Annotated in this window: 70 protein-coding genes and 8 pseudogenes (1 of these 78 running past the window's edge); 28 read left to right on the top strand and 50 right to left on the bottom strand. The window is 42.5% G+C overall.

Annotation, left to right across the window (positions count from 1 at the left end; genetic code table 11):
• The 9 genes from K6984_RS17935 to K6984_RS17895 all read left to right on the top strand — a co-directional run.
• Positions 1-346, top strand: the 3' portion of a protein-coding gene (locus K6984_RS17935; RefSeq protein WP_338024549.1) for a transposase. It extends 623 nt beyond the left edge of the window; 346 of the gene's 969 nt are visible here — the last part of the coding sequence; its start codon lies beyond the left edge, outside the window; the stop codon is at positions 344-346.
• A 15-nt stretch (positions 347-361) separates the two neighbouring features.
• The gene (locus K6984_RS17930; protein WP_420831682.1) at positions 362-931 is read left to right on the top strand and encodes a DUF5765 domain-containing protein; all 570 of its coding nucleotides are present in this window, start codon (positions 362-364) and stop codon (positions 929-931) included.
• A gap of 517 nt (positions 932-1,448) precedes the next feature.
• On the top strand, positions 1,449-2,228 hold the full coding sequence (locus tag K6984_RS17925) for a DUF3450 domain-containing protein (RefSeq protein WP_221896767.1): 780 nt from the start codon (positions 1,449-1,451) through the stop codon (positions 2,226-2,228).
• Positions 2,225-3,553 carry a MotA/TolQ/ExbB proton channel family protein gene (locus K6984_RS17920; protein WP_221896766.1) on the top strand — a complete coding sequence of 443 codons (1,329 nt, stop codon included), beginning with the start codon at positions 2,225-2,227 and terminating at the stop codon, positions 3,551-3,553. Before K6984_RS17925 ends, K6984_RS17920 begins: the two co-directional genes overlap by 4 nt.
• Positions 3,553-4,077: a MotA/TolQ/ExbB proton channel family protein gene (locus K6984_RS17915; protein ID WP_221896765.1), complete on the top strand. Its 525-nt coding sequence runs from the start codon at positions 3,553-3,555 to the stop codon at positions 4,075-4,077. The genes K6984_RS17920 and K6984_RS17915 overlap by 1 nt, the downstream gene beginning before the upstream one ends.
• A 105-nt stretch (positions 4,078-4,182) precedes the next feature.
• Positions 4,183-4,596, top strand: a complete 414-nt coding sequence (locus K6984_RS17910; protein ID WP_221896764.1) for an ExbD/TolR family protein — start codon at positions 4,183-4,185, stop codon at positions 4,594-4,596.
• 68 nt (positions 4,597-4,664) lie between these two features.
• Positions 4,665-5,237, top strand: a complete 573-nt coding sequence (locus K6984_RS17905; RefSeq protein ID WP_221896763.1) for an energy transducer TonB — start codon at positions 4,665-4,667, stop codon at positions 5,235-5,237.
• The gene (locus tag K6984_RS17900) at positions 5,234-6,463 is read left to right on the top strand and encodes a tetratricopeptide repeat protein (RefSeq protein WP_221896762.1); all 1,230 of its coding nucleotides are present in this window, start codon (positions 5,234-5,236) and stop codon (positions 6,461-6,463) included. The genes K6984_RS17905 and K6984_RS17900 overlap by 4 nt, the downstream gene beginning before the upstream one ends.
• A 732-nt stretch (positions 6,464-7,195) precedes the next feature.
• Positions 7,196-7,477 carry a hypothetical protein gene (locus tag K6984_RS17895; protein ID WP_221896761.1) on the top strand — a complete coding sequence of 94 codons (282 nt, stop codon included), beginning with the start codon at positions 7,196-7,198 and terminating at the stop codon, positions 7,475-7,477.
• Here K6984_RS17895 and tnpC read toward each other — a convergent pair.
• A pseudogene (gene tnpC / locus K6984_RS17890) lies at positions 7,472-8,882 on the bottom strand (IS66 family transposase). The gene K6984_RS17895 and the pseudogene tnpC sit on opposite strands and share 6 nt — an antisense overlap.
• 314 nt (positions 8,883-9,196) lie before the next feature.
• On the opposite strand from tnpC, the gene K6984_RS17885 reads away from it, so the two are divergent.
• The gene (locus tag K6984_RS17885; RefSeq protein ID WP_221894617.1) at positions 9,197-9,394 is read left to right on the top strand and encodes a hypothetical protein; all 198 of its coding nucleotides are present in this window, start codon (positions 9,197-9,199) and stop codon (positions 9,392-9,394) included.
• Between the two features lie 49 nt (positions 9,395-9,443).
• Here the strand turns inward: K6984_RS17885 and K6984_RS17880 are convergent, their stop codons facing one another.
• The 7 genes from K6984_RS17880 to K6984_RS17855 all read right to left on the bottom strand — a co-directional run bounded on the left by K6984_RS17880 (position 9,444) and on the right by K6984_RS17855 (position 11,711).
• Positions 9,444-9,716 (bottom strand): type II toxin-antitoxin system Phd/YefM family antitoxin, encoded by a 273-nt coding sequence (locus tag K6984_RS17880; RefSeq protein WP_221896760.1) that lies wholly within the window; start codon positions 9,714-9,716, stop codon positions 9,444-9,446.
• 214 nt (positions 9,717-9,930) lie between these two features.
• Positions 9,931-10,173: a hypothetical protein gene (locus K6984_RS17875; protein WP_221896759.1), complete on the bottom strand. Its 243-nt coding sequence runs from the start codon at positions 10,171-10,173 to the stop codon at positions 9,931-9,933.
• Positions 10,174-10,193: 20 nt separating this feature from the next.
• Positions 10,194-10,631, bottom strand: coding sequence for a hypothetical protein (locus K6984_RS17870; RefSeq protein WP_221896758.1), 438 nt, complete (start codon positions 10,629-10,631; stop codon positions 10,194-10,196).
• A complete protein-coding gene (locus K6984_RS17865; protein WP_221896757.1) occupies positions 10,628-10,774 on the bottom strand; it encodes a hypothetical protein in 147 nt (48 codons plus the stop codon). The genes K6984_RS17870 and K6984_RS17865 overlap by 4 nt, the downstream gene beginning before the upstream one ends.
• 27 nt (positions 10,775-10,801) lie before the next feature.
• A complete protein-coding gene (locus K6984_RS34095) occupies positions 10,802-10,930 on the bottom strand; it encodes a hypothetical protein (RefSeq protein WP_263458596.1) in 129 nt (42 codons plus the stop codon).
• Between the two features lie 42 nt (positions 10,931-10,972).
• Complete coding sequence (locus K6984_RS17860; protein ID WP_221896802.1) at positions 10,973-11,440, bottom strand: hypothetical protein; 468 nt, start codon at positions 11,438-11,440, stop codon at positions 10,973-10,975.
• 25 nt (positions 11,441-11,465) lie between these two features.
• Positions 11,466-11,711, bottom strand: a complete 246-nt coding sequence (locus tag K6984_RS17855) for a hypothetical protein (RefSeq protein ID WP_221896756.1) — start codon at positions 11,709-11,711, stop codon at positions 11,466-11,468.
• Between the two features lie 122 nt (positions 11,712-11,833).
• On the opposite strand from K6984_RS17855, the pseudogene K6984_RS36355 reads away from it, so the two are divergent.
• Positions 11,834-12,067 (top strand): annotated as a pseudogene (locus tag K6984_RS36355) (IS1-like element transposase); the annotation flags it as partial.
• Positions 12,068-12,075: 8 nt separating this feature from the next.
• On the opposite strand, the pseudogene K6984_RS17845 reads toward K6984_RS36355, so the two are convergent.
• Both K6984_RS17845 and K6984_RS34090 read right to left on the bottom strand, forming a co-directional pair.
• Positions 12,076-12,327, bottom strand: a pseudogene (locus K6984_RS17845) (transposase); the annotation flags it as partial.
• Positions 12,328-12,331: 4 nt separating this feature from the next.
• Entirely contained in the window at positions 12,332-12,466 is a 135-nt protein-coding gene (locus K6984_RS34090) for a hypothetical protein (RefSeq protein WP_263458796.1), read from the bottom strand.
• Between the two features lie 120 nt (positions 12,467-12,586).
• Here K6984_RS34090 and K6984_RS17840 point away from each other — a divergent pair.
• Positions 12,587-13,361, top strand: a pseudogene (locus K6984_RS17840) (IS1 family transposase).
• Here the strand turns inward: K6984_RS17840 and K6984_RS17835 are convergent.
• From K6984_RS17835 to K6984_RS17805, 8 genes are all read right to left on the bottom strand, one after another.
• Positions 13,358-13,747 (bottom strand): hypothetical protein, encoded by a 390-nt coding sequence (locus K6984_RS17835; protein WP_221896753.1) that lies wholly within the window; start codon positions 13,745-13,747, stop codon positions 13,358-13,360. The pseudogene K6984_RS17840 and the gene K6984_RS17835 sit on opposite strands and share 4 nt — an antisense overlap.
• A 319-nt stretch (positions 13,748-14,066) precedes the next feature.
• Positions 14,067-14,468 (bottom strand): hypothetical protein, encoded by a 402-nt coding sequence (locus tag K6984_RS17830; RefSeq protein WP_221896752.1) that lies wholly within the window; start codon positions 14,466-14,468, stop codon positions 14,067-14,069.
• Positions 14,465-14,902 carry a hypothetical protein gene (locus K6984_RS17825; protein ID WP_221896751.1) on the bottom strand — a complete coding sequence of 146 codons (438 nt, stop codon included), beginning with the start codon at positions 14,900-14,902 and terminating at the stop codon, positions 14,465-14,467. The genes K6984_RS17830 and K6984_RS17825 overlap by 4 nt, the downstream gene beginning before the upstream one ends.
• Positions 14,903-15,100: 198 nt before the next feature.
• On the bottom strand, positions 15,101-15,268 hold the full coding sequence (locus K6984_RS17820) for a hypothetical protein (RefSeq protein ID WP_221896750.1): 168 nt from the start codon (positions 15,266-15,268) through the stop codon (positions 15,101-15,103).
• A 39-nt stretch (positions 15,269-15,307) separates the two neighbouring features.
• On the bottom strand, positions 15,308-15,562 hold the full coding sequence (locus K6984_RS17815) for a hypothetical protein (protein WP_338024546.1): 255 nt from the start codon (positions 15,560-15,562) through the stop codon (positions 15,308-15,310).
• 21 nt (positions 15,563-15,583) lie between these two features.
• Entirely contained in the window at positions 15,584-15,724 is a 141-nt protein-coding gene (locus K6984_RS17810) for a hypothetical protein (protein WP_221896749.1), read from the bottom strand.
• Positions 15,725-15,751: 27 nt separating this feature from the next.
• Positions 15,752-15,880 carry a hypothetical protein gene (locus K6984_RS34085; protein ID WP_263458596.1) on the bottom strand — a complete coding sequence of 43 codons (129 nt, stop codon included), beginning with the start codon at positions 15,878-15,880 and terminating at the stop codon, positions 15,752-15,754.
• Between the two features lie 396 nt (positions 15,881-16,276).
• Complete coding sequence (locus K6984_RS17805; protein WP_221896748.1) at positions 16,277-16,459, bottom strand: hypothetical protein; 183 nt, start codon at positions 16,457-16,459, stop codon at positions 16,277-16,279.
• A gap of 321 nt (positions 16,460-16,780) precedes the next feature.
• Here K6984_RS17805 and K6984_RS17800 point away from each other — a divergent pair, with 321 nt between their 5' ends.
• A complete protein-coding gene (locus K6984_RS17800; protein ID WP_221896747.1) occupies positions 16,781-18,019 on the top strand; it encodes an IS630 family transposase in 1,239 nt (412 codons plus the stop codon).
• Between the two features lie 97 nt (positions 18,020-18,116).
• Here K6984_RS17800 and K6984_RS17795 read toward each other — a convergent pair.
• From K6984_RS17795 to K6984_RS17770, 6 genes and pseudogenes are all read right to left on the bottom strand, one after another.
• A pseudogene (locus K6984_RS17795) lies at positions 18,117-18,384 on the bottom strand (carbamoyltransferase N-terminal domain-containing protein); the annotation flags it as partial.
• A 332-nt stretch (positions 18,385-18,716) separates the two neighbouring features.
• Positions 18,717-19,835 carry a glycosyltransferase family 4 protein gene (locus tag K6984_RS17790; protein WP_221896746.1) on the bottom strand — a complete coding sequence of 373 codons (1,119 nt, stop codon included), beginning with the start codon at positions 19,833-19,835 and terminating at the stop codon, positions 18,717-18,719.
• A gap of 25 nt (positions 19,836-19,860) precedes the next feature.
• Entirely contained in the window at positions 19,861-21,792 is a 1,932-nt protein-coding gene (gene asnB / locus K6984_RS17785) for an asparagine synthase (glutamine-hydrolyzing) (RefSeq protein WP_221896745.1), read from the bottom strand.
• 105 nt (positions 21,793-21,897) lie between these two features.
• Complete coding sequence (locus tag K6984_RS17780; protein WP_221896744.1) at positions 21,898-23,025, bottom strand: glycosyltransferase; 1,128 nt, start codon at positions 23,023-23,025, stop codon at positions 21,898-21,900.
• Positions 23,022-24,284 (bottom strand): O-antigen ligase family protein, encoded by a 1,263-nt coding sequence (locus K6984_RS17775; protein ID WP_221896743.1) that lies wholly within the window; start codon positions 24,282-24,284, stop codon positions 23,022-23,024. Before K6984_RS17775 ends, K6984_RS17780 begins: the two co-directional genes overlap by 4 nt.
• Before the next feature lie 46 nt (positions 24,285-24,330).
• On the bottom strand, positions 24,331-25,473 hold the full coding sequence (locus K6984_RS17770; protein ID WP_221896742.1) for a glycosyltransferase: 1,143 nt from the start codon (positions 25,471-25,473) through the stop codon (positions 24,331-24,333).
• Between the two features lie 637 nt (positions 25,474-26,110).
• Between K6984_RS17770 and K6984_RS17765 the strand changes: the two genes are divergently transcribed.
• Positions 26,111-26,644 (top strand): transposase, encoded by a 534-nt coding sequence (locus tag K6984_RS17765; protein WP_221896741.1) that lies wholly within the window; start codon positions 26,111-26,113, stop codon positions 26,642-26,644.
• A 154-nt stretch (positions 26,645-26,798) separates the two neighbouring features.
• Positions 26,799-27,353, top strand: a complete 555-nt coding sequence (locus tag K6984_RS17760; protein WP_221896740.1) for a hypothetical protein — start codon at positions 26,799-26,801, stop codon at positions 27,351-27,353.
• 67 nt (positions 27,354-27,420) lie between these two features.
• Here K6984_RS17760 and K6984_RS17755 read toward each other — a convergent pair whose 3' ends face one another.
• The 8 genes from K6984_RS17755 to K6984_RS17725 all read right to left on the bottom strand — a co-directional run bounded on the left by K6984_RS17755 (position 27,421) and on the right by K6984_RS17725 (position 33,429).
• Positions 27,421-28,527 carry a glycosyltransferase family 4 protein gene (locus K6984_RS17755; RefSeq protein ID WP_221896739.1) on the bottom strand — a complete coding sequence of 369 codons (1,107 nt, stop codon included), beginning with the start codon at positions 28,525-28,527 and terminating at the stop codon, positions 27,421-27,423.
• Entirely contained in the window at positions 28,524-29,336 is an 813-nt protein-coding gene (locus K6984_RS17750) for a class I SAM-dependent methyltransferase (RefSeq protein ID WP_221896738.1), read from the bottom strand. Before K6984_RS17750 ends, K6984_RS17755 begins: the two co-directional genes overlap by 4 nt.
• 49 nt (positions 29,337-29,385) lie before the next feature.
• Entirely contained in the window at positions 29,386-30,756 is a 1,371-nt protein-coding gene (gene murJ / locus K6984_RS17745; RefSeq protein ID WP_221896737.1) for a murein biosynthesis integral membrane protein MurJ, read from the bottom strand.
• A 79-nt stretch (positions 30,757-30,835) separates the two neighbouring features.
• Entirely contained in the window at positions 30,836-31,093 is a 258-nt protein-coding gene (locus tag K6984_RS17740; RefSeq protein WP_221896736.1) for a hypothetical protein, read from the bottom strand.
• Positions 31,084-31,581: a transposase gene (locus K6984_RS17735; protein WP_338024548.1), complete on the bottom strand. Its 498-nt coding sequence runs from the start codon at positions 31,579-31,581 to the stop codon at positions 31,084-31,086. Before K6984_RS17735 ends, K6984_RS17740 begins: the two co-directional genes overlap by 10 nt.
• 35 nt (positions 31,582-31,616) lie before the next feature.
• A complete protein-coding gene (locus K6984_RS35790) occupies positions 31,617-31,751 on the bottom strand; it encodes a hypothetical protein (protein ID WP_338024545.1) in 135 nt (44 codons plus the stop codon).
• Between the two features lie 134 nt (positions 31,752-31,885).
• Positions 31,886-32,365, bottom strand: coding sequence for a hypothetical protein (locus K6984_RS17730; RefSeq protein WP_221896734.1), 480 nt, complete (start codon positions 32,363-32,365; stop codon positions 31,886-31,888).
• 305 nt (positions 32,366-32,670) lie between these two features.
• Positions 32,671-33,429, bottom strand: a complete 759-nt coding sequence (locus K6984_RS17725) for a glycosyltransferase family 2 protein (RefSeq protein ID WP_221896733.1) — start codon at positions 33,427-33,429, stop codon at positions 32,671-32,673.
• A gap of 333 nt (positions 33,430-33,762) precedes the next feature.
• On the opposite strand from K6984_RS17725, the pseudogene K6984_RS17720 reads away from it, so the two are divergent.
• A pseudogene (locus K6984_RS17720) lies at positions 33,763-34,806 on the top strand (IS3 family transposase).
• Between the two features lie 733 nt (positions 34,807-35,539).
• On the opposite strand, the gene K6984_RS17715 reads toward K6984_RS17720, so the two are convergent.
• The 9 genes from K6984_RS17715 to K6984_RS17680 form a co-directional block, all read right to left on the bottom strand.
• Complete coding sequence (locus tag K6984_RS17715) at positions 35,540-35,989, bottom strand: M20/M25/M40 family metallo-hydrolase (RefSeq protein WP_221896732.1); 450 nt, start codon at positions 35,987-35,989, stop codon at positions 35,540-35,542.
• Positions 35,990-36,012: 23 nt separating this feature from the next.
• Positions 36,013-36,432 (bottom strand): M20 metallopeptidase family protein, encoded by a 420-nt coding sequence (locus K6984_RS17710; protein WP_230988163.1) that lies wholly within the window; start codon positions 36,430-36,432, stop codon positions 36,013-36,015.
• A complete protein-coding gene (locus K6984_RS17705) occupies positions 36,413-36,574 on the bottom strand; it encodes a hypothetical protein (RefSeq protein WP_221896730.1) in 162 nt (53 codons plus the stop codon). The genes K6984_RS17710 and K6984_RS17705 overlap by 20 nt, the downstream gene beginning before the upstream one ends.
• 27 nt (positions 36,575-36,601) lie before the next feature.
• Positions 36,602-36,730, bottom strand: coding sequence for a hypothetical protein (locus tag K6984_RS34080; protein WP_263458596.1), 129 nt, complete (start codon positions 36,728-36,730; stop codon positions 36,602-36,604).
• Positions 36,679-37,473, bottom strand: a complete 795-nt coding sequence (locus K6984_RS17700; RefSeq protein WP_230988158.1) for a cupredoxin domain-containing protein — start codon at positions 37,471-37,473, stop codon at positions 36,679-36,681. The genes K6984_RS34080 and K6984_RS17700 overlap by 52 nt, the downstream gene beginning before the upstream one ends.
• A gap of 5 nt (positions 37,474-37,478) precedes the next feature.
• Positions 37,479-37,625: a hypothetical protein gene (locus K6984_RS17695; RefSeq protein ID WP_221896729.1), complete on the bottom strand. Its 147-nt coding sequence runs from the start codon at positions 37,623-37,625 to the stop codon at positions 37,479-37,481.
• Positions 37,626-37,652: 27 nt separating this feature from the next.
• On the bottom strand, positions 37,653-37,820 hold the full coding sequence (locus K6984_RS17690; protein ID WP_221896728.1) for a hypothetical protein: 168 nt from the start codon (positions 37,818-37,820) through the stop codon (positions 37,653-37,655).
• 313 nt (positions 37,821-38,133) lie between these two features.
• The gene (locus K6984_RS17685) at positions 38,134-39,000 is read right to left on the bottom strand and encodes an energy transducer TonB (RefSeq protein ID WP_221896727.1); all 867 of its coding nucleotides are present in this window, start codon (positions 38,998-39,000) and stop codon (positions 38,134-38,136) included.
• Positions 38,997-39,137, bottom strand: coding sequence for a hypothetical protein (locus K6984_RS17680; RefSeq protein WP_221896726.1), 141 nt, complete (start codon positions 39,135-39,137; stop codon positions 38,997-38,999). Before K6984_RS17680 ends, K6984_RS17685 begins: the two co-directional genes overlap by 4 nt.
• Before the next feature lie 12 nt (positions 39,138-39,149).
• On the opposite strand from K6984_RS17680, the gene K6984_RS34075 reads away from it, so the two are divergent.
• Positions 39,150-39,275: a hypothetical protein gene (locus K6984_RS34075; protein WP_263458795.1), complete on the top strand. Its 126-nt coding sequence runs from the start codon at positions 39,150-39,152 to the stop codon at positions 39,273-39,275.
• On the opposite strand, the gene gshB is transcribed toward K6984_RS34075, so the two are convergent.
• Positions 39,217-40,218, bottom strand: coding sequence for a glutathione synthase (gene gshB, locus K6984_RS17675; RefSeq protein WP_221896725.1), 1,002 nt, complete (start codon positions 40,216-40,218; stop codon positions 39,217-39,219). The two genes, K6984_RS34075 and gshB, sit on opposite strands and share 59 nt — an antisense overlap.
• 347 nt (positions 40,219-40,565) lie before the next feature.
• On the opposite strand from gshB, the gene rpmB reads away from it, so the two are divergent.
• Positions 40,566-40,802, top strand: coding sequence for a 50S ribosomal protein L28 (rpmB, locus tag K6984_RS17670; protein ID WP_221896724.1), 237 nt, complete (start codon positions 40,566-40,568; stop codon positions 40,800-40,802).
• An 11-nt stretch (positions 40,803-40,813) separates the two neighbouring features.
• Complete coding sequence (gene rpmG, locus K6984_RS17665) at positions 40,814-40,969, top strand: 50S ribosomal protein L33 (protein WP_221896723.1); 156 nt, start codon at positions 40,814-40,816, stop codon at positions 40,967-40,969.
• A 95-nt stretch (positions 40,970-41,064) separates the two neighbouring features.
• Here the strand turns inward: rpmG and K6984_RS17660 are convergent, their stop codons facing one another.
• Positions 41,065-42,012: a cyclic nucleotide-binding domain-containing protein gene (locus K6984_RS17660; RefSeq protein WP_221896722.1), complete on the bottom strand. Its 948-nt coding sequence runs from the start codon at positions 42,010-42,012 to the stop codon at positions 41,065-41,067.
• On the opposite strand from K6984_RS17660, the gene K6984_RS17655 reads away from it, so the two are divergent.
• The 3 genes and pseudogenes from K6984_RS17655 to K6984_RS17650 all read left to right on the top strand — a co-directional run bounded on the left by K6984_RS17655 (position 41,990) and on the right by K6984_RS17650 (position 43,180).
• A complete protein-coding gene (locus K6984_RS17655; RefSeq protein WP_221896721.1) occupies positions 41,990-42,133 on the top strand; it encodes a hypothetical protein in 144 nt (47 codons plus the stop codon). The two genes, K6984_RS17660 and K6984_RS17655, sit on opposite strands and share 23 nt — an antisense overlap.
• Before the next feature lie 11 nt (positions 42,134-42,144).
• On the top strand, positions 42,145-42,276 hold the full coding sequence (locus K6984_RS34070) for a hypothetical protein (protein ID WP_263458794.1): 132 nt from the start codon (positions 42,145-42,147) through the stop codon (positions 42,274-42,276).
• A pseudogene (locus K6984_RS17650) lies at positions 42,267-43,180 on the top strand (IS30 family transposase). The gene K6984_RS34070 and the pseudogene K6984_RS17650 overlap by 10 nt, the downstream one beginning before the upstream one ends.
• Here K6984_RS17650 and K6984_RS17645 read toward each other — a convergent pair.
• From K6984_RS17645 to K6984_RS17640, 3 genes are all read right to left on the bottom strand, one after another.
• Positions 43,154-43,498, bottom strand: coding sequence for a cyclic nucleotide-binding domain-containing protein (locus tag K6984_RS17645; RefSeq protein WP_221896720.1), 345 nt, complete (start codon positions 43,496-43,498; stop codon positions 43,154-43,156). The pseudogene K6984_RS17650 and the gene K6984_RS17645 overlap by 27 nt on opposite strands.
• 262 nt (positions 43,499-43,760) lie before the next feature.
• The gene (locus tag K6984_RS34065; RefSeq protein ID WP_263458596.1) at positions 43,761-43,889 is read right to left on the bottom strand and encodes a hypothetical protein; all 129 of its coding nucleotides are present in this window, start codon (positions 43,887-43,889) and stop codon (positions 43,761-43,763) included.
• A gap of 238 nt (positions 43,890-44,127) precedes the next feature.
• Positions 44,128-44,277 carry a hypothetical protein gene (locus K6984_RS17640; protein ID WP_221896719.1) on the bottom strand — a complete coding sequence of 50 codons (150 nt, stop codon included), beginning with the start codon at positions 44,275-44,277 and terminating at the stop codon, positions 44,128-44,130.
• Here K6984_RS17640 and moaB point away from each other — a divergent pair.
• The 3 genes from moaB to pepN all read left to right on the top strand — a co-directional run bounded on the left by moaB (position 44,269) and on the right by pepN (position 47,916).
• Complete coding sequence (gene moaB, locus K6984_RS17635; protein WP_221896718.1) at positions 44,269-44,796, top strand: molybdenum cofactor biosynthesis protein B; 528 nt, start codon at positions 44,269-44,271, stop codon at positions 44,794-44,796. The genes K6984_RS17640 and moaB overlap by 9 nt on opposite strands.
• Positions 44,796-45,185, top strand: coding sequence for a DUF423 domain-containing protein (locus tag K6984_RS17630; protein WP_221896717.1), 390 nt, complete (start codon positions 44,796-44,798; stop codon positions 45,183-45,185). The genes moaB and K6984_RS17630 overlap by 1 nt, the downstream gene beginning before the upstream one ends.
• Before the next feature lie 76 nt (positions 45,186-45,261).
• Positions 45,262-47,916 (top strand): aminopeptidase N, encoded by a 2,655-nt coding sequence (gene pepN, locus K6984_RS17625; protein ID WP_221896716.1) that lies wholly within the window; start codon positions 45,262-45,264, stop codon positions 47,914-47,916.
• Between the two features lie 33 nt (positions 47,917-47,949).
• Here pepN and K6984_RS17620 read toward each other — a convergent pair whose 3' ends face one another.
• On the bottom strand, positions 47,950-49,248 hold the full coding sequence (locus K6984_RS17620) for a transposase (RefSeq protein WP_221893939.1): 1,299 nt from the start codon (positions 49,246-49,248) through the stop codon (positions 47,950-47,952).
• 234 nt (positions 49,249-49,482) lie between these two features.
• Here K6984_RS17620 and K6984_RS17615 point away from each other — a divergent pair.
• The 3 genes and pseudogenes from K6984_RS17615 to K6984_RS17610 all read left to right on the top strand — a co-directional run.
• Positions 49,483-49,923 (top strand): annotated as a pseudogene (locus tag K6984_RS17615) (IS1634 family transposase); the annotation flags it as partial.
• Positions 49,924-50,153: 230 nt separating this feature from the next.
• Positions 50,154-50,282, top strand: coding sequence for a hypothetical protein (locus K6984_RS34060; RefSeq protein WP_263458596.1), 129 nt, complete (start codon positions 50,154-50,156; stop codon positions 50,280-50,282).
• A 27-nt stretch (positions 50,283-50,309) separates the two neighbouring features.
• Positions 50,310-50,486, top strand: coding sequence for a hypothetical protein (locus K6984_RS17610; RefSeq protein WP_221896120.1), 177 nt, complete (start codon positions 50,310-50,312; stop codon positions 50,484-50,486).
• 160 nt (positions 50,487-50,646) lie between these two features.
• Here K6984_RS17610 and K6984_RS17605 read toward each other — a convergent pair whose 3' ends face one another.
• From K6984_RS17605 to K6984_RS17595, 3 genes are all read right to left on the bottom strand, one after another.
• Positions 50,647-52,053: a transposase gene (locus K6984_RS17605; protein WP_221896715.1), complete on the bottom strand. Its 1,407-nt coding sequence runs from the start codon at positions 52,051-52,053 to the stop codon at positions 50,647-50,649.
• 44 nt (positions 52,054-52,097) lie between these two features.
• Entirely contained in the window at positions 52,098-52,631 is a 534-nt protein-coding gene (locus tag K6984_RS17600) for a hypothetical protein (RefSeq protein ID WP_221896118.1), read from the bottom strand.
• Between the two features lie 71 nt (positions 52,632-52,702).
• Positions 52,703-54,001: a transposase gene (locus K6984_RS17595; protein WP_221894003.1), complete on the bottom strand. Its 1,299-nt coding sequence runs from the start codon at positions 53,999-54,001 to the stop codon at positions 52,703-52,705.
• Between the last annotated feature and the right edge of the window lie 580 nt (positions 54,002-54,581).

Raw genomic sequence — 54,581 nt, 5'->3', positions numbered from 1 at the left:
AGCTTGGTCTTCCAATACCCGCTCACTTGAAAATCAAATGCGCCTGACTGCAATGAGCTATAATTTAATGCGCGTGTTTGAAGAGATTTCAAAAACACAACAGCCAGAATTGATTCATCCATCGGATAAAAAATATAGCGAGGCTCTGGAGATAAGGCAGCAACAGGCTCAAAAACGAGATCGTTTTGTGAATCCATTATTTTTCCAGGCAAGAATATCTCGTATCAGCTCGTATACCATTCGGGCAGTTCAAAACGCAATAATAACAGGAATGTCTTTACAGTGCTTTATGAGCTCTCTTGTGGCGAGGTTAGTTTCACGGCCTCAATTGATAGGGGAACACTGATGATTAATGGAGTTATTGCAAGCTGCGACCTATGTTTATATTGATGAATGTAGTTCCCCGATGAATCAGGTGATGACGCTGTTTGGCTATCTGCATGTCGCCTTTCAGCCATTTTTTGTCAATATGGTGGCGATGTACTTTATACCCGAAAGTGTCAAACTAAAAATCAGAACCACTGCGTATACCTTATGCGCGGTAGCTGCCGTTGCGATGATTGTTAAAATGTTTCCATTTGCCTGGGCAGGTCTGTGTATTATTGGCACAGAAGGTTTTTGTGGCGATCAGGTTTGCTCTGTTTCTGGTGCATGGCTATTTGGTTTTGACTGGGGCTTACATGTATTTGTCTATATTTTAGCGGCTTTTGTTATGCCGGTTATCTATGGCTCTTGGCGATTTGTTGCCTTTCATTATGTGGTCGGCCCCTGGATTTCAGACATAACCACTGATGACCTTAATGAATATGCTGCCGTATGGTGCCTGTTTTCCATCGTATTATGTGTATCGGTTATTAAAACGCCGATTAGAAAGTATTTGCATGTTCAAACCTGGCCTTTTTATAAGCGCACCATCAGTGACTCTTTATAAGCTGAAGTTTCCCAATAATTATTTATGGTAAAATTGAAACTATGCTACAACTATATGAAAAAATAGTCTTTTCATTCGTTTCAAATGCTATTGCCTAAGGGGAATTAAGTAGGGGTTTGCTATAAACATGGCAAAACCACCTAAAATAAACCTCGATACACCAGCATGGTGTATTTCAGCTACTCAATAATTGGGAAACTTCAGTTTTTAAGGAGTAAGGATTTAAAAATACCGGAAGGTATGGTGCAGGATTTTGGTTTCACATTCGTGTTAGTAAAACAAACGCATAGTTGGCTGCGATGTTTTTTGTAGTGCGATTGTGGAACGAAAAGACACATCAGGCTCGGGTATCGCTTCTAAAAACAGTCTGCAGCTTTAGCATTGTCAGTCTCTGTTTTTGGCAATGCCAAAGCTTTAGAGTAGAAAAAACAGGTGATATAACCCATTGAGTTTTGTGCTGACTGTGGTAAAGTTTTGCATAACTTTTCTTCAGAAGTAACTCCCCCCTTTAATTTATATGCTTTTTTTATCCCGTAAATGCCAGACTCTACTGGCGTGTTCTGTTCTCAGTCTAGTATCTGTTTCCATCTCTGCAGATACTCTTTCCAAAACCATACAAGTTGAAAATTCTATTCAGAACAGCGCTAAAAAATCGCAAATGAATATAGACGGACTAGATGACCGGACGCGTAAGATGTTAGAGCAATATCGCTCAGTAACGCGACAAACAAAGACTTTACTAACTTATAATCAGCATTTACAAGCATTACTTGAATCACAGGAACTGGAAAAGATCTCGTATACACAGCAACTGGAGCAAATCGAAACGACCCAGCAAGAAATTGTGCCATTGATCCTGAATATGCAGCAGAGTCTGGAGCAATTTATTCAGCTGGATATCCCCTTCTTGCCTGCAGAACGCAGTGAGCGTGTTGAGCGCTTAAAAGCGATGATGACCCGGGCGGATGTGACTAATGCAGAAAAGTTTCGTCGCATTATCGAAGCCTATCAAATAGAAAATGATTACGGTAATACCATAGAAGCCTATCGCGCCAATATACAACTTGAAGGCGAAACCAGCTCGGTTGATTTTTTACGCCTAGGTCGTGTTGCCCTGTACTATCAACGCCTTGATGGCAGTGAAACCGGCTACTGGAATAACTCCCTAAAGCGCTGGGAGCAATTACTCGGTGAATATCGCAATCCTATACGTCAGGGATTACGCATAGCGCGTAAAGAAGCAGCTCCCGATTTATTGACCTTACCGGCACCAACAGCTGCGGAGGCTAAGCAATGAAAATAGTTATCAGTTTTTTGCTGGCAATTTTAACCTGTAATTCTGCATGGTCCGGCAGTAACGATCTGGATAAGCTACTGCTTGATGTTAAGCAGCGGCAAATACTTGAACGCAAGATCAACCGTAGCCGAGAAGCAAAATTTCTGACTGAAAAACAAAATCAGCAGCAATTACTACAAGCAGCTAATGCGGAACTGCATAAGCAAAAAAAGCTCAGTGCCCAGTTAAAAACGCAACTGGAAAGCAATGAAGAGCTACTCGCTAAATTTGCTGCGCAATTAAAATCACGCAGTGGCGAACTAGGTGAGCTATTTGGTGTAGCCAGGCAAGCGGCTGGGGATTTAAAAGCCGACCTGCTCCACTCTATGGTCTCGGCTCAATACCCTGGTCGTGGTGAAGCGCTCGACAGCCTGATTGAAAGCAAAGCACTACCTACGATAGATCGACTAGAAAACCTGTGGCTCACCCTGCAACATGAAATGACGGAATCAGGCAAAGTCGTGCGCTTCAAGCAACAGATTCAGAGTGCTAGCGGCAATAGACAGGAAGCTGAAATTATTCGTATCGGGGCATTTAATGCTATTGCCAACGGTGGATATTTACGTTATTCACCGGAAACAAAGGTACTCACCAGCCTGGCACGCCAGCCGGAAGACAGATATCTGGATTTAATTGATGATTTTAGCCATGCAGATTCTTCACCGGCACCACTAGGTATAGACCCCACTCGTGGTGTGATGCTCAGCATGCTGATTCAAACGCCTAATACCCAGGAGCGTATTCAACAAGGTGGGGTGGTCGGTTATATTATTCTGATGCTAGGTGCACTGGGATTTATTTATGCCATATTACGTTTATTTATTCTGGCAAACATAAGCAAAAAAATGCAGCAGCAAATGGATAGTGAAACTGCTTCTGCTGATAACCCTCTGGGTCGAGTTTTATATGCCACAGAACAAAGTTCAATAGAAGATACGGCAACACTGGAACTTATTCTGGATGAAGCCATTACCCGCGAAGTGCCCAAGCTGGAGAAAGGAATATCTATGATTAAACTTTTTGCTGCTGTCGCGCCGTTATTAGGTTTGCTGGGTACAGTTACCGGGATGATTGCAACATTTCAATCAATTAGCTTGTTCGGCACCGGAGATCCCAAGCTAATGGCGGATGGAATTTCTCAGGCGCTGGTGACCACTATGCTGGGTTTATGTGTTGCTATCCCATTATTGTTTCTGCATAACTTACTGTCCTCGCGCAGCAAGGAATTAGTACAAATTCTTGATGAACAAAGTGCCGGCATCATGAGCCGACGTGCGGGTAAGTAATGCCTAGGCAACTCGCGTTTTTTGAAGATATTCGTAACTTCCTGTATTCGGGCGGTGATGTTTTATGGCCGATTTTACTGGTTTCCATCTGTTTATGGTGCCTGATAATCGAGCGACTGATATTTTTTCAGCAAAATTATCCGCAGCTAAAAGCAAACTGTCTGGCAGATTGGGAGCAACGTGAAGATAAAAATTCTAGCTATGCTTTATTTATACGCCGGGAATTAATTTCACAGGGTTTATTGCAGATGAATCGTGGCGTTGCGATTATCAAGGTGCTGATTGCCTTATGCCCGTTACTGGGTTTATTGGGTACGGTAACCGGGATGATTCATGTGTTTGATGTCATGGCAGTCACGGGTACCGGTAATGCTCGAGCAATGGCAACAGGTGTGTCGCAGGCAACCATCCCGACCATGGCAGGGATGGTTATTGCCATCACCGGACTGTATTTCAGTAAGCTTATCGAAGAACGTGTCAGTGATGAATCGCATCATCTGGCGGATTTACTTAAATACCATTAAATATAACACCCCTTGTAGAGCGGACTTTAGTCCGTCCTTTCCATTGCAGTATTTAAACTAGCGGACTGAATTCCGCTCTACAGATATTCAATTGAGATAAAAAATATGCGCCGCAGAGCTAATCGTTCCTCATCAGAACATAATGCCGATATTGATATGACTCCCATGCTGGATATTGTCTTTATCATGTTGATTTTCTTTATCGTCACCACTTCATTTGTTAAAGAATCGGGGATTGATGTTAACCGCCCTAGCGCATCTACCGGCGTAAGCAAGGCACAGGCCAATATCATTGTCGGCATTAGAGCCAATGGTGATGTCTGGATCGATAAACGCCTGGTTGATTTTCGCGCCGTGCGCGCTAATGTCGCGCGCCTGCATATGGAAAACCCGCTAGGCTCGGTGATTATTGCCGCAGACAAAGACACTAAAACCCAGGCCTTAGTCCAGGTCATTGATCAAATACGTTTAGCAGGCATTATGAACCCGGCAATTGCTACCGAGTCGGAATCACAGTGAACCGTTTTGCACTCTCACTGTTTGCTGGAATTGCCATCTCTCTGGTTTTATTCTGGGCGATGCATACTATGATTAGTCATAATCAGCAGAGCTTAAAAAAAACCAGTGACTTGCACTTAACTGAGTTTGTGCGTTTTAAGCGCGATACAAAAATTCAAAGCAAGGATCGTCTGGTTCCAGAAAAGCCCAAACCAACTGAGCGTCCGCAACAGCCTAAATTAAAAATGCGCAGTGTCCAGCTAAAACAGACTGACATACCCACTATGGATATGCCTAAGCTGGATATGCCTAAGCTGGATATCCCCATGCAAAGCAGTAGCTTTGGCGGTTCAATGCTGACCGGATTGCAAATAGCTAAGGGAGAAATCAGCACTAATGTCATTCCCCTGGTTAGAATCCCTCCAACTTACCCTATGCGCGCGGCTAACCGCCATATTGAGGGCTGGGTAAAAGTTGAATTTACCATTACTACAGAAGGTAAGGTCAAAGATGCGGTCGTTATTGCATCTCATCCTGGCTCTATCTTTAATCGTGCAGCACTGAAAGCTATCAGGCGCTGGAAATTTAAACCTCACATTATCGCCGGTGAGGCATATGAGCAACGGGCAGCGCAAACTTTAAAATTTAACCTCTCCCGATGAAAAAATCTATCCGTATTAGCCTGAAAATCAGCTTGTTAGCGCTAAGTCTATGTGGCGCTTCAACTGCGCTCTATGCCGAATCGGAAAAATCTACCACTATTTCTCCCTGGGCTTATAAGCAGTTGAATAAGGCCGAACAGTTAATTGCCAAACAGGAATACGCTAAGGCACGTACAAGATTAGAAAAAGTGCTTGCTGAGGTCAAAAAAAACAGCTATGCACAAGCTATCGCACTACGCAGTCTGGGCGCTGTTTACGCACTGGAAAATAAACATCAAAAAGCTACCAGCCTCTTAGAACAAGCCTTGGCAACTCAAGCCCTAAACGCTGAACAGCAACAGGAGGCTTTGTTAAATCTGGGGCAATTATATATGGCAATAGAGCATTATAAAAATGCGGTCGCTATATTAGAGCCGTGGCTTGTAAAGCAACCGGATACAACTAATACGCAAGTCAGAGTTTTGTTAGCGAATGCCTATGCACAATTAAAGCAGTATCGCAAAGCCCTGCCTTATATTGAGCATGTTATCAAACACGCCAAAAAACCTAAAGCAAGCTGGTTACAACTCAACCTTGCTCTGTATTACGAGCTGGAAAACTACCCACAAGCAGCGATAGTATTACGCCGCCTGATCTCGCTGTACCCGGATAACAAAGATTACTGGCAACAACTCACATCGATTTACCAGCAATTGCAACAATATGAACGTGCATTAACAATCAACAATCTTGCTTATAATAAAGGCTTTCTTGCTAGCGAACCTGAAATCATACAATTATTTAATTTATTTCTATATAACAAACAGCCTTATCAGGCAGCTTCATTATTAGCCAGGGAACTTGATGCCGGGCGCGTCAAATCCACTGCGAAAAACTGGGAATTACTTGCCAGTGCCTGGACAACTGCGCGTGAATATACACATGCAATTAATGCCCTGGAACAGGCATCTACCTTACATGATAAAGGTGATTTATATCTGCAGCTTGGACGAATCCATGTCGAACAGGAGAAATGGCAGGACGCAGTGGTTGCAATTAAAAAAGCACTTAAAAAGGGCGGCTTAAAGCAAACTGAGGAAGCTTATATTTTACTGGGGATTAGCTATTTTGAAAGCGGACAGCTAAAATCTGCCAGGAGTGCATTTGATAATGCAATGAAATACGCGAAAACCAGAAAATCTGCACAACAATGGCTAAAGTTTATCTCTTCGGATGTGAGCAGTTAATAAAGCCAGGTTAAAAATTATCCAGCTGTTATTTATTTGATATAGAAACCAGGATTTATTAATACTCGATGTTCAAGTTTTCAGCTATAACTGGGCTAAGAAAAGTAAATTTTTCCGGCTTTGTTTTATAAGTGATTGATTTACAATGATGTTGATGCTTTCTTTGTCAGTAAAATTATCAATAAAATCAATCAGTTAAAAAACTTTAACATCGAGTAATAGCTGAAATCATGTATTCTGTAGGGTGGGGTGATTCGCTTTGTGCCTCAGCACACCCTACAGGTTTCTGATGTTATTTAACCCTCAATCCATCGTTCAACCAACACTCCCAATCACTTAAATCGTAGTCGACCCCAACCTCAGGAGATGACTAAATTGCAAGCCAAAAAACGCTCCACCTACTCGCTACACTTTACCACCAGTTCCTTATTTATTACTTTGATTATCGTTTTTGGTGGCATCTTAAGCTGCCAAAACTATAACAAGTCATCCGAGATTCTTATCGCTTCCCATCAGTGTTCCCATTGAAAGAAGAAGTACCTAAACAAAGCAGCCTATAACCTACCTGAAGGTAGCACCACTCGAATATTTCCGTCTTTTTGATTTTAATCACTTAGTAACAGTAAATAGACACTCTGTAGGCACCGTAAAAAAACAACAAATAATTTCAAATAAAGCTTGCAATTGCCGAAAAAATTTTCGTTTTAATCACCTCATAAACGGATATCACCCATGCTTAAAGACCTACCACTCTCTGAACATATTCACCAACACTGCAATGAAAGTATGGAACGTGCCCTGTTAGCAGAGCGTCATCCTTTGTGGGCTCGTTCATGCCCAGAGTTGAAGGATATCGACTTTATTCGCCTTGGGTTATTACGCTGTATCAGTGTAGTCGATAGTGGTCGCCATTTCCTCCAAACCAATGAACAGATTTATGGCCAGCTGCTTCCCCGCTCAACGTATTTTAAATGTAACTACTCAGCGAAGCTGAGTAGTTCAATGAAATTATAAAGCAAATTCAGGTAACTTTCCCTCAAAGACCAAGGTCATTGCCTGAGTTGCACTTAGACCTTGTTTACGGCACGTTGATAAATACCCTCTGACACGACAAAATATCTCTGCACCCTTGGTACTACGAAAGCAGCCGGATATTTTCTGTTGAACCTTGGTCATCCGAATCGAATTTTCTGCGGCATTATTGGTAAATGGCACCCAGGTATTTGTCATGAAGCGCAAGACATCCTCTTCATAATTAATCAGCCTTTCCAGTAAGTTTCTAGCTTTACTGCGTTTTATTCGCTCCCGTTTTACTTCTTTAGGCTTATCGGGTGGTGGGCATTCGATCTCCGCTTTGCCAAGTAATTCTCTGTATTGTACCTTCCATTTTTCTGCTTCTTTATGTAGTAGCATGCCACCTGCTTCATTGACGGCATCATTCATTTTTTCAAGTAGTCGTTTCATTTCAAGCGCCCACTCCTGTTTATCCTGCTCCCAGGCGCGCGTTAATTCCCTCAAATGATGTGCATTACAAAGCGAATGAGTACAATCATATTTATAGTAGGGCTTCCAATGATCATGACATAAAATCCCATGAAAATGGGGTAAAATACCAATGTCATTCATTGCCTCTGTGCCACGTTTGGCATGGGGAAAGAAGTGTGTCCACTGAACATTGGAGGCCCCATGTAGCCAATGGCGCTTACCATTAATATTAATGCCTGTTTCATCCGCATGAATGCACGCTGATTCGACTAAGTGTTCTTTACTGATAGTTTCAAACCCAGCCAACTTCTCATAGGCCAGTTCATTGAAATTATAGATAGAGCCTTCACTAATCGGCATACCTAATTGATCAGCGAAATACTCCTGTATTCGGTTGTAGGGCAATAACTGATATTGCGAAAGATAAACCACATGGGCTTTTATCCCATTACCATATTGCGCAGCCTTAGTAACCTCATCTGGAAAAGGAGCGATAAAACACTGACCTTTTCCATTTATCAACCGTTGCGCCTGGTATTCTGTCACTACCCTTGAGATATCAATATCGAATACCTGGCGTGTTTCAAAGCCATCTGCCGTGTATCGCCCTTTTGGCAAGGTACGGCGATCAATGGTAATGATCTCGATTTCATCCGGGTCATCTATTTTTTGAAGTGTCGTGCCGACATGCGATTTTTGTCCGCCAGAAGGCTTATCTGATTTTTTTCGATTCCCTTTTTTACGGTTGGGGATCACTTGCAGGTGGTTTACTGCTATTTTTGCTGTTCAGTGTCACTCGATTGAGTAATACCGTGACTAATAATAGAATCACTTCCAGTGCTGATTTTAGCGCAGGCGATATATCACGCTCAGTTTCAAGTAACTGTTTGGCATGACTGATTGCGGAATCAACATCGATGAAGTCTATTTTCAAAGGGTAACCTGTATTGCTTTAAGGACAGGCTTATTATCTCATGGGTTTTAAATCCCGAATTTTCCTTGTTTTAAGCGATTGTAAGGCGAATAAAAAAGTTCTTCGAGGTCGTAGATGTTTAAGGGGACATTTTGTGATGACTATAGCGATAGAAGCAATAAAGCGTGGATTAATCGACTGTTGGGCAGTTTACTAAAAATCACAAAAACCAGACTAAAACCCTGTCAAGAACTTTTTTAATTATTCAGGCGCGCCATGCTACCTCACAACATTCTGGGACTCCTGTCACCAACATTCATTCGCCTACGCAGCGAATGGGAGATGCCCTGGTCGCCCTGCGTCCGTCTCAACTACTCAACTACGCACAAAACCCTGCTCAGTTAAGTCTACCTCAAATGGCTGGACGGCTATTCGGAATGCAATTCTTGCCTCCCTCGCGCGCTACTAGCGCACTTCGGATCAGCGAATTGCCCTGTCGCCTACCAGAGACTAAAAATCATCACTCCGCTTAGGCTCCGTTTCCCTGATTTTAAGCGTACGCTGAGTAGTTACAAAATATCTTCACTTACTAATTACTAATTTCCTCTTTACATCCTCAAGCGTGGTTACGTTGCCATCTCCAATTTCCACTAGCCCTTGAGCAACGGCCTTCATGAATTGAATTTCTTCTTCATGGCATTCATACTCTTCAAGCCCCTGAACTACAGCTACTCCTCGACCCCGACTAGTAAGTAAAATGGGGCGTCGAGTATCTTTAGCTCGTTTAACAATTTTTCCCGGGTTTATTTTTAGATCTGACAGAGGGACGACATCTTCTGAAAATTTTGTTTGCATCGATTAGTCCTTAAGTGTTCAAACAGTCCTGATTATAGCACCTGTTAACAGCTGCTACTAAGTAAGCATAACAGCGACGTTCTACTGAACATCGTGCTATCAACGAGCCTTATAGTGCCCCGAATATAATAATTCTGAAGCTTAATATCGCTGTTTACCATGGGCTTGCCCGGCAAACGGTTCTTATTGTTCGTAGTATTCATTTAGTAACTATTTAGTTGCATCTGTTTACGGTTGCATTACAATCGCTGAAAATCATGGAAACGGAGCTTAGCGAAGTGGTGATTTTTAGTCCCTGATAGGCGACAGGGCAATTCGCTGATTCGACGTGTGTTAGCAGCACGCGAGAGGAGCAAGAATTGCATTCCGAATAGCCGTCCAGCCAGTGAGGTAGTAATGACGAAGCGGCTTTTGTGCGTAGTCGTTGCGGACGCAGGGCGTTCAGGGCATCTCCCATCCGCTGCGTAGGTGAACGAATTATGGCGACAGGAGTCCCGGAATTTCGTGAGGTAGCATGGCGCGCCTGGGCAAGGTTGTCACAAACCGGTGAAGTTTTCCGGTTTCTGGATCACGGTAATCCACCACGTTAAATTTGATGCCCTTGTTTTCGTACACACTGTATGCTTCAACCCCTGTATTGATCTCATGGCGGGAGTCAAAAGGGATAGACTCAACCAGAGTCGCAATTGAATTTTCTTTTAGCATTGAAATCATGTAATTAGCATGTCGTTTCTGCCGATCCCACCAGACAAAGTCGGTGACGGCTTTATCGTAGACATGGAGATGTTTCTGAGAGCTGTTATTTCCCTTGTTTTGCTTTTCAATATGATCTCGTAACACAGGTATTTCTTGATGTCTCTGAGTTCCGTTTGTCACCAGACAAAGAAATCTGAGCAACCCACTTCTGAGATTCAACGCGTAAATCCCTCCGGCCGCCGCTGAAAATCCTGGAAACGGAGCTTTAGCGAAGTGAAGATTTTTAGTCCGCGATAGCCGTAGGGCCGTTGTTTTGTCGGAGTCTGAGCGTTAGCGAAGGTGGAGACAAAATAAAAGGCCATCCGACACGGCGTCAAGTCATTTGGAGCCTATGTTCCGACCCCTTGTTGGGTCGGGACGAGGTGACGAGGACGAATCGGGGCCGCCGGAGGCATAAGTGGTCGCGTTAAGTTTTTGCTGCTTGCTTGGGCTGGGATGCCCAAAACAAGCTTTCGCAAAAATAGCGACTCCCCGTAAAATAGCAAGTCGCTCATATTCGCTTAATTTATTATTAGGAGAAGGCAATGGTCAAACAAAAGACTCAGAATCAGGCCACGGCTTGATCCCTCTTCATCTAATTGTTTGGCCTCACGCCCCCATCCTTCATAAAGCTTCCAGTCCTCAAAGAAAACCTCAATCAGCCATCTCAACGTATAGGCTTGAATAATATCTTGTGTGCGCCAAGTCAGGTCTGTCGCCACTAAATAGCGATAGTCGTTTTCACCGTCATATTTTAAGGCAATGACAAAGCGTTTTTTACTGTGAGAACTCACCTTTAATCGTGCACTGCTGACAGTCACTTTAATCTCTTTGCCGCCACGTACGCGTATTATCTGATCAATGCCTTTGTTAATCGAATTAAAGTAGCTCTCGACTGACCTTATTCTACCTCTATATTCAATATTTTGGTTTTTACGTAATTGGCTAATCACCTGCGAGCCTCCAGATTCTTTAGCGGCTTCGTCCATAAAGGCTTTTTCACCATACAGCGCATCAAGCCAGTACGCCTTTAATTTTAATCAGGCTATGCGCAACTTTAAACTCTTTTAATAAGCCTAATGCAATCTCTGTTTTGGTCGGGTAGGCACTGTCACGTTCAGGCTTAATAGGCCGATCTTTTTTTGCTATACCCCTCTTTTTCAACCGTTTATCTTCTTTATCCCACTGCTTTAAGGCTGGATCCGGCATATAAAAGAAAAAACCGACAGGCACTGTAATGGATGAGGTAACTAGCAGCAATAATACTATCGTTTGTCCATTAACATACCCGCCGGAGCCTTTGTGTTTCTGGGTAGTGGGTTAAACCTGTGTTTAGCATGAGAGCAATAGAATAAGAAAGTGATTTATTGCATAATTCCCTCATGAAATATTATCAAGAAATCACCTGCCCTAACTGTACTAATTCCAACCTGATGAAATCAGGTAGTAGCGATCGTGGTGTGCAGCGATATCGTTGCCAGACCACAGCTTGCTCAACCAACACCTTCATGTTGGAATATTGTTATAAAGCATGTGAATTTGGAACCAAAGAACACGTTGTCGAAATGGCTATCAATAGTAGTGGCACTCGAGACACGGCTAGGGTTCTTAAAATCACCTGAATTCAATTCATAAGTGCATAACCCAATAAATTTTTCATATCTATCCCAGTCAGCCCTTCAAATACCTCATAAGGTGTTTTGTAATTGAGACACTTTTTAGGGCGACTATTTAGCTTATCAACGGCTATAAAAACCTCTTTTATCGTAACATCAATCAACTCCATTACTTTAGGGAAATACTGTCTTAATAAGCCATTAGCATTCTCATTTTGCCCTCTTTCCCAAGAGCTGTAGGGAGTCGAAAAATACGTATCAGGCTTAATAGGCCGATCTTTTTTTGCTATACCCCTCTTTTTCAACCGTTATCTCTTTTTCCCACTGCTTTAAGGCTGGATCCGGCATATAAAAGAAAAAACCGACAGGCACTGTAATGGATGAGGTAACTAGCAGCAATAATACTATCGTTTGTCCATTAACATACCCGCCGGAGCTTTGTGTTTCTGGGTAGTGGTTAAACCTGTGTTTAGCATGAGAGCAATAGAATAAGAAAGTGATTTATTGCATAATTCCCTCATGAAATATTATCAAGAAATCACCTGCCCTAACTGTACTAATTCCAACCTGATGAAATCAGGTAGTAGCGATCGTGGTGTGCAGCGATATCGTTGCCAGACCACAGCTTGCTCAACCAAACCTTCATGTTGGAATATTGTTATAAAGCATGTGAATTTGGAACCAAAGAACACGTTGTCGAAATGGCTATCAATAGTAGTGGCACTCGAGACACGGCTAGGGTTCTTAAAATCACAATAAAAATACGGTGACTCGTACTTTAAAAAACAAAGAAAACAGTCTTGTTCAAGTGAACCCTCTTTTTCAGACCTTTGATCAAGGGAAACCATTGGAAGTCAGACTAGAACAGGTCTGCTGTGATGAAGCCGAAATGGATGAACAGTGGTCTTTTGTAGGAAATAAAAGCAATCAACGCTGGCTATGGCATGCTGTTGATCATAAAACCAACACGGTACTCGCTTATGTTTTTGGCAAGCGTAAGGACATTGTTTTCAAAGAATTAAAAGCGTTACTTTTGCCTTTAAATATCAGTCGTTATTACACCGATGACTGGGGCGCTTATGAACGTCATCTCGATGCTGAGAAACATGAAATAGGTAAGAAAAACACCCAAAAAATTGAACGTAAAAACTTGAATTTTAGAGCATGGATAAAACGATTAACTCGTCGAACAATCTGCTTCTCTAAGTTAGAGAAAATGCATGATATTGTGATTGGTCTGTTAATAAATAAGGTGGAATTTGGCAGGGATATTCATGCAAAAACACAGATTTAACCCACTACCTGTTTCTGCTTGTAAACCTTATAGATACGTTTTGTAGACTTAGATCGTGCTCGGTCTGATTCATCAAAGGCCAACACACCTTCAGTAATGCCATAACGTTTTAAAATTAAGACCACACTCACCCGTAGCAACCAGTCCCAGGGTATACTTGCTTTACGAAACACCCAGGATAATGCGGCTACTTTGCAATCTCCAAGGCTTGCTCGCTCAAACTTAGCCCAGCAAACAGAGTTCATTAGCAGTATGCCCGTTAAACAAGTGCCCAACCAAGCGGCTTGAATCCGTGTCAAAGCGGCTCCGGGTTTTAGCTGATTGAGCGCATCATTTAAATCGTCAATATAGCTTTGGATAAAGGTGGCTGGGGCATTCATTAACATGGGCTTACACCGATAAAATTACAACAACCTCAGAATACCTGATTTTACCTTCTCAATATCAAAAACTTGAACATCGAGTGATACCAACAATATCACAGGCTTTGCCCTTTCTGGCACCTTGTCCAATGGCTTCATTGATCCATGTGACATAATTTACGCGCTCTGAGTGAGGAATTAAGCGTCCTCGTTTTCCTCCCAGAGCGCATCCAGCTTTTTTCTAAGCACCAATAAGGCCGCTGTTTCTGCAAGTGCTTTCTCTTTGCGATTAAGCTCTTTCTTTAATTTTTTGTTTTCACTACGTAATTGTTTTAATACGTTTTTATCTGTTTTTTTCTTGCGTCACGTTTTGCTCTGATCCTTTAATAAAATGGGTCTTCCAGGACTCAAGTTCAGCTTTATAAAGCCCATGTGTACGACAATATTCATTACACTCTTGCTCGCTCAGGGTACTTGTTTCTATAATGGCTGATAATTTTCTCTCGGCTGTCCACTGTATAGGAGAATGGCTTGTGTTTTTAGTGTTTTTGCACTTCTTATCAACATAAGTTTGCTTCCACGTATACAGCGTTCCGTAAGGAATATTTTCGGCCTTAGCTAATTCAGGTACGCTCATATTTAAGGGGGGAAGCATTTTGTTAATGATGGCATCTTTTCTTTCTTTTGGGTATTGAGTTGTCATGGTTTTATTTTTCCGCCCCTTGTTTGAGTTATTATTTTTCAAATAAGGCGAAAACTATCCTGACACGGGGGGTGATCAATAAAATGTCCATCCGCTGCTTCTATGGTGTATTCGTCAAGTTCCGGGAATGCTTTAAGATAATCAATGCATTGCGATAGCAGTGTTTCAGAGTGAAGATGATAGCTCTGCTGTTCAAATGCCTCAAGCATACTTGTTCGTCTATGCGACTTCAGTGATTTAAAATACGTTGAGTGGGGAAGCAGCTGGCCATAAATCTGTTCATTGGTTTGGAGGAAATGGCGACCACTATCGACTACACTGATACAGCGTAATAACCCAAGGCGAATAAAGTCGATATCCTTCAACTCTGGGCATGAACGAGACCACAAAGGATGACGCTCTGCTAACAGGGCACGTTCCATACTTTCATTGCAGTGTTGGTGAATATGTTCAGAGAGTGGTAGGTCTTTAAGCATGGGTGATATCCGTTTATGAGGTGATTAAAACGGAATTTTTTAGAAAAATTCTTCGGCAATTGCAAGCTTTATTTGAAATTATTTGTTGTTTTTTTACGGTGCCTACAGAGTGTCTATTTGCTGTTATAAGTGATTAAAATCAAAAAGATGGAAATATTCGAGTGGTGCTACATTCAGGTAGGTTATAGGCTGCTTTGTTTAGGTACTTCTTCTTTCAATGGGAGCACTGATGGTATTTTCAGCAACGGATAATTCAGTACCAGCCTGCAAACAAAGTAAATTAATCAAATCGGCACGCTTAACAGTGTAAAAATCACCTTCTTCTTCGGCAAAGCGGGGTAAAAGAGGAATAAGTGCTTTAATCAAGAGTGCTGACATAGCTTGGTTTATCTGGCTTAAATGAGTTTATGAATATAATAAATTAGAGAAAGGCTTGGTGTTTTTACAACGATAGGTATGAAAGTCGCGTTGATCTGTGCTTAAAATCCGGCCATGTCCTAAATGTTCCGCCAATAAAACTAAAGAAGCATCGGCTAAGTCCATTGGCAGATCAGCGTATTGCCTCATTAATGCAACTATTCTTTGTTTATCCGCCAACAAGGTTTCAATTTGAAAAACACTGAATGCATTCTGCTGGTAGCTATCCATAAACGCCAGCATATCGAATGTGTTCCTCGACGTTTAAGCAACAAATGGCATACGCTGAAAATCCTGGAAACGGAGCTTTAGCGAAGTGAAGATTTTTAGTCCGCGATAGCCGTAGGGCCGTTGTTTTGTCGGAGTCTGAGCGTTAGCGAAGGTGGAGACAAAATAAAAGGCCATCCGACACGGCGTCAAGTCATTTGGAGCCTATGTTCCGACCCCTTGTTGGGTCGGGACAAGGTGACGAGGACGAATCGGGGCCGCCGGAGGCATAAGTGGTCGCGTTAAGTTTTTGCTGCTTGCTTGGGCTGGGATGCCCAAAACAAGCTTTCGCAAAAATAGCGACTCCCCGACTTCAGTCATCACGGGATACGTTGTGATAAGCGGCTCATTGATTGTTGCCAAAGTATTGATAGCGATTTGATGGTGCTTATCATCAGGATTAACTAAAGCCACCCAAAAACCGCTATCGGTGATGATCATACTTTATCGCTCCAGTCTAAATGGTCTTTATAGTTTTCTGATAAGTCACTCACATCTGGCATACTGCCTAAAAATCCTGTTTTTTGTAAAATATCTAGTAACTACTCAGCGTAATTTAAACTCATAACAGATTGATTTAAAATAATAATTAATGTATCTCTCTGAATTTTAGCCCAATTTTCACCCCTTTTTAAAGGTGAAAATGACTAAAGTCAGGTTAAATTAAAATATATCCATTTGATTTTAAAGTTAAAAAATACGCTGAGTAGTTACAATATCTAAAACTTTTTCACCTTCGGTTTGTGACTTACTTTGGTTATAAATTTCATCAATTGCGAGGGCTATAAGCTCAGAGGTGCTTTTTTTAAATGATTTTTCTAAGCTGTGTAATCTTTTTACACGTTGATTGTCGAGTTCTGCGGTGATTTGCATGGCCTACTCTCCTTATAAAACTGAAGTTTCCCAATTATTGAGTAGCTGAAATACACAATGCTGGTGTATCGAGGTTTATTTTAGGTGGTTTTGCCATGTTTATAGCAAACCCCTACTTAATTCCCCTTAGGCAATAGCATTTGAAACGAATGAAAAGACTATTTTTTTTCATATATAGACTTTCAGAAAATTAATTTACGAACAAACAAAAACGACAGAGGGGAAACTGGCTTATAATTTTCGTCCCAACACTAACGGAAACAGTCAAAAAGGGTATCCCTCACTTTTTCAAAGTCAATTGTAGACCGACTAAAAAAAAATATGGCGACAGCTCTCAAGCTAAGTAATATTTGTTTATGTCGATTAACTCAAGCTCTACTCTGGTTCAGTGAATGCATGGGAATCAAAGAAATAGCACGCCTAATGGGAGTCTGTGAAAAAACCATTATAAATTGGCTGAAAACATTCATGCATAAAGGTGTCGGTTGGTTAATAGGGCAACACTATCAAGGACGTGGTCGGAAGTCAAAGTTAACTAAAGACCAGAAAAATAAATTGGTTGAGTTGATAAAGAAAGGCCCAGAAGACAATGGATTTCATTGTGGAATATGGAATACTGCGATGATTGCCGAGCTTATTTGGTTAAAATTTGAAGTTCGTTATAACTTGAACTACTTATCAAGCCTAATGAAAAAACTGGGCTTCAGTTATCAAAAAGCTCGTTTTGTGACTGATCGCCAAGAAGAAGAAAAGTACGAGCTTGAAAGAAAAACGTGGCTGGAAGAAACATTGCCTGCCATTATGGAAAAGGCGGTAGAAGAAAAGAGTGTCGTTTTATTCGGTGATGAGGTGTCATTTGCTATGTGGGGTTCATTGGCACGAACCTGGGCTCCAATAGGAGAGCAACCCACAGTGAAAACATCAGGGATTCGAAAAGGGTTGAAAATGTTTGGTACGATCGAACTCGAAGGAGGGAGTTTTCAATACCGAGAATCATTGGCTTATGAGATAAAACCAAAGTCACTTAGACTTTTAAAAGAAGCTGGGCTGCCTCAAGAATTTTTAGCTATTCTTAAAAGCTTAAAAAATGAGAAATATCCAACACAGAAGCTTTTTATGGAAGCGATATATTCTATTGCCGACAACGTCTTAATCGAGAGTTATAAGCCAATGATATTACAACACGCTGAAACATCTGGGCGTTTTAATGGTGAAAGCTATGTTGAGTTTTTAACACAATTGCTGGCTTATTATAAAGGCAAGATTATTCTAATTGAAGATGGTGCCCCGTATCATGGAAGCGGTGTTATTAAGGAATTTAAGTTAGCTAATGTAGATCGTTTGACAGTAGAACGTCTCCCTGCGTTCTCGCCGGATTTTAATCCGATTGAGAAATTATGGAAAAATACGAAACGCGATTCGACTCATATGAAGTATTTTAAAACTTTTGAAGATCTTCATGATTCAGTTGTGCAAACTTTTAACACTTATATGCATGATGCCAGTAAAGTGATTTGTGTTATGCAAAAATTGCGGGAAGATTTCGTTGTTACCGCCTAAGTTTAAGCGCTCCAAATTTGGAAATTATTTATCTGAGAAACTATAGTTGTAGCATATTTTCAATTTTACCATAAATAATTATTGGGAAACTTCAGTTCAAATATAGCTTTTCTTTTAACCAGACAGGCATTGCCACAAGAAAAGAACGTAAGCCGCGAGGCGCATAGGCAAGATATGTTTCTAATAAACGTTCAAATTTGAGTAACGGCTTATCATAAAACACCACATAATCTACATCATCCAGATTGATGCCAGCTTCTTGCAGACAATAAGCAATTGCCTGCGCTGCGGCAATGATCTCCCCGTCTTTTAAAAAGGCAGCTGCACTATCATGATAGTGCAGCTGAAATTCCCAGAATATTCATCAAATTATAACCATAAATTTATTTAACTATTAAAGCGGAAATAAATGCTCAGCACTATTTCTCATGTTTCTCTTTGTCACCAGGACTGTGTATGTACTTCGCACGTTCACGGATACGGAGCATTTAATTCAGAGTACGGAGTTAACGGAGCTAAAGCCCCCGTTTCCAATACTGCTTACTTAAGTATTAAATATTAACAAACAATAGCTTGCATTTGTAGGCAGGGTTAGCTTATCAAGCAAAGCGCGATAAGCTAACCCAGAATTTTCCCATAAATCAATGTGTTGACGGGTTACGTTTTTTCGCTACACTAATAAATATTAACGTTTGATTTAAGCACACAGTTTATTGATTGCATCTAAATATTTATTGATAACAAATTGCTCATCAAATTGTCTTTGCATTTTTTCTCTACCCTTATTTCCCATTTGAACTCTTTCCTCTACACTAAGGTTCAGCATCATTCCCAGTTTTTGTACCAGATCTCCAGTATCTCTCGTTTTACACAAAAAACCATTGATGCCATCATCGACCACATCTCTGCAACCCACATTATCTGTAGTCACTATGGGCTTTGCCATGCTCGCACTTTCAAGCAAGGTTCTTGGCGTACCTTCCCGGTAAAAAGAAGGTAAAACTATACAATCAGCTTGCGCAATTTCCTGTTGAACATGATCACTTACCCCTAAGTATTGTACATCATCATCATCCACCCAATTGTCCATTTGCTGTTTAGAAATTGCGGCTTTATTTTCTACATCTAGAAAACCCAGTAATTGAAATTCAACATGCGGATATTTTTCTTTTATAATTTTTGCCGCTTCAACATATTCTTTTACCCCCTTGTCCCAAAGCATTCTTGAAATAAGTAAAAAGCGAAACACTTTATCATTTTTTATAGTCGTAACTGGCTTAAACTTTTCTAAATCCACGCCACTCCCGGGCAAAATATCACACTTTGACTTTTCTACTAATCCTTTATCCGTAAAAAGCTTAAAATCATCAGCATTTTGAAAAAATATTTTGTCGGCTTTAGATTGAGAGTATTTATATAGCCCTTTTGCAATGCTTGTCACAAAGTTGTGCTTGATAAAAAGTGTACCTAAACCAGCAATATTGTTAATGCATTGAATACCCAAAAAATAACTCGCTAGCGTCCCATAAATATTGGGCTTGATGGTGTAATGTAAAACAATATCTGGCTTTATGTGTTTATAAAGTCGATAAAACTGGATAAAGGTTTTTATATCTTCTTTAGGATTTGTACCTTGATTACTAATATAAATATCATGATATGTAAATTCTTTTTTTAAAATATCACTATATTGATCATAAGGGGCAATTAACACGACTTTATAGCCTGCCTTTTCGATACTGCGAATCAGGTTCAGTCTGAAGTTAAATAAATTCCAGGATGCATTGAGGACAATTGCAATTGTTTTCTTTGTCATTGTTTGCTGCAGTCAATTTAATCTGTCACCGCTGATTTTCCAGCCAGGCCTGAAACATCAAAATATCCCATAAATAATAATGCCAGCGACGCTTTCCGCTAGCATGCTCTTGCCACATCTTGCGGATTGGGGCGGGGTCAAAGAAACCTTCTTCTTTGAGTCGTTTTTCATCCAGAAAAGCGTCTGCCCAGTCGCGCAAAGGCCCTTGCAGCCAGTGCTCGATGGGCACACCAAAGCCCATTTTTGGCCGTTCCATCAGCTCACGCGGCACATAACGGTATAATACTTCGCGCAGCAGCAATTTCCCTTTACCATCTCGGTATTTAAGTGGCATAGGTACCTTCCAGGCAAACTCTACTACACGGTGATCCAGTAATGGAACCCGGGCTTCTAGGCTAACCGCCATACTCGCTCTATCTACCTTGGTTAAAATATCATCGGGCAAATAAGTCAGGCTATCGAGATACATCATCTGCTCACGAAAGTCCGTTAGTTTTGGCATTTGCTCAGGGTGATTAAACAGTGTTTTCGGTTCAGTCGCCCCCAGCACAATCTGGTCAGGCGTTTTCCAGTGAGATACCAGGCGGTGATAATAAGATTCGCCAGAAGCCTCTTTTACGACATCCGTCAGTTTAGGCAGACGGTCAGCTAAATGTGGAATCTGTAGGCTTTTGGGTAGAAAACCTAGTAAATATTCCAGCGGAGCTGCAGGGAAAATCTGCATCATCGTTCCGATAAATTGGCGAACGGGTATAGGTAGCATTTGTAGCTTATGCCATATCTGATAACCCTGAGTATAACGATTATAGCCACAGAATAGCTCATCTCCTCCATCACCAGATAGACTTACTGTGACATGTTTGCGCGCCAGTTGACTGACCAGCAAGGTAGGAATTTGTGATGAATCGGCAAATGGTTCATCCCAGATTGTAGGTAGTCGCGGAATAACCGCCATGGCTTCCTCTGGTGTAACATACAGCTCGGTATGCTCGGTACCCAGATGCTTTGCTACCGCCTGAGCATGAACAGCCTCGTTATAGCCTTGCTCATGAAAGCCAATGGTAAAGGTTTTTACCGGGCGTGACGACTGCGCCTGCATCAATGCAGCCACTATGGTTGAATCATAGCCTCCCGATAAAAAAGTCCCTAAAGGAACATCGGCCGCCATACGACTATGAACTGCATCCCGTAGCAGTGTATCTAATTCATCAACCAGACCCTTGGCATCTGTTTTGCCTTGCATCGCGATACCTTGCTCTGCAAGCTCTGCCAAATTCCAGTAACACTGAGGTTCGGAAACTTGATTACCTGCATCACGAATGACTACGTAGTGAGCCGGTGGCAGTTTATTAATTCCCTGGTAAATGCTCCAGGGTGTCGGCACACTGCTATGACGCAGAAATAATGTTAAGGCATTGCGGTCTATCTCGGGCTGCCATTGCGGGTGTGCATTAAATGCTTTTAATTCGGAGCCAAATAAAAACCGGCCGTTATTATTACCATAATAAAGTGGCTTTTCGCCCATACGATCACGCGCCAGAAAAAGGCTGCTCTCAGTGCTATCCCACAGGGCAAAGGCAAACATACCATTGATGCGTTGCAGTGTTTTTTCTAGCCCCCAATGGCGTAATGCTGCTAATAGAGTCTCGGTATCTGAGTGTCCCTTCCAGGCAAAATGCCCGCCTTCACGTTCTAAATCTTTTCGTAACTCAGGGTGATTATAGATCTCACCATTAAACACCAGTGTATAACGACCACAGGGAGAGTTCATCGGCTGATGCCCTGCAGGCGAAAGGTCAATAATGGCCAGGCGGCGATGCGCCATTGCTAAATCTCCCCCTGTATTCAGCCAGGTTCCAGCACCATCAGGACCTCTATGTTGAATACGCAAAGCCATCTGCTCAACGATAGAGACATCTGCCCCCCGCTTATCCCAATAACCAACTATGCCACACATTATCTATTCCTGGTTTTTCTATAAGAAAGTTCCAACCTTCATCCCCTCGATAAAAATCAGCCCACTATAACAATGCAATCCTGACCGAGAGAAGGTTAATTAATTTTACATTTTTAAATTGTGATACAAATCAACATACTGCCCAACAATTTCACTCAGGGTGAAATTATCTTCAATTCGTCTACGCGCCTGCTCCCCTAGCAATCGCCGCTCAGTAAGAGGCAAAGTAAGCAGTGATTCAATCCCAGCCGCAAGCGCTGTTTTATCTCTAGGAGGTACGATGGCACCATAGTCGCCAATAAGCAATCCACTATCCCCTACATCGGTTGCAATACAAGGCACGGCAACCGCCATCGCTTCACCTAAAACATTCGGAAAGCCTTCCCCCCAGGCGCTACAAAGACAAAGAACATCGATGGCGCTCATTAAATCGGCCACATCACTACGCTCGCCTAGCAGGTGAAACCTATCTTGTAATGTCCCAGGAATTTGCTGTCTAAGGCTGGCGTTTTCCATGCAAACACCCCGACCACTTAGTACAAAATGAACATTAGCGTGTTGCAAGGCAATTATCTCTGCTGCCTGTAAAAAATTAGCATGATCCTTCATCGGGTGTAACCGGGCTACATGTCCGACTACCAAAGCTTCTACAGGAATAGTTAACTCGGAGCGTATGCTCTGTCGTGCATCCTGAGAAAAACGAAACCGCTGCAGATCAATTCCATTAGCAATCACCTGCCCATTCTTACTCGCAAAGCCAAAAGCCTCATGCTGCTGTCGTGAAAGTTGACTATTGTATAGCAATGCATCCGGGGCTTTAGAAAAAAACCGGTTTGCTCTGATAACTTGCCGGGTCAAAAACTTTTCATTGCCAATCTGATATAAAGTCTGACGGATATTCCAGACTAGGGCGGCTCTTTCCGAAAGCATGGAGCATGCTTGAGTTGCCGCCAGATTACCGTGATACATCCAGCCTTGAATGACATCTGGTTGTAATGTTTTTACGATATTTCGTAGTTTTAATAAGCCTGCCAATGTAGGCCGCCCTGCAGGCATTTCCAGTGTTGTGACGAGCACACCTAATGCTTTAATCAGAGGCCCGAAAGTACCTGCATCAGTCATTGAGATTACATGGCTATCAAATTTTGTGCTTAAGCCGCCCTGCAATAAATTGTATAGCGCACGTTCTGCGCCACCAGTGGTTAGGCCAGTAATAATATGCAGTACTTTCATATTGTAGCTGTAGGTAATTGATTATCTGAACTTTGCATATCGACTTGTCGTTGTGTTGAGGGCTTTGAAGCAACCAGCCGCGTACCAATAATAAATGCAAATAACAGCAATACAGCGGGGTGCTCAAGGTTATTATGCGTAAACAAACTGTTGAGAGCAATTTGCACAAGCATGATTTTTCCTAAGCACGAGGCCATCTTCCACATTAATACCAGCAAGCCTATATACAAGGCAAGCTGAATGAATCCTCCTTCCAGCCATTGTTGCAAATACATATTGTGCGTCTCGATCATCGCCCACTCTTTCGTATAGCCAATACCGTAACCGAAAAAAGGAGCCTCCCTGATCATATTTATCGAAAACTTCGCTATATCCCATCGGCTACTTGCTGAGAAATTTTCTAATGAGGCTTTACCAATACCCAGCCTGCTGAATGTATCCATAGTCATATATTGCTGCAGATTCAGTTTATTGATAATACCTTCCGTCACCCCGGAAAAAAGAGCAAGTAAAAGTAAAACAATAAACGCAGTGATCGACAATATTATCATCCAGCGCAAACGTCTTTCGCCATCAGCGTACCTCAGGATGCTTAGCCCTATAACTGCCACCCCCCAGGATAGCCAGGAAGCCCTGGAGAATGTTACCAGCACCCCCAGTCCACAGAATGCAATGTAACTCCATTTCAAACGATTGGGAACAAGCAAAAAACCGCCAACCATAGTTAAGGCAATAATATCGCCTGCAATGGTCGGGTTGCTGTAGAATCCAGCGCCTCGTCCTGTAACAGTGCTAAAAGTTAGCTCAATAAAATCCCATAGGCACATTGCTGACCCAGCCAATGCCAAAATGGCAAGAACTGTAGCTAATTCTATTACGCGAACTGAATGATTCACCAGCAACACAAAACACGTAAAAAGAGCTGCTCCTTCCAGTGCTACTATCAGGCTCTCTGTCGCAATGCTGCTTTGGGATGAATATAAATAAGTGATGCTAGTCCATAAAGTATATAGACCCATCCATACGCCTATACTTTTAAGTCCCTGATCTATTGGCTCTAGCCTCGCGGGATATAAGATGCGTTGAGTTATCACCCAGAAACAAGTGAAAAAAATGATAAGCAGGTAGCTGTATAAGGGTTTGAATTTATAGCTCAGAAACATTTGATAATAGGCGTAACTACCAATCCAGAATGCCATGATGATTAAGAATATTTCAGCTGAAAAGCTGCGGTTATTTTTATCTTTTTCAAAGCTCATAAGTGATCACCTATTTCGATATAGTCCTTGCCTTTCATTTTATCGATTATCTTAGGCCATTACTTTTTTCACTGAACAATGTCCTCTCAGTCCTGTCTAGTAGCGACTTTACGCTAAATTCATTAATAACCCGCTTACGCGCCTGCTGGGAGAGTCGCGTAAAATCCTCGCTTTCAAGCAAAAGTAGCTCATTCCATGCCGTAAATAATGCTTGGCTATTATTTGCTGGCATCACGCGCCCCGTATTGCCAATGACTAGGGCTGAATCTCCCACATCAGTAGCTACGCAAGTTGTACCACATGCCATTGCCTCGCCGAGTACATTTGGGAACCCTTCACCATATAAAGATGATAAGGAAGCAATATCAAGAGCATTATACACAGCGTGCATATCAGCATGCCGCCCCGCCCAGATCAGCACATTATCTAGGCCCTGGTCAGTTGCCGTTTGGTGCATGGACTTTTCGTACTCCGCCTCGCCTGCGCCTACGCAGACAAAACGTAGCTGCTTGTGTTTCCGCTGCCCAAGTGCCGCTGCCTCAAGGAAAACAGCATGACCTTTCATAGGATCAATACGCCCTACCACCCCAATTAATAGTTCATTCTCAGCTACACCCCATGCTTTACGTAATGCTTCACCCGCCAGCTTGTCAGGGTAGTAGCGTTCAGTATTGATACCATTAGGGATAACAGTTATTTTTTTTCCAGGAAAGCCATGTGCCACCGCAAATTTTAATCCGGCATGTGAATTGGCAATGATGATGTCCGCAAACCGCGATAGTCTGCATTCAAGGCGATAGCTCCAGCGAGATAACCAGTCATATTCCTCCAGATTCATATTAGAAGCGCGTACCCCCCAGGCCACCCGGGTGTCAGGAATAAAGGGGTTTATAAGTACAGAAAGTATATTGGCTACCCCTAAATAGCTATAAATAACATCAGGGGGTTGCTGGCGTAACACCCGGATTAAACGCAACAAAAACCCAAGAAGATCCCAGCGTCCTTTTTTGTGTAAGCTTAATAGTGTTACTTTTGTATCGGCAAATTCATGCGCATAAAAGCCACCACTGTAGAAAGTAAGCACTGTTACTTTATATCCTCGCTCTGCCAGGCCTTTAGCGGTGACCACTAGTTGTCGTTCGGCACCGCCGGCATCCAGTGCGCGAATAAAGAAAATAATTTTTTTCATGTTTCTGCTAATAACATTTCTACTACATTTATTATAAGGAGCATTATCTTGTACTTATACCAATTTTAACAGCCAAGGCTTAGGCTTAATCATCAAATTTCAGAAGAGAAGAATCTTTCATAACTGAAGTTTCCCAATAATTATTTATGGTAAAATTGAAACTATGCTACAACTATATGAAAAAAATAGTCTTTTCATTCGTTTCAAATGCTATTGCCTAAGGGGAATTAAGTAGGGGTTTGCTATAAACATGGCAAAACCACCTAAAATAAACCTCGATGCACCAGCATTGTGTATTTCAGCTACTCAATAATTGGGAAACTTCAGTTATTTGGTTTTTTTGGCATGAAATGATAGACAAGTGAATCAAGACCGAATTCCATGCTAATAACGAGTTTTTCTATATGATGCAGAGATGCAATACCTGCATAACGCTTATCTGTAAATTGCTTCTCAATAACGGTGGGTAGCGATGACGGTAATACCTCTTTCCCCCATAGATAACTGATAAGTTCACTTCTTCGTGCTGAGATGTCCTGACCCTGGTGGAGTGATATCACTCGATGTTCAAATTTTTGATATTGAGAAGGTAAAATCAGGTATTCTAAGGTTGTTGTAATTTTATCGGTGTAATCCCATGTTAATGAATGCCCCAGCCACCTTTATCCAAAGCTATATTGACGATTTAAATGATGCGCTCAATCAGCTAAAACCCGGAGCCGCTTTGACACGGATTCAAGCCGTTTGGTTGGGCACTTGTTTAACGGGCATACTGCTAATGAACTCTGTTTGCTGGGCTAAGTTTGAGCGAGCAAGCCTTGGAGATTGCAAAGTAGCCGCATTATCCTGGGTGTTTCGTAAAGCAAGTATACCCTGGGACTGGTTGCTACGGGTGAGTGTGGTCTTAATTTTAAAACGTTATGGCATTACTGAAGGTGTGTTGGCCTTTGATGAATCAGACCGAGCACGATCTAAGTCTACAAAACGTATTTATAAGGTTTACAAGCAGAAACACAAAGGCTCCGGCGGGTATGTTAATGGACAAACGATAGTATTATTGCTGCTAGTTACCTCATCCATTACAGTGCCTGTCGGTTTTTTCTTTTATATGCCGGATCCAGCCTTAAAGCAGTGGGATAAAGAAGATAAACGGTTGAAAAGAGCGGTATAGCAAAAAAAGACCGGCCTATTAAGCCTGAACGTGACAGTGCCTACCCGACCAAAACAGAGATTGCATTAGGCTTATTAAAAGAGTTTAAAGTTGCGCATAGCCTGATTAAAATTAAAGGCGTACTGGCTGATGCGCTGTATGGTGAAAAGCCTTTATGGACGAAGCCGCTAAAGAATCTGGAGGCTCGCAGGTGATTAGCCAATTACGTAAAAACCAAAATATTGAATATAGAGGTAGAATAAGGTCAGTCGAGAGCTACTTTAATTCGATTAACAAAGGCATTGATCAGATAATACGTGTACGTGGCGGCAAAGAGATTAAAGTGACTGTCAGCAGTGCACGATTAAAGGTGAGTTCTCACAGTAAAAAACGCTTTGTCATTGCCTTAAAATATGACGGTGAAAACGACTATCGCTATTTAGTGGCGACAGACCTGACTTGGCGCACACAAGATATTATTCAAGCCTATACGTTGAGATGGCTGATTGAGGTTTTCTTTGAGGACTGGAAGCTTTATGAAGGATGGGGGCGTGAGGCCAAACAATTAGATGAAGAAGGATCAAGCCGTGGCCTGATTCTGAGTCTTTTGTTTGACCATTGCCTTCTCCTTCACCCAGAGCAAATAGCCCGCATTGAAAGCAAACTACCTGCGTATACCGTAGGAAGCTTACAGCGCAAGTCTCAAACGCTGAAAATCATGGAAACGTAGCTTAGCGAAGTGGTGATTTTTAGTCCCTGATAGGCGACAGGGCAATTCTTGCTCCTCTCGCGTGCTGCTAGCACACGTCGAAAAATAAACCTTCCCACATCCCGGCAATTTTTTGCATGGATAGCCTGTCTCGAATTTCAATAGCCTGGGCTGCATATTGCTGACGTAATATTTTATCACTCATCAGCACGGCTAATGCTTCGACTAATGCCTGATGATTATTTTGTGGCACTAACAAACCATCAACTTTATCATGGATAATATCGCGTGGGCCGGTATCACAATCAACACTTACCACAGGTAGGCCATAGGCCATGGCTTCGACTAGAGTGTTGGGAAAACCTTCAAAAAGTGAACTCATCACATACAAATCTGCAGTTTCGTACCATTCTCCCAGATTACCAACTGCCCCTGGAAATAAAACTCGCTGCTCAAGCATTAGTTCAGCTCGTTGCTTTTCCAGTGAATTCCGACAAGAGCCTTCGCCAAGAATAATTAAGCTCCAATCAGGAAAGCGGGAGGCTAATACTGCAAAAGCAGATAATAGGCGGTTAAATCCTTTTTGTGGAGACAGTCTCCCAACGGCTATAAGCTTAAAGTTTTCGCCTTTCGCAATATTAGGACTAACTCTGGGTGAGTGTATAGCGATCGGGTAGGTAACGGCATTTGGAATTATGGGTACATATTGTGCGAATGTCTCTGCCTTTAGCCAGAGGGCTGTCTCCTCTGTCAATGCGGTGACGGCATCCAGGTGACGATAGCTACGCTTGCGTAACCACTCCCATGCTCTGCCCAGAGGTAACATTGGAGGATGAATACGCTCAGAACCTATCACCGTAATATTTAGCCCCCTTGCAGCCAGTGCCAGCAATATATTAGCAGTCGTCATAATAGCAAGTGCAACATCAGGTTGCTGCTGTTTAAGTACGTTACGCAGGGCTTTGGTGCGCTGGACATTGCTTTGGATTGCCGTCAATAGTCCGGAACTTTCCGCGTCAAGACATAAGGCGATACGCTGAATATCCGGATGTAGCTGGTAAAAGTCCTGTTCACACCCGGTCATAGTAACAAGAGTAATATGCCAGCCTTTGTCAGCCCAGTAATTGGCAAGATTGGTGCTGGCTCGTTCAGCTCCGCCAGAGGAAAGCGAGTGAATGAACAGTATGAGCCTCATTTAGGTACTCTGCTTACAATAAGAATATAGGGTGAAAATGCCTTGCTAACAGGAAGCTCTTTTATATGAGACTCAAAAAACCACGATGCTTTTGAAATGCGGGTGAGTTGTTTGTAAATAAAAAAATTAAAGCTCTTCTGCTCTTTAAAACATGAAGATACCACACTAAAATTGGATGATCCCAGGTAGTCTCCCCACAATACATCTAAGCCAGCAGCACGGTGGCCGTCAATAAATGAAGGAAGATCGTGCGGCACATGCATATCATATATTTCTTTATCCCATAATCGTGTTAAAACGCCATTAACGCCTGCCATATTTGGAATTATTGAGAATATCAGCCCACCTGGTATTGAATACTGACTAATTACGCTAAGTACCTCAGCTAAATCTTTGAAGTGTTCAACTACACCAAAACTCATCACAAAATTAAATTTCTTAATCAGGCCTACTGGTGGTGAAAACATATCTGCATGAACCACATCAATATTGACACCATTTGCTTTTGATTTTTCTTCAAGCAACTGGCAGCCCTCTTCAGAATAGTCAAGTCCTGCGCAATAGGGTGGCTTTAGCTCGTTGATGACTCTAATTATCCAGTCAGAATTACCAGCCCCAATCTCAAGAATGCTTCCCTCACCGTAGAACTCGATAATTTTATCCATTATTAATTTATCGCAATATTGCTTATAGTCCCTTTTATACTCATCTAATAACAATAATTCGTTCGAGTTTCCATTGGCATAGATTGAATCCCAATAATTTTTATTCGTTATACCTGGTTTTTCTTGTTTATTTTTCGCATCCATTTCAAGCTCCTAGAATAGACGGTGACAGTTTTGGGAGTATTTCACGACTTCAGGTTTTTGACACTAGTGCTGCACTAGCGACTATTGATTTGTTTAAAAAGATCAATATCATAATAGTCGATATGAAATATACCATCGCAGTAGACAAGGCAATGCCAGCAACGCCGAAATGTTGCATAAACAGGTAATTGCCTGCAATATTGATAATTAAACTAACGGCCGCAATTTTCATTAGAATATCATTTTTTGTCATCGCACTAATCAACCTCACACCCAATATCCCCAACATATAAAAAGGTAATTGTAATAGGTAGTATGCCTGTACCTGAGATACAAGCCGAGTATCAGCAGAGGTAAATGCGCCTCTTTCAAATAACAATTGAATAATAGGCTGTGAAAAAAGAAACAATAACACGGTAGCAGGCACACTGATAAAGACAATTAACCATGCATATGTTCTAAAGGTATGGCGCAAGCCCACCCAGTCTTTATGCCCTACCAGACGTGAAAAATGGGGGAGTACGGCCGTACCCAACGCCATGGAGCCAATACTTAAGATCATGGCCACCACCTTATTGGCATAATTAAGTGTGGCAACACTGCCAGGCTCTAGCATCGCTGCCATGGATTGGTCCACCAGCCCCGTGCCACTCATTAAAAATGCCCCTGCGATCATGGGTGTATATTGGCCAATCACTGTGCGCAACTCTTCCGTCATGCCATGCCATCTAGGTAACACAGGGATATTCTTACGCACCGCTGCAATTATCAGTACCAGTAATTCTAGCGCGGCACCAAGCACAGCTCCTTCCGCTAAAGCAAAAATACCCCATTCATCAGTCAGGGTGATTAACGCAATAACCATACATATCGGAGTCAGGGCAGGAGCCAGGGCGACTGTTGCAAAACGTTCTCTCGCATTGATAATGGTGGCAAAAAGCTGGCCGATCCCTGTGAATACTAGAACAGGCAATAACCAGTAAAAAAGTGTCTGGGTAAGCAGCATAGTCTGCTCATTAAAGCCTGATCCTAGTATCGATAGTATCGTAGGCGCAAATACCGCCAAGATCCCCGCTGCCACTAGCAAGAACAATACACCTACCAGCATCAGCGAAGAAAATAACTTATTTGCTGCTTGTATACCCTGATTTTCACGAGTGCGAATATAGGTGGGCATCATTGCAGCACTAAATGAGCCTGACAATACATTGATGGCAAAGGCGGGTAAAAGATAGGCAAATAGAAAGGCATCAACCATATCGCCGGTACCAAAATAGTCGGCAATCACCAGCTCTTTAGCTGCTGCCATCAGCTTGACGACTAAGGTCATTACCGCAACGACTGCCATGCCAGAAAATATGCGCCGATTAGTCGAAGCAGTGTGCCTGGTTTTACTACGGGATTTTTGTTTTTTTAGCATTATAAATAGATACTTCGTGTGGTCACGGTTACGCTATTATGCAGGATGACAAACTTGGGTCAGCTTGCACCTTGAATCATCAGTGTTCCCCTATCAATTGAGGCCGTGAAACTAACCTCGCCACAAGAGAGCTCATAAAGCACTGTAAAGACATTCCTGTTATTATTGCGTTTTGAACTGCCCGAATGGTATACGAGCTGATACGAGATATTCTTGCCTGGAAAAATACAGGCGCGCCATATTTTTTATCCGATGGATGAATCAATTCTGGCTGTTGTGTTTTTGAAATCTCTTCAAACACGCGCATTAAATTATAGCTCATTGCAGTCAGGCGCATTTGATTTTCAAGTGAGCGGGTATTGGAAGACCAAGCTTTAGTTTCCTTGAGAAATTACTTTTAGTGTTATTGAATGTCTTTTCAATCGTCCATCGCTTGAAATACAGCATGGCAATGGTTCCAGGGTTAATGGTCATTGGCAAGGTTGTCACAAACCGGTGAAGTTTTCCGGTTTCTGGATCACGGTAATCCACCACGTTAAATTTGATGCCCTTGTTTTCGTACACACTGTATGCTTCAACCCCTGTATTGATCTCATGGCGGGAGTCAAAAGGGATAGACTCAACCAGAGTCGCAATTGAATTTTCTTTTAGCATTGAAATCATGTAATTAGCATGTCGTTTCTGCCGATCCCACCAGACAAAGTCGGTGACGGCTTTATCGTAGACATAGAGATGTTTCTGAGAGCTGTTATTTCCCTTGTTTTGCTTTTCAATATGATCTCGTAACACAGGTATTTCTTGATGCCTCTGAGTTCCGTTTGTCACTAGACAAAGAAATCTGAGCAACCCACTTCTGAGATTCAACGCGTAAATCCCCCCGGCCGCATAAACTTTCCCCCGCTGAAAATCATGGAAACGGAGCTTAGCGAAGTGGTGATTTTTAGTCCCTGAAAGGCGACAGGGCAATTCGCTGATTCGACGTGTGCTAGCAGCACGCGAGAGGAGCAAGAATTGCATTACGAATAGCCGTCCAGCCAGTGAGGTAGTAATGACGAAGCGGCTTTTGTGCGTAGTCGTTGCGGACGCAGGGCGTTCAGGGCATCTCCCATCCGCTGCGTAGGTGAACGAATTATGGCGACAGGAGTCCCGGAATTTCGTGAGGTAGCATGGCGCGCCTGTTGCTGTTTTTTTCAGTATGGCAGGTATGATCAATAAAATGTCCATCCGCTGCTTCTATGGTGTATTCGTCAAGTTCCGGGAATGCTTTAAGATAATCAATGTCTTGCGATAGCAGTGTTTCAGCGTGAAGATGATAGCTCTGCTGTTCAAATGCCTCAAGCATACTTGTTCGTCTATGCGACTTCAGTGATTTAAAATACGTTGAGTGGGGAAGCAGCTGGCCATAAATCTGTTCATTGGTTTGGAGGAAATGGCGACCACTATCGACTACACTGATACAGCGTAATAACCCAAGGTGAATAAAGTCGATATCCTTCAACTCTGGGCATGAACGAGCCCACAAAGGATGACGCTCTGCTAACAGGGCACGTTCCATACTTTCATTGCAGTGTTGGTGAATATGTTCAGAGAGTGGTAGGTCTTTAAGCATGGGTGATATCCGTTTATGAGGTGATTAAAACGGAAATTTTTAGAAAATTTTTTTTCGGCAAATGCAAGCTTTATTTGAAATTATTTGTTGTTTTTTTACGGTGCCTACAGAGTGTCTATTTGCTGTTATAAGTGATTAAAATCAAAAAGATGGAAATATTCGAGTGGTGCTACCTTCAGGTAGGTTATAGGCTGCTTTGTTTAGGTACTTCTTCTTTCAATGGGAACACTGATGCCTTGAATATGAAATGAAAGGTCTGCGCCTTATTTGATGACGTAAATGTGTATCCTGCATGTTTTTTAATTTCATTTTTTACTCATATAGCTTAACTTTAACTGGCGATAATAAGTTTCTTCTGCCTTACTCAGTGCCGCAATAAAACCTTCTTTCCCATCTAGAAAACCGGCACGAAGAATATAGGCTCGCACAAATGTCCAGTTAGATCGGACTAAAGCTTTGCCTAAGCTACTTTGTTTGCCTTGAGCATGCGCTTTTATTGCAGCAGCAGTGGAGTATTGATCATTTTTAACTAAAACTTGCTCCAGACTTGTATAGCTATGATGTATTAATGGACTATTGAGCTGACCTACATCGCCCTCTATTAATACTCGTTCATGAACTATGTCCTGACTAAATTTAGCATTTTCACGTATAAACAAGCGCAATACGTAGTCAGGCCACCAGCCACCGTGGCGCATTTCTTTGCCCAGAAAATAAGTCAGTCTTGGTATTTCATAGGCTATGGCTATATGCCGGCCAGATTTAATCGTTTGCTGGATCTGTTGTTTAAGTTCTGGCGTTACTCGCTCATCTGCATCAATAGAAAACACCCAGTCTCCTGTTGCTTGCTGTAATGCCAGATTTTTTTGATAACCAAACCCCTGCCATTGCTTATTAATAAGGATATGCTGGGTATATTCCCGACAAATATCCAAGGTATTATCATCACTACCAGAGTCGACGACAATAATTTCATCAGCCCAGGAAATTGATTGCAAGCAGTCGCGAATTAAATCTTGCTCATTTTTGGTGATAATAATAATACTGAGTTTTATTTCTTGCATAATGAACTTTATAGCGAGTTAGTCATGTTGTTTATAGCAATCTTAAGTACTTTTCATGCGCCAGTTTACACTTTTGTTATCTTTTCCCTTTTTTAAACGCCCATCACTGACCGCTTTTCTAAAAGTATATGCGCGGGATGCCTAATTTATTAGCGGCTTAGTTAGACGTCATGCCTTGATCTAAATACTGCTGTGCTTGCTCCAAAACATCAGGTGATAGATAGGTCCTCCTTTCCGGGATGGACGGGGTTCAAAAATGAATAGTATAATGATCCCCAAAAACTAGACCAGCATTTAAGATAGAATCTTGCCCTCAAAACTGAGGATTAAGAAATGACCATAAATCGGAAGAAGCATAGCACGCAAACCAAAGTAAAAGTGGTATTAGACGTACTAAAAGGGGAAAAGACAAGAGCTGAAATTACCGCGAAATATGGTATTCATGCAACACAAATCAACAATTGGAAAAAAGCTGTATTAGAGGTTATTCCTGAAGCATTCTCGACTAAAAGGAAACAACAGGATAATGACCAGCAGGCTTTAGTTGACGATCTGTACAAGCAGATAGGGCAACTGGAAGTAGAGAATGATTTTCTAAAAAAAAATCTATGACTCTTCCACTTGCGACTCGAAAAATGTGGATAGAGCCAGGTCATTCAGAGTTAAGTGTCAGAAAGCAGTGTTGCTTGTTGAGCATCAACAGGTCAAGTTTATATTACCGACCCGTTGGCATAGATGACTATACCCTGATGCTGATGCTGATGCATGAATTGGATAAACAATATACCGAAACACCCTTTTACGGTGTCTTGAAAATGACGGAGCATTTGAGATCTCAAGGGCACCAGGTCAATCCGAAGCGAGTGAGACGGTTACTAAGGCAGATGGGGCTGGAAGCGGTATATCCAAAGCCAAGACTAAGTCAGGGCAACTCAGAGCATAAGATCTATCCTTATTTACTGAGAAACCTGCAGATCGAGCGATGCAATCAGCTCTGGAGTACGGATATTACCTACATCCGCATGAAGCATGGTTTTGTCTATCTGATGGCCATTATTGACTGGCATAGCCGATATGTACTTAATTGGGCGTTAAGTACGACAATGGACGCAGACTTTTGCATAGCAGCCCTTATTGGAGAAAGGAATCCGTGTTAGCATGGATGGCAGAGGCCGCGCATTGGATAATATTTTTGTTGAACGATTGTGGCGATCAGTCAAGTATGAAAAGGTCTATCTGAATGACTTTCAGACAGTGAATGAAGCATATTTAGGGCTGAAAGACTATTTTGAATTTTACAATCACAGGCGAATTCATCAGTCCTTGGACTATCGAACGCCAGCGGAGGTTTATTATAAAAAAACGGTCTATACGTGAGAGTCCCTGCAGGCGGACTCCATGTGGTCAAAGCGTGAATTTCCTACGGAACGTGTGGATAAGCTGATGGAAAACGATAAAGCCGTTTCCCACGAACTTACCCACACTAATTCACCCTTTGACCACATTTCACCGCAGTCGGCAAAGAGTAGTATCAAAACGCCTGCGGCGCAATAATAACAAATTATTAATATAAAAAGGGAAGGGCTATCTTAACTATTTAATAAATTGGTCTGGACAATGGGGGAGTATTATATAGGCTCCTTTTTCACATAGTTGTCTTAATGAGCGCATGACGCTACTCGTAGAGATACCAAAGGTTGTGATAATATTGCTAGAGAGGCAGGATCCGGCATTGATAAGTTCAGAGGTGAGATGTCTACATAATTTTTAATTGTCGATCTGGTGAGAATAGACCGGTATACCACCGGGAAAATAAAACCATTCATCATTTTGGCTATCAACACTGACCTGAGCATTGATAACGGTAGTACCCTGAGGAATTATTGGGGGCATGAGCGGTTGCATTAGATCGATTCCTCACATGATATTAGTGCTTAGTTTAACTCAGATTGGTACCACTTTCATTTCTTTAGAGGATTGTTAGTACTATTTGATGGTGATGTTATAGTATGCTGTTTATTTTTTTGGTTTCGGTCGTTTTTACTGATCACCGAGTCAAGATGTCTGAACTTATGCAATGATTAATAGTACCTCTCATGCAATCAATATCTTATTCACTTAGTTTTCCTTGGCCTTCCTTCTGATCTGCAGGTTGCAGCAATTCAAGCACTGCTGACACCATCGTGTTGATACCCGTTATCAAGCTCGCCTCTATATCCGGATAAAATCTGGATGAATGTAGCGAAGGTGGTGATTCGTTTTTGTCTGCATAGTCATCCAAACGTTGCACGCTGACTGCACCCAGCAAGTACATCAGGCTTGGAACTCCAGCTTTGCCGTAACGACTGAAGTCCTCACCACCCATCGACATTGCAGATAGCTCAACATTATCTTGTCCCAACTGTTGCTTCAAGACACGCGTAAGGCGAGCTGATAATTCAGGATCATTATATAGCGATGGCGTACCTTTACTAATTTGAATTAGAGGTTCTAGTGCATTATTACTAATCGCGACGGCAAGCGCCTTGCGCTCTATTGCTGCTAGCAAATGTTCGCGCACCTCTGCGGAAAAGCTGCGCACCGTCAATTTAAGTTCAGTAGTGTCACCGGGTCGATCTCTCGACTGACAATGGTTTGTAACTCCATTACCAATTGCGCAGCCTGAATAATCGGGTCATTTGCAGTATGCGGATAAGCACCATGTCCGCCCTTGCCGTACAGAGTTATTTCGACAGTATCGACATTAGCCATACTGAATCCGGAGCGTATACCGATTTTTCCAGTCGCCAGAGTTGGGGAGGCATGCAATGCGATTGCAAAATCAGGTTTGGGAAAGCGCTTAAAAAGACCGTCTTCCAGTATAGCCCGCGCTCCCGCACCCTTTTCTTCTGCAGGTTGCCCCACTAGCATCAGCGTTCCTTGCCACAACGAGCGATGACTCGCCAGGTAGCAGGCAGCACCAATAATATTAGTCATATGCACATCATGTCCGCAGGCATGCATCACTCCGGTTTCGCGGCCATCGCTGAAAATCCTGGAAACGGAGCTTTAGCGAAGTGAAGATTTTTAGTCCGCGATAGCCGTAGGGCCGTTGTTTTGTCGGAGTCTGAGCGTTAGCGAAGGTGGAGACAAAATAAAAGGCCATCCGACACGGCGTCAAGTCATTTGGAGCCTATGTTCCGACCCCTTGTTGGGTCGGGACGAGGTGACGAGGACGAATCGGGGCCGCCGGAGGCATAAGTGGTCGCGTTAAGTTTTTGCTGCTTGCTTGGGCTGGGATGCCCAAAACAAGCTTTCGCAAAAATAGCGACTCCCCGATTTCTTGTCGTCATCCATTTTCATGGAGCCGTGGTCATGGAAGATTTTTATCTTTTTGGTCGAGCCTAATGCTACGCGCTCAAAATCTAGCACCCTGTTCATGGCAAAGGATTTACCATTTAACATTGGGCGCATGGGTTTCATCGAAATACCTATCGGAATAGGCTGGCTTTTATTATCCACATCTCGCTCGGTTAATCGCTGGAAGGGCACTAGTGTTTTTGGTAAGGCAGGAGAATCACTAACTTTCTCAACGACTTTGAAAGTTGCTATAGCAAATTTATCGCCCTGGCCCAGACCACCAGCCATCATTCCTCCGCCCATGCCGCCACGCATACCACCGCCCATTTGCTTAGCAACAGATTTTTTCCCCAGACGTTTTTTTCCTATCATCGGTGGCATTGCACCTTCAAAAGGCAGACTGTACATCACCAGTTTAGAGCCTACAGATCTACCGCTAAAATCCAGCCATAAATCGACCCGTTCTCCTGATGCCAGCATGATATAGGGTAGCGTTACCGGTTTTTCCAGCAAGCCGCCATCGGTTCCAATTGCAGTCAGAGGTGTACCATCATCCCAGCCCAGTTTATATATGCGTGAGTTGGACCCATTAACAGCCCGAAAACGATAAGCGCGCGATTTCACCGAGAATTCGGCATTAGGCGTGCCATTGACTAAAATGCTATCACCTAAAAAACCCAGCATTCTACCGTGCATGCCATGCAAATAGCTTAACCCATCTTCGTCACTTTCATCCGCTGAAAATCCTGGAAACGGAGCTTTAGCGAAGTGAAGATTTTTAGTCCGCGATAGCCGTAGGGCCGTTGTTTTGTCGGAGTCTGAGCGTTAGCGAAGGTGGAGACAAAATAAAAGGCCATCCGACACGGCGTCAAGTCATTTGGAGCCTATGTTCCGACCCCTTGTTGGGTCGGGACAAGGTGACGAGGACGAATCGGGGCCGCCGGAGGCATAAGTGGTCGCGTTAAGTTTTTGCTGCTTGCTTGGGCTGGGATGCCCAAAACAAGCTTTCGCAGAATTAGAATTTTGTTATATTTACAACTGAAGTTTCCCAATAATTATTTATGGTAAAATTGAAACTATGCTACAACTATATGAAAAAAATAGTCTTTTCATTCGTTTCAAATGCTATTGCCTAAGGGGAATTAAGTAGGGGTTTGCTATAAACATGGCAAAACCACCTAAAATAAACCTCGATACACCAGCATTGTGTATTTCAGCTACTCAATAATTGGGAAACTTCAGTTTACAACAATACGCCCTTTTTTATTAGCTGACAATAGCCATAAAATAATTACTGTATTTGCAGCAAAGAACGTTAATATTAAGGAGGAATTAAAGAATGCTATGTTGCTATTGGCCTACCGCTTATCGCGTATACAACCCTGATTCATCAGAAAATTTCCACACACGGGTAATGACTAAAACATCGACTTCCTGAAGTAATGCTTTGGGTAAAGGCGGGAAAGGTGCGCTTATACGAACAATGCGTTTCGCTGCCTGATCCAGTGCTGGATAGCCGGATGATTTGCTAATACGCATACTGTATATACTACCATCGGGTTTGATACCCACATACATGGTGAGCGAACTGGAAAAACCTGGTCGTTTTGCTATTGCCGGGTAATTTAGATTACCCATATTTTCTATTTTACGCTGCCAGTCAGTAATATACTGTGCAGCAAGGTATTTATGCGTGCTAACTGAATTGATAAATTTTATGCGCTTCTGGTCACTGCTGGGTTTTTTGTAGCGAATTTTTTCACCCAGTTGTGTAAGTTGCTGGCGCAGCACATCCATAGATAATTTTGGCCGATTTACTTTACTAGTTTGCTCGGTTTTTTGCATCTTATGATTTTTTTCTACCGCACTTTTTTGAGTAATGACGCGCTTACGCATAACACTCTGCCTAGGCTTCATTTTCTGCGCGGGTGGCTTATTTTTCCTGCGACCATTGCTGCTTTGTTTGCGCACCTTTGGAGTTGGCTTATCGCGTTTCTCCCCTGCGCCTAGCTGATTATTTTGCGCTAGAAACTCAGCTTTTTTAGGCGCTTTTTTTGCTTCCCGGCTTACCAGGGTAATCGCAATGGGCTTACTGCTTTTATCTGCCTTGGGCTTGCTAAAATTTATGCCTAATATAAGCAACGCATGAATCGCTGCAGCAAAAAACAAGCTGATTAGCAGGGTATCATCATTAGATAAAGGCGAGGGGCGTTGAAATACGTGTTCTGTCATGCGACCGCTGTCAGCCCCGGACGGGCTGATAGTCTCCAGAAGGCGCAGGGAAATTTGCCAATCCGAAGTGCGCGATAGCGCGCGAGGGAGGCTAAAATTTTATCCCGAATAGCCGTAGAGCCATTTGTGGTAGCCATGACTGAGCTGCTTTGTGCTCAGTCTGTGGCGGACGCAGGGCGGCTGGAGCATCTCCTATTCGCTGCGTAGGTGAACGAATTACGGCGACAGGAGTCCCGGAATTTCGTGAGGTAGCATGGCGCGCCTGTAGGTTTTAGCGATTTCTGCTTCGATATGATCCATCAATTTTGCACAGATATTAATACCAAACTGCTTATCCAGTTCTTGCACACAGGTAGGGCTGGTCACATTGATTTCAGTTAAATAATCGCCAATCACATCTATACCCACAAACATCAGGCCTTTTGCTTTTAAGGTCGGGCCTACTTGCCCGGCAATCCAGGCATCACGCTCGCTTAATGGCTGGCCTTGTGCAAACCCTCCTGCAGCCAGGTTGCCACGGGTTTCACCCTGCGCAGGAATACGCGCCAACGCGTAGGGAATGGCTTCGCCATTAACAATCAAGATACGCTTATCGCCCTGTTTTATTTCTGCTAAATATTTTTGCCCCATCACATGTCGCTGACCATGCTCAGTAATCATCTCAATAATCACGCTGATATTTGGATCATTGCTACGTAAATGAAAGATCGAAGCGCCGCCCATACCATCTAGCGGCTTTAAGATAATATCCTGATGTTCTGCAAGAAACTCGCGAATCAAATCGGCGCGGCGTGTGACTAGCGTATCCGCACAGCACTGTGGAAACCAGGCGGTATAGAGTTTCTCATTGGCATCACGTAAAGACTGCGGTTTATTGACTACATACACGCCCTGTTGCTCAGCCAGCTCCAATATATGCGTCGCATAGATATATTCCTGATCAACCGGTGGATCTTTACGCATAATAATGCAATCTAATGAATCCAGCGCCAGGGTTTGCTCACTGATAATCTGGTACCAGTCCCTTGCATCGCGCTGCACCTGTATTTTCCGGATCTTGGCATAGGCTTTACCTTTGCGTAAAAATAAATCCTCCATTTGCATATAATACAATTCCCAGTCACGCGCCTGTGCTTCCAGTAGCATGGCAAAGCTGGTGTCTTTGTTAATATTGATGTGGTCAATCGAATCCATGACTATGCCAATTTTAATTGTCACGATAGTAATCTCTTTGATAAATGGGATAAGCTACAAGGCAGGACATGTATTATCTCTATATAATTAAAGGGTGCCATTGCCCAGTAAGCAGCTAAATTTTTTAGCATTATTAGCTAGTACAGCACCCGGTAACAAAATTAACAACTTTATAGCATTAAGCTTTTGTGTCTATTACGGTTCATAATCAGTTGAATTTTAAGGGATGCTCTACTAGCTTGAGTATAGCGTGTTTTTTAGTCGATGCGCGTGATTATATCAAGAAAATAATTAAATTATTGTTTACCTAGCCTGAAAAATTTGATATAAAGTTCGGCTAACTTTGAATAAAGGCACATTAGAGGAATATCATGTCAAAAATTTGTCAAGTAACGGGTAAGCGCCCAGTTACCGGAAACAATGTATCTCACGCAAAAAACAGAACCAGAAGACGCTTTAATCCTAACTTGCACCATCATAAGTTCTGGGTAGAAAGTGAGAATAGATGGATACGTTTAAGATTATCAGCAAAAGGTATGCGTATCATTGATAAGAAAGGTATCGATACTGTATTAGCAGAAATGCGTCAACGTGGCGAAAAAGTTTAAGGAGTAATATCATGCGCGATAAAATAAAATTAGTTTCTTCAGCAGGTACTGGTCATTTTTATACTACCGATAAAAATAAGCGTACTATGCCAGAAAAAATGGAAATCAAAAAATTTGATCCTGTTGTTCGTAAACATGTCATGTACAAAGAATCAAAAATTAAATAACTCTTTTTTGCCGATCCGGTACAGTCTTTAGCTGTAATCGCTAGTGGGCTATAAAGTTTTATTGGTAGAGTAAGCTCGACAATCCTCTGGGGTTGTCATGGCTTACTAGCCCATCGAAGCTTATCCAATGCTGCTTTTAATTTCTCCGCTTGCTTATACAGTAGTCGGCATTGCTTTTTAAATAAAGTCAATTCAGAGTTCAGGCGCTCATTCTCTGCAGCCAGGATCTGGTTTTTCTCTTGCAGGCTGATTTCCACACTACTCAAAGCCGCGCTCTCTGGCTCTTCACTATCCTGGGTCGCGTGCTCGGCCTCATCTTCTGCTATTGCTGCAACTGCTTGCTTCACTGTACTTTGCATGCCGTCATTTAAGACTAGCGCATTCACACCTTGCTTAATCAACTCAAAAGCCGCCGCTTCACTCAACCTGCTATCCGCACAAACAACAATCCTGGCTTGCGCCTGCTTCAACTCATTGATAGACAAGCGTAGCCTGAAAAAAGGGACATTATGGCTACCTTCTATATGGCTTTTTTTGTACTCTTCTACAGAATGTATGTCTAAAACCAATAGGTCTGGATCTTGCTCTCGCTCCAGCTCTAAATCCTTGTAATCAATATATTTTAGTGCCGGAAACTTAATAAACTTGATAAAGCGCTCTGCATCAATACGCGATGCCTGCATATCCGAAACAGCAGTGACTGTCATATTTCTAGGTTCGTCCAGGAGTATCTCCTGTTCACCAAAAGTATCACCGGCAGAGAGCTCCTGATATATTATTTCCTTGGTCTGGTCTGAGGCTTTGCGGCTTAATGAGCAGCGCCCTTTTTTAATTAGACCTGAATTCGTATAATAAGTGCATAACCCTCTGCAAGTATTGGCTAGACTAACACCTGTTGAATTAAGACAAGACATAGGTGTAAAGTAAACAGCTACCAAACAATTTACAGAGGCTACAAATGAGCTATACACACCTATGTCCTGAAGAAAGATATTATATAGAATCGGGGAGTCGCTATTTTTGCGAAAGCTTGTTTTGGGCATCCCAGCCCAAGCAAGCAGCAAAAACTTAACGCGACCACTTATGCCTCCGGCGGCCCCGATTCGTCCTCGTCACCTCGTCCCGACCCAACAAGGGGTCGGAACAAGGCTCCAAATGACTTGACGCCGTGTCGGATGGCCTTTTATTTTGTCTCCACCTTCGCTAACGCTCAGACTCCGACAAAACAACGGCCCTACGGCTATCGCGGACTAAAAATCATCACTTCGCTTAGGCTACGTTTCCCTGATTTTCAGCGATTGAATTAAAAAAGGGAACTTCACAGAATAAAATAGCAGAAGCCTTAGAACAAAGCCAAAGCAATATTTCACGCGAGATTAAACGCAATACAGGTCAAAGAGGCTACAGGCATAAACAAGCAGAAGATTTTGCCCAAGAACGACACAAAAACAAGCCTAAAGAGGTTAAATTAACGGATGAAATAAAAGGCATTGTTAATGTTCGCATTGAGGATGACTGGAGTCCTGAGCAGATTGCAGGGCGGTTAAAACAAGAGGGTATAATTAGTCTTCATCATGAAACAATCTACCAGCATATTCTGGCGGACAAAAGGCAGGGGGTGAACTATACAAGCATCTTCGGCATCAGAACAAAACCTATCGCAAGCGGTATGGGTCAGCCCATAATAGGACAGGAATCCCTAATAGAGTCGATATAGATGAGCGTCCTGAAGAGGTCAACAACCGTAAGCGTATAGGTGATTGGGAGGCAGATACAATCATTGGGAAAAATCACAAAGGGGCGATTGTAACGTTGGATGAGCGAGTCTCTAAATTACGGTTGGCCTTCCCTTTAGCGGGGAAAAAGGCTCAATATGTATTAGACGCAACTATTTTAATGCTTGATCCTATAAAAAGCTTTGTTAAAACAATTACTTTTGATAACGGGAAAGAGTTTACCATGCATGAAAAAATAGCAGAAGCACTAGGTTGTGATACGTATTTTGCGACTCCCTACAGCTCTTGGGAAAGAGGGCAAAATGAGAATGCTAATGGCTTATTAAGACAGTATTTCCCTGAGGTTTTTATAGCCGTTGATAAGCTAAATAGTCGCCCTAAAAAGTGTCTCAATTACAAAACACCTTATGAGGTATTTGAAGAGCTGACTGGGATAGATATGAAAAATTTATTGGGTTATGTACTTATGACTTGAATTCAGGAGAAAACAATAATCCCCTATATCACCTTGCTGAAAGATCACCTCACCTTTAGTGAATTTGACCTCTTCCAGACTCATCAAAACCTGCTGTAAATTTACTGCAGGCAAGCGCTGAAACACCGGCGACTGCAGCAGAGCAGCTAGCCAATCTGTAGATGCATCAGCTTCGTTGTCATCATTTTCAACTTTATACACGTTTTCTAGTTCGTTATAATCTATATTTGTTTTATCCAATACATTAAGTTGCAAACGAATAAAGCTTACATGATCAAGGGCGCGAGAAGATACCTTACGCGGGAACTGATGCGCCAATGCAAATTTTGCCGCATCGGTCCCGGCCTTTATTGTTTCAAGTATGAAGTCATCGGCCTCTATAGAAATTGTGCCACCAATCAGATAAATAAATGACTCTGTTGCATCACCTACGCTGAAAATCAGGGAAACGGAGCCTAAGCGAAGTGATGATTTTTAGTCCGCGATAGCCGTAGGGCCGTTATTTTGTCGGAGTCTGAGCGTTAGCGAAGGAGGAGACAAAATAAAAGGCCATCCGACACGGCGTCAAGTCATTTGGAGCCTATGTTCCGACCCCTTGTTGGGTCGGGACGAGGTGACGAGGACGAATCGGGGCCGCCGGAGGCATAAGTGGTCGCGTTAAGTTTTTGCTGCTTGCTTGGGCTGGGATGCCCAAAACAAGCTTTCGCAAAAATAGCGACTCCCCGATATTAAATAAAAAACTGCCCTTAGCTGCTTCTGTCACATCGCAATCAGCGCATAATTCTTTAAACTGCTGTGCTGGCATGGTTGCCAGGGGGAACAATTTACGTAGCGCTAGACCTTGTTCTGATTTGGGATTTACAGACATAGAAACTCTTCAATGGTAGGCGCGGAAGGCTGTTATTAAGGTGCGGGATTGTAATCTGGCTTTTATCCATAAGCTTGGATTATAATCGAATGTCATCACTAGCAATATTTTTATTGATAATTGCAAAGGCTTGCATATTCAAAGCCTGTTTATGACAGATCTTTACAGGTAAGATAGCAGCATATGATTTCTTTTTTCCCAGGCTTTTCAACAGACAAGTATGATACACCCGACTGACAAGCAATTTCTTCCTCTTAATATAGCAATCCTGACTGTTTCCGACACACGCGGCGAAGCCGAAGATATCTCCGGAAAAACTCTGGTTGAACGACTGCTACAAGCAGACCATAAACTGTATGCAAAAAAGATTGTTGCAGATGATATTTACCAGATCCGCGCCGTAGCATCCAACTGGATCGCCGATCAACAGGTCAATGTTATTATCAGTACCGGCGGTACTGGTGTTACAGGCAGAGATGGCACTCCTGAAGCATTTTCACCCTTGCTGGATAAAACACTGGACGGCTTTGGCGAGGTATTTAGAATGCTATCTTATCAACAGATAAAAACCTCCACCATTCAATCCCGCGCTATTGCCGGCGTAGCTAATGCAACATATATTTTTTGCCTGCCAGGCTCATCCAGCGCATGTCGTACTGCCTGGGACAGTTTAATAAGCGAACAATTAGACTTTCGCACCAAACCATGTAATCTTGTACAATTAATGCCACGTTTACTGGAAAAATAATGCACCCTGTCTTTTTATTATTAAGCGCTGTCAGCGCATTCCTTGCTGTAACCATGGGCGCGTTTGGCGCACATGCCTTAAAAGCCGTGTTAGCCCCTGATATGCTGGCCGTCTACAAAACAGCTGTAACTTATCAGATGTGGCATGCTTTAGGCCTGGGCATTATTGCTCTGCTCAGGCAGCAAAATCCCGATCAACACATAGTCGTTTATGCTGGCTGGCTAATGTTTGCCGGCATTATTTTATTTTCGGGAAGCCTGTATGTACTCAGCTTATCCGGTATAAAATGGCTAGGAATGATTACTCCGATTGGTGGACTCTGTTTTTTAAGCGCCTGGCTACTCGTTAGCCTTTTTGCTTATAGGGCATACAAATCAGGCAATACCTAAACACCCACGAACAGACCGGCCACTTGCATCAAAATTGCAATCATGACAATGCGAAATTTAGTATATATAGAACACCATGAACAATAAACACACGCAGGAAGTCAAGCCTCAAACCATTTACCTTAAAGATTATCAGCAGCCTAAATATCTAGTTGAAACGGTTGATTTAAATTTTATTCTTGAAGCCGAATATACTCGCGTGGTCTCCCGATTAACGATTACGCATAACCCGGATAATAAAACTAAACAGGCCCCATTAGAACTATTAGGCGAAGATATCACTTTAATCAGCGTGGCGTTAAATGGCGTGGCGCTGACGGATAATCAGTTCGAGCTGACAGACGAATCATTAATCATTCCCGATGTCCCACAAAATACCACGTTCACCCTGGCTATAGAAAATACCATTAATCCGCAGGCCAATAGTGCGCTGGAAGGCTTGTTTGTTTCTAATGATATGTTATGTACTCAGTGTGAGGCACAGGGCTTTCGCAAAATCACCTTTTTCCTTGATCGCCCTGATGTAATGGCGCGCTTTACCACTACGCTAATAGCCGATAAAACTCAGTATCCGGTTTTATTATCTAATGGTAATAAAATCGCACATGGCGAATTAATTGACAATCGTCACTGGGTCACCTGGGAAGACCCGTTTAAAAAACCATGTTATTTATTTGCGCTGGTTGCCGGGCAACTGGAATGTATAGAAGATAACTATACTAGCATCAGCGGTCGCAATATTACCCTGCAAATTTTTGTCGAAACACATGATATCGATAAATGCGCTCATGCCATGCAGTCATTGAAAAATGCCATGCACTGGGATGAACAAGTATACGGGCGTGAATATGATTTAGACCTATATATGATCGTTGCCGTGGGGCATTTCAATATGGGAGCCATGGAAAATAAAGGGCTGAATATTTTTAACACCAAATTTGTGCTGGCGTGCCCCGGTACTGCGACCGATATGGATTATGGGCATATAGAAGGGGTTATTGGGCATGAATATTTTCATAACTGGACGGGGAATCGCATTACTTGCCGCGACTGGTTTCAATTAAGTTTAAAAGAAGGCTTTACAGTTTTTCGTGATCAAGAATTTACTGCCGATCAGACCTCCAGAGCGGTTAAGCGTATCGATGATGTTAATATGCTGCGTACCCGTCAATTTGCTGAAGATGCTGGACCTTTAGCCCACCCAATACGCCCTGAAGCATATATAGAAATTAATAATTTCTATACCCTTACAGTGTATGAAAAAGGTGCGGAAGTTGTACGTATGATCCGTACTTTATTAGGCACTGAAAATTTTCACCGAGGCGCTGATTTGTATTTTCAGCGGCATGATGGCCAGGCTGTCACCTGTGAACACTTTGTTAAGGCAATGGAAGATGCAAATGATAAAGACTTGAGCCAGTTCAGACGCTGGTATGCACAGGCCGGAACTCCCTCAATTAAGGTTGAGAAGAATTATGATGAAAACCTGCAGGCATTGACACTCACCTTAAGCCAGACTATTCCAGGTCAGGCAAATGCAGCGATTTTGCATATTCCCATTAAAGTCGCACTATTTGCCGCAGATGGGGCAATGATGGACGCCACTGTATCCGGGGTAGCGTCAATCAATAATGAGCTGACACTGGAGCTAACCGATCAAACGCAGAACTTTGTCTTCAACAATGTCCCCAGCACACCGATAATCTCAATATTGCGCGATTTTTCTGCTCCGGTTAAGTTACAAGTATCACGCCCACTTACTGAGCTTGCATTTTTATTGCAGTACGATAATGATAGTTTTAATCGCTGGGAAGCAGGGCAACAGTTAAGCGCTAGCATCATTTTTCAGCTTATTGCAGCAATTAAAGAAGACCAGAATACCGGCATTCCCGCCACCATAGTCAAGAGCTTTAAGAGCATACTGGAACAATCCTGGACAGATCTTTCTTATCTAGCTTGCCTGCTCTCTTTGCCTGCTGAAAATTATCTGGCTGAGCAAATGACTGTGGTCGATGTAGATGCCATTCATCAGGCAAGGCAGCTATTAAAACGCACTCTCGCGGAGCAGCTTAGCAATCAGTTTACGGTTCTTTATCAACAGCATCACCAAGATGAAAGTGGCGAGCTGAACTCGACAGCAATCGGCAGGCGACGAATTAAAAACCTGTGTCTGGATTATTTAAGCCAGCTAGACAACGAAGACAGTTATCAGCTAGACAATGAGCAGTTTGCCAAAGCAAACACAATGACCGACCAGGTTGCCGCACTGGGTGCAATTGTCAACACAAACAATCCGAAAAAACAGGATTGTTTGCAACAGTTTTATCAGCAATGGCAAGACGAAGCACTGGTTATTGACAAGTGGTTTAGCTTGCAGGCGTCGAGTTCACAGCCAGGCACTTTTGCTGTGGTGCAAGCTTTATTAAAACACCCGGCCTTTGATTTAAAAAACCCCAATAGGGTTCGCTCTCTGGTAGGAGCTTTTAGTCAAGCTAATGCGCTTCATTACCATGCTAAAAATGGCCAGGGCTATCAATTTTTAGCCGACCAGGTGATTGCGTTAAATAGCCTTAACCCGCAAGTTGCCTCGCGCATGGTCAGTGCCTTAACCCAGTGGCGCAGGTTTGACACACAACGGCAGGATCTTATGAAGCAACAATTAGAGCGCATTATCAATACTGAAAACATCTCCAAAGACGTATTTGAAATTGCCAATAAAAGCCTAGCTTAATATTTGTTTTCACCAAGAAGGCTATGAAGACCATCAGTGTTCCCCTATCAATTGAGGCCGTGAAACTAACCTCGCCACAAGAGAGCTCATAAAGCACTGTAAAGACATTCCTGTTATTATTGCGTTTTGAACTGCCCGAATGGTATACGAGCTGATACGAGATATTCTTGCCTGGAAAAATAATGGATTCACAAAACGATCTCGTTTTTGAGCCTGTTGCTGCCTTATCTCCAGAGCCTCGCTATATTTTTTATCCGATGGATGAATCAATTCTGGCTGTTGTGTTTTTGAAATCTCTTCAAATACGCGCATTAAATTATAGCTCATTGCAGTCAGGCGCATTTGATTTTCAAGTGAGCGGGTATTGGAAGACCAAGCTTTAGTTTCCTTGAAATTACTTTTAGTGTTATTGAATGTCTTTTCAATCGTCCATCGCTTGAAATACAGCATGGCAATGGTTCCAGGGTTAATAGTCATTGGCAAGGTTGTCACAAACCGGTGAAGTTTTCCGGTTTCTGGATCACGGTAATCCACCACGTTAAATTTGATGCCCTTGTTTTCGTACACACTGTATGCTTCAACCCCTGTATTGATCTCATGGCGGGAGTCAAAAGGGATAGACTCAACCAGAGTCGCAATTGAATTTTCTTTTAGCATTGAAATCATGTAATTAGCATGTCGTTTCTGCCGATCCCACCAGACAAAGTCGGTGACGGCTTTATCGTAGACATAGAGATGTTTCTGAGAGCTGTTATTTCCCTTGTTTTGCTTTTCAATATGATCTCGTAACACAGGTGTTTCTTGATGCCTCTGAGTTCCGTTTGTCACCAGACAAAGAAATCTGAGCAACCCACTTCTGAGATTCAACGCGTAAATCCCCCCGGCCGCATAAACTTTCCCCTTGCTGTTTTTTTCAGTATGGCAGGCATGATCAATAAAATGTCCATCCGCTGCTTCTATGGTGTATTCGTCAAGTTCTGGGAATGCTTTAAGATAATCAATGCCTTGCGATAGCAGTGTTTCAGAGTGAAGATGGTAGCTCTGCTGTTCAAATGCCTCAAGCATACTTGTTCGTCTATGCGACTTCAGTGATTTAAAATACGTTGAGTGGGGAAGCAGCTGGCCATAAATCTGTTCATTGGTTTGGAGGAAATGGCGACCACTATCGACTACACTGATACAGCGTAATAACCCAAGGCGAATAAAGTCGATATCCTTCAACTCTGGGCATGAACGAGCCCACAAAGGATGACGCTCTGCTAACAGGGCACGTTCCATACTTTCATTGCAGTGTTGGTGAATATGTTCAGAGAGTGGTAGGTCTTTAAGCATGGGTGATATCCGTTTATGAGGTGATTAAAACGGAAATTTTTAGAAAATTTTTTCGGCAATTGCAAGCTTTATTTGAAATTATTTGTTGTTTCTTTACGGTGCCTACAGAGTGTCTATTTGCTGTTATAAGTGATTAAAATCAAAAAGATGGAAATATTCGAGTGGTGCTACCTTCAGGTAGGTTATAGGCTGCTTTGTTTAGGTACTTCTTCTTTCAATGGGAACACTGATGGCCTAAGAACGAATATCCCTGACTGGTCGGAAGAACAGTTATGGCTAACCTATACCATGCTGACTGAGATTGAAGCGACCTTTAGAAGCCTGAAAACCGAGCTAGGCTTGCGCCCTGTCTATCACAAAAAAGAAGAGCGGGTTACCGGACACCTATTCATCACATTATTAGCTTACCACCTGGTACATGTGCTGCGTTATCAACTTAGATTGCAGGACATCCATCTAAGCTGGGAAAGCATTCGCAACAGGATGTCGACCCAGCAACGCATGACCATTACTTTACCCACGGATAACGATACAATCATTCACCTGCGAACCACAAGCAAAGCAGAAACCAGACAAAAACAAATATACACTGCGTTGAATATTAACCCCGACCCGATTGGAAAAGTTAAAACGATCGTTGATATGAAACCTGTAGTGCCAACTGGGGCCGATTGAAAAGTTTAACTCATTGAAATAATGGGAAATTGACTGCATATGTCACGAAGATAGGCTAAGCTGATAGATATTGCCTTCAAGCCGGCTATCGGCACGAAGGTGTAGTTTGCCTTTTCTAAGTTCAACGCCTTCCAACTCTTTATTTTGCGAGTAAGTGATTAATTGTGTCTGGCCATTTACTAGCACTTGCCCCAGTCTGGTTTCGGCAAGGCTTCGGGGAGTCGCTATTTTTGCGAAAGCTTGTTTTGGGCATCCCAGCCCAAGCAAGCAGCAAAAACTTAACGCGACCACTTATGCCTCCGGCGGCCCCGATTCGTCCTCGTCACCTCGTCCCGACCCAACAAGGGGTCGGAACATAGGCTCCAAATGACTTGACGCCGTGTCGGATGGCCTTTTATTTTGTCTCCACCTTCGCTAACGCTCAGACTCCGACAAAACAACGGCCCTACGGCTATCGCGGACTAAAAATCATCACTTCGCTTAGGCTACGTTTCCCTGATTTTCAGCGATCGAGTCGCCAGCCGTGTGTAATTTGGCCATTAATCTGGTCTTGTACAGTGTAGCCAGTGCCGTCAAAGTCAAGCCATAGTTCGCGTGAGATAGATAAGTTATTAGGTTCGGGCTGAGGGTCACCGCGCCTAACTATCTTAAATTGCATCTTGTCGCCTTGCTTAACACTCGATGTTCAAGTTTTTCCATCCCATTGCCATCAAACTCTTACCTTCACCCAGCAGAACAATACTTTAATGATGGTGTTGGCCCTAAGCGCCCTAAATCTCTGCCAATCATATGTTTTCCTGATGGCATCAGTTGAAACACATCCTTTATTAATTCACCTAACTCTTTCAGCTTATCACCAGGATCTGGAAACTCTAGCAATGACGTGATGAACTCAAGCAGTACATCCATTTGAGACTTGCGCTGTAAGCTTCCTACGGTATACGCAGGTAGTTTGCTTTCAATGCGGGCTATTTGCTCTGGGTGAAGGAGAAGGCAATGGTCAAACAAAAGACTCAGAATCAGGCCACGGCTTGATCCCTCTTCATCTAATTGTTTGGCCTCACGCCCCCATCCTTCATAAAGCTTCCAGTCCTCAAAGAAAACCTCAATCAGCCATCTCAACGTATAGGCTTGAATAATATCTTGTGTGCGCCAAGTCAGGTCTGTCGCCACTAAATAGCGATAGTCGTTTTCACCGTCATATTTTAAGGCAATGACAAAGCGTTTTTTACTGTGAGAACTCACCTTTAATCGTGCACTGCTGACAGTCACTTTAATCTCTTTGCCGCCACGTACACGTATTATCTGATCAATGCCTTTGTTAATCGAATTAAAGTAGCTCTCGACTGACCTTATTCTACCTCTATATTCAATATTTTGGTTTTTACGTAATTGGCTAATCACCTGCGAGCCTCCAGATTCTTTAGCGGCTTCGTCCATAAAGGCTTTTTCACCATACAGCGCATCAGCCAGTACGCCTTTAATTTTAATCAGGCTATGCGCAACTTTAAACTCTTTTAATAAGCCTAATGCAATCTCTGTTTTGGTCGGGTAGGCACTGTCACGTTCAGGCTTAATAGGCCGATCTTTTTTTGCTATACCGCTCTTTTTCAACCGTTTATCTTCTTTATCCCACTGCTTTAAGGCTGGATCCGGCATATAAAAGAAAAAACCGACAGGCACTGTAATGGATGAGGTAACTAGCAGCAATAATACTATCGTTTGTCCATTAACATACCCGCCGGAGCCTTTGTGTTTCTGCTTGTAAACCTTATAAATACGTTTTGTAGACTTAGATCGTGCTCGGTCTGATTCATCAAAGGCCAACACACCTTCAGTAATGCCATAACGTTTTAAAATTAAGACCACACTCACCCGTAGCAACCAGTCCCAGGGTATACTTGCTTTACGAAACACCCAGGATAATGCGGCTACTTTGCAATCTCCAAGGCTTGCTCGCTCAAACTTAGCCCAGCAAACAGAGTTCATTAGCAGTATGCCCGTTAAACAAGTGCCCAACCAAGCGGCTTGAATCCGTGTCAAAGCGGCTCCGGGTTTTAGCTGATTGAGCGCATCATTTAAATCGTCAATATAGCTTTGGATAAAGGTGGCTGGGGCATTCATTAACATGGGCTTACACCGATAAAATTACAACAACCTCAGAATACCTGATTTTACCTTCTCAATATCAAAAACTTGAACATCGAGTTAAACCAAAGTTGTTGGTTTTTTATAGTAGGGTAGGCAATGCTCTTATTAAGAACTCGGACTGAAATAATGCCCGTAAGTGTGGGGATAGCAAGACTTTCAGGGGTATGGTCCCAAAAAAATGAAGCTTGTATCTGGTAGTGTCCAGCATCAAGCTTGATGGCAGGATTATTGTTGTAACTGATGACTAAGGCGGGTTTATTGTTAACAGTTACATTTTGGGGCCAATGATCAGGATTGCCAGGTAAGGTGATATAGCTTTTATTGTAAATCTGCCAGTTACTGGTAAATTTACCCTGCTGCTTTTGTATATCAAGATTAAGTTGACTAGGCCACGCACAGTATTTTGTCTTTGTATCATTATAAAAGAAAGGACAATGCAGCTGAGTGTCATCTTCAAGCACCCAGTCTACCCAGGGTTGTAATGGCTTTGGGACTTTTTCAGCTGGTAAGGCGTTTACACTTAGAGGCGTCAGAGTTAGTAAACTGAAGTTTCCCAATTATTGAGTAGCTGAAATACACAATGCTGGTGTATCGAGGTTTATTTTAGGTGGTTTTGCCATGTTTATCATCAGTGTTCCCCTATCAATTGAGGCCGTGAAACTAACCTCGCCACAAGAGAGCTCATAAAGCACTGTAAAGACATTCCTGTTATTATTGCGTTTTGAACTGCCCGAATGGTATACGAGCTGATACGAGATATTCTTGCCTGGAAAAATAATGGATTCACAAAACGATCTCGTTTTTGAGCCTGTTGCTGCCTTATCTCCAGAGCCTCGCTATATTTTTTATCCGATGGATGAATCAATTCTGGCTGTTGTGTTTTTGAAATCTCTTCAAATACGCGCATTAAATTATAGCTCATTGCAGTCAGGCGCATTTGATTTTCAAGTGAGCGGGTATTGGAAGACCAAGCTTTAGTTTCCTTGAAATTACTTTTAGTGTTATTGAATGTCTTTTCAATCGTCCATCGCTTGAAATACAGCATGGCAATGGTTCCAGGGTTAATAGTCATTGGCAAGGTTGTCACAAACCGGTGAAGTTTTCCGGTTTCTGGATCACGGTAATCCACCACGTTAAATTTGATGCCCTTGTTTTCGTACACACTGTATGCTTCAACCCCTGTATTGATCTCATGGCGGGAGTCAAAAGGGATAGACTCAACCAGAGTCGCAATTGAATTTTCTTTTAGCATTGAAATCATGTAATTAGCATGTCGTTTCTGCCGATCCCACCAGACAAAGTCGGTGACGGCTTTATCGTAGACATAGAGATGTTTCTGAGAGCTGTTATTTCCCTTGTTTTGCTTTTCAATATGATCTCGTAACACAGGTATTTCTTGATGCCTCTGAGTTCCGTTTGTCACCAGACAAAGAAATCTGAGCAACCCACTTCTGAGATTCAACGCGTAAATCCCCCCGGCCGCATAAACTTTCCCCTTGCTGTTTTTTTCAGTATGGCAGGCATGATCAATAAAATGTCCATCCGCTGCTTCTATGGTGTATTCGTCAAGTTCTGGGAATGCTTTAAGATAATCAATGCCTTGCGATAGCAGTGTTTCAGAGTGAAGATGGTAGCTCTGCTGTTCAAATGCCTCAAGCATACTTGTTCGTCTATGCGACTTCAGTGATTTAAAATACGTTGAGTGGGGAAGCAGCTGGCCATAAATCTGTTCATTGGTTTGGAGGAAATGGCGACCACTATCGACTACACTGATACAGCGTAATAACCCAAGGCGAATAAAGTCGATATCCTTCAACTCTGGGCATGAACGAGCCCACAAAGGATGACGCTCTGCTAACAGGGCACGTTCCATACTTTCATTGCAGTGTTGGTGAATATGTTCAGAGAGTGGTAGGTCTTTAAGCATGGGTGATATCCGTTTATGAGGTGATTAAAACGGAAATTTTTAGAAAAATTTTTTCGGCAATTGCAAGCTTTATTTGAAATTATTTGTTGTTTTTTTACGGTGCCTACAGAGTGTCTATTTGCTGTTATAAGTGATTAAAATCAAAAAGATGGAAATATTCGAGTGGTGCTACCTTCAGGTAGGTTATAGGCTGCTTTGTTTAGGTACTTCTTCTTTCAATGGGAACACTGATGATGTTTATAGCAAACCCCTACTTAATTCCCCTTAGGCAATAGCATTTGAAACGAATGAAAAGACTATTTTTTTCATATAGTTGTAGCATAGTTTCAATTTTACCATAAATAATTATTGGGAAACTTCAGTTAGTAAAACAAACAGCCAGATAGTACGTGTCATAGCAAGTCCCTCTATAAAAACAGTCTAAGACTCGATGTTCAAGTTTTTTAACTGATTGATTTTATTTATAATTTTACTGACAAAGAAAGCATCAACATCATTGTAAATCAATCACTTATAAAACAAAGCCGGAAAAATTTACTTTTCTTAGCCCAGTTATAGCTGAAAACTTGAACATCGAGTA

Source organism: Bathymodiolus japonicus methanotrophic gill symbiont (assembly GCF_019721995.1).
Taxonomy (GTDB): domain Bacteria; phylum Pseudomonadota; class Gammaproteobacteria; order Methylococcales; family Methylomonadaceae; genus Methyloprofundus.
This window is presented reverse-complemented; position numbering and strand designations above follow the sequence as displayed.

What these genes read in the sequence shown, in the direction of transcription:
- K6984_RS17825 (WP_221896751.1), bottom strand. Translation starts at nt 14,902, where the DNA reads ATGCTTAAAGACCTACCACTCTCTGAACATATTCACCAACACTGCAAT.
- K6984_RS17915 (WP_221896765.1), top strand. Translation starts at nt 3,553, where the DNA reads ATGCCTAGGCAACTCGCGTTTTTTGAAGATATTCGTAACTTCCTGTAT.
- K6984_RS17920 (WP_221896766.1), top strand. Translation starts at nt 2,225, where the DNA reads ATGAAAATAGTTATCAGTTTTTTGCTGGCAATTTTAACCTGTAATTCT.
- K6984_RS17910 (WP_221896764.1), top strand. Translation starts at nt 4,183, where the DNA reads ATGCGCCGCAGAGCTAATCGTTCCTCATCAGAACATAATGCCGATATT.
- K6984_RS17865 (WP_221896757.1), bottom strand. Translation starts at nt 10,774, where the DNA reads ATGGCCTTTTATTTTGTCTCCACCTTCGCTAACGCTCAGACTCCGACA.
- pepN (WP_221896716.1), top strand. Translation starts at nt 45,262, where the DNA reads ATGAACAATAAACACACGCAGGAAGTCAAGCCTCAAACCATTTACCTT.
- K6984_RS17630 (WP_221896717.1), top strand. Translation starts at nt 44,796, where the DNA reads ATGCACCCTGTCTTTTTATTATTAAGCGCTGTCAGCGCATTCCTTGCT.
- K6984_RS17595 (WP_221894003.1), bottom strand. Translation starts at nt 54,001, where the DNA reads ATGCTTAAAGACCTACCACTCTCTGAACATATTCACCAACACTGCAAT.
- K6984_RS17620 (WP_221893939.1), bottom strand. Translation starts at nt 49,248, where the DNA reads ATGCTTAAAGACCTACCACTCTCTGAACATATTCACCAACACTGCAAT.
- K6984_RS17705 (WP_221896730.1), bottom strand. Translation starts at nt 36,574, where the DNA reads ATGGCCTTTTATTTTGTCTCCACCTTCGCTAACGCTCAGACTCCGACA.
- asnB (WP_221896745.1), bottom strand. Translation starts at nt 21,792, where the DNA reads ATGTGTGGCATAGTTGGTTATTGGGATAAGCGGGGGGCAGATGTCTCT.
- K6984_RS17685 (WP_221896727.1), bottom strand. Translation starts at nt 39,000, where the DNA reads ATGACAGAACACGTATTTCAACGCCCCTCGCCTTTATCTAATGATGAT.
- K6984_RS17895 (WP_221896761.1), top strand. Translation starts at nt 7,196, where the DNA reads ATGCTTAAAGACCTACCACTCTCTGAACATATTCACCAACACTGCAAT.
- K6984_RS17680 (WP_221896726.1), bottom strand. Translation starts at nt 39,137, where the DNA reads ATGGCTACCACAAATGGCTCTACGGCTATTCGGGATAAAATTTTAGCC.
- murJ (WP_221896737.1), bottom strand. Translation starts at nt 30,756, where the DNA reads ATGCTAAAAAAACAAAAATCCCGTAGTAAAACCAGGCACACTGCTTCG.
- K6984_RS17815 (WP_338024546.1), bottom strand. Translation starts at nt 15,562, where the DNA reads ATGCTGGCGTTTATGGATAGCTACCAGCAGAATGCATTCAGTGTTTTT.
- K6984_RS34070 (WP_263458794.1), top strand. Translation starts at nt 42,145, where the DNA reads ATGGCCTTTTATTTTGTCTCCACCTTCGCTAACGCTCAGACTCCGACA.
- K6984_RS17925 (WP_221896767.1), top strand. Translation starts at nt 1,449, where the DNA reads ATGCTTTTTTTATCCCGTAAATGCCAGACTCTACTGGCGTGTTCTGTT.
- K6984_RS17810 (WP_221896749.1), bottom strand. Translation starts at nt 15,724, where the DNA reads ATGGCCTTTTATTTTGTCTCCACCTTCGCTAACGCTCAGACTCCGACA.
- moaB (WP_221896718.1), top strand. Translation starts at nt 44,269, where the DNA reads ATGATACACCCGACTGACAAGCAATTTCTTCCTCTTAATATAGCAATC.
- K6984_RS17740 (WP_221896736.1), bottom strand. Translation starts at nt 31,093, where the DNA reads ATGCGCCTGACTGCAATGAGCTATAATTTAATGCGCGTGTTTGAAGAG.
- K6984_RS17610 (WP_221896120.1), top strand. Translation starts at nt 50,310, where the DNA reads ATGGCCTTTTATTTTGTCTCCACCTTCGCTAACGCTCAGACTCCGACA.
- K6984_RS17695 (WP_221896729.1), bottom strand. Translation starts at nt 37,625, where the DNA reads ATGGCCTTTTATTTTGTCTCCACCTTCGCTAACGCTCAGACTCCGACA.
- K6984_RS17805 (WP_221896748.1), bottom strand. Translation starts at nt 16,459, where the DNA reads ATGCAAATCACCGCAGAACTCGACAATCAACGTGTAAAAAGATTACAC.
- K6984_RS17660 (WP_221896722.1), bottom strand. Translation starts at nt 42,012, where the DNA reads ATGCCCAAAACAAGCTTTCGCAAAAATAGCGACTCCCCGATTCTATAT.
- K6984_RS17800 (WP_221896747.1), top strand. Translation starts at nt 16,781, where the DNA reads ATGGCGACAGCTCTCAAGCTAAGTAATATTTGTTTATGTCGATTAACT.
- K6984_RS17730 (WP_221896734.1), bottom strand. Translation starts at nt 32,365, where the DNA reads ATGCTTAAAGACCTACCACTCTCTGAACATATTCACCAACACTGCAAT.
- K6984_RS17725 (WP_221896733.1), bottom strand. Translation starts at nt 33,429, where the DNA reads ATGCAAGAAATAAAACTCAGTATTATTATTATCACCAAAAATGAGCAA.
- K6984_RS17860 (WP_221896802.1), bottom strand. Translation starts at nt 11,440, where the DNA reads ATGGACGAAGCCGCTAAAGAATCTGGAGGCTCGCAGGTGATTAGCCAA.
- K6984_RS17770 (WP_221896742.1), bottom strand. Translation starts at nt 25,473, where the DNA reads ATGAAAAAAATTATTTTCTTTATTCGCGCACTGGATGCCGGCGGTGCC.
- K6984_RS17835 (WP_221896753.1), bottom strand. Translation starts at nt 13,747, where the DNA reads ATGTTAATGAATGCCCCAGCCACCTTTATCCAAAGCTATATTGACGAT.
- K6984_RS17775 (WP_221896743.1), bottom strand. Translation starts at nt 24,284, where the DNA reads ATGAGCTTTGAAAAAGATAAAAATAACCGCAGCTTTTCAGCTGAAATA.
- K6984_RS17905 (WP_221896763.1), top strand. Translation starts at nt 4,665, where the DNA reads ATGATTAGTCATAATCAGCAGAGCTTAAAAAAAACCAGTGACTTGCAC.
- K6984_RS17880 (WP_221896760.1), bottom strand. Translation starts at nt 9,716, where the DNA reads ATGCAAACAAAATTTTCAGAAGATGTCGTCCCTCTGTCAGATCTAAAA.
- K6984_RS17875 (WP_221896759.1), bottom strand. Translation starts at nt 10,173, where the DNA reads ATGGGAGATGCCCTGAACGCCCTGCGTCCGCAACGACTACGCACAAAA.
- K6984_RS17900 (WP_221896762.1), top strand. Translation starts at nt 5,234, where the DNA reads ATGAAAAAATCTATCCGTATTAGCCTGAAAATCAGCTTGTTAGCGCTA.
- K6984_RS17790 (WP_221896746.1), bottom strand. Translation starts at nt 19,835, where the DNA reads ATGACAAAGAAAACAATTGCAATTGTCCTCAATGCATCCTGGAATTTA.
- K6984_RS17780 (WP_221896744.1), bottom strand. Translation starts at nt 23,025, where the DNA reads ATGAAAGTACTGCATATTATTACTGGCCTAACCACTGGTGGCGCAGAA.
- K6984_RS17765 (WP_221896741.1), top strand. Translation starts at nt 26,111, where the DNA reads ATGTTAATGAATGCCCCAGCCACCTTTATCCAAAGCTATATTGACGAT.
- K6984_RS17755 (WP_221896739.1), bottom strand. Translation starts at nt 28,527, where the DNA reads ATGAGGCTCATACTGTTCATTCACTCGCTTTCCTCTGGCGGAGCTGAA.
- K6984_RS17605 (WP_221896715.1), bottom strand. Translation starts at nt 52,053, where the DNA reads ATGTTAATGAATGCCCCAGCCACCTTTATCCAAAGCTATATTGACGAT.
- K6984_RS17750 (WP_221896738.1), bottom strand. Translation starts at nt 29,336, where the DNA reads ATGGATGCGAAAAATAAACAAGAAAAACCAGGTATAACGAATAAAAAT.
- K6984_RS17760 (WP_221896740.1), top strand. Translation starts at nt 26,799, where the DNA reads ATGGACGAAGCCGCTAAAGAATCTGGAGGCTCGCAGGTGATTAGCCAA.
- K6984_RS17885 (WP_221894617.1), top strand. Translation starts at nt 9,197, where the DNA reads ATGGGAGATGCCCTGGTCGCCCTGCGTCCGTCTCAACTACTCAACTAC.
- rpmB (WP_221896724.1), top strand. Translation starts at nt 40,566, where the DNA reads ATGTCAAAAATTTGTCAAGTAACGGGTAAGCGCCCAGTTACCGGAAAC.
- K6984_RS17710 (WP_230988163.1), bottom strand. Translation starts at nt 36,432, where the DNA reads ATGCATGCCTGCGGACATGATGTGCATATGACTAATATTATTGGTGCT.
- rpmG (WP_221896723.1), top strand. Translation starts at nt 40,814, where the DNA reads ATGCGCGATAAAATAAAATTAGTTTCTTCAGCAGGTACTGGTCATTTT.